Here is a 57378-nt window from a genome sequence, read left to right on the forward strand (position 1 = left end):
CGCGAAGAAATTAGTATTACGAACTTGCAAATATTAGAAGCACGTGAAGGATTGCTTGGGGTATTACGTATTAGCTTCCAAAGAGAAGAAGATCGTATGAAAGCAAAGCTAGCGCTTGGAGAAGAAAAATACCAAACTTATGAAACAATTTAAATGAGAAGGTGAGAACGTGAAGGAAAGAACGATACAACCTGTTAATAACGGATTAAATGGCAACATTATAATTCCAGGAGATAAATCGATTTCACACCGCGCTGTCATGTTCGGCGCGATTGCAGAGGGAAAAACAACAATAAAAGGTTTCTTGCCCGGTGCAGATTGTTTAAGTACGATTTCTTGCTTTAAAGAAATGGGAGTAGACATCGTCCAAAACGGTGATGAAGTCACTGTACTTGGTAAAGGATTAGAAGGTTTACAAGAACCGAAAGCTTTATTAGATGTTGGTAATTCTGGTACAACAATACGTTTAATGTCAGGGATTTTGGCAAATACACCATTTTTCTCTTGCGTACAAGGTGATGCATCTATCGCAAAAAGACCGATGAAACGTGTAACAAATCCATTAAAACAAATGGGTGCAAACATTGATGGCCGCGAAGAGGGAACCTTTACACCACTAACAATACGTGGCGGAAATTTAAAAGCAATCGAATATACTTCACCTGTAGCAAGCGCACAAGTAAAGTCAGCTATTTTACTTGCAGGGCTTCGTGCAGAAGGTGTAACAGCTGTTACAGAACCACATATTTCACGCGACCATACAGAAAGAATGCTTGAAGCATTTGGCGTTAAAGTAACTCGCGAAGGGAAAACTGTGAAACTTGCAGGTGGACAGAAGTTAACAGCGACAGAAGTTCAAGTGCCAGGTGACGTATCATCAGCTGCATTTTTCTTAGTGGCAGGTGCAATTATTCCTAATAGTAAACTAGTATTACAAAATGTAGGAATGAATCCAACTCGTACAGGTATTATTGATGTTTTAGAGAAAATGGGTGCTACGTTCACTGTAGAGCCAATTAACGAAGGAGCATCAGAACCAGCTGCAAACATTACAATTGAAACATCTTCATTAAAAGGAACCGAAATCGGCGGAGATATTATTCCTAGATTAATCGATGAAATTCCTGTTATCGCTTTAGCGGCAACGCAAGCAGAAGGAATTACAGTAATTAAAGATGCGCACGAATTAAAAGTTAAAGAAACGAACCGTATTGATACAGTTGTTGCGGAGTTAACGAAACTAGGAGCTCGCATAGAAGCAACTGATGACGGGATGATTATTTATGGGAAATCAGCACTAAAAGGCAACACAGTAAATAGTTACGGTGATCACCGCATCGGAATGATGCTTGCGATCGCAGGATGTATTGCAGAAGGAAAAACAACAATAGAAGACGCAGAAGCAGTAGGGGTATCATACCCTACATTCTTCGAAGAACTTCAAAAGTTAGCTAAATAAAGTAATGAGAAGCAGATACGGAATGTATCTGCTTTATTTTTTAAAACATCCTTATAATTTCACTTACCGAACTATAATAGTAAGAATTATGATACAATTCAAACAAGTAATGAGGGAATGGAGGATAATTATATGAATGTCATACAATTAAAAGAAGATAAGTTCAGAGAAGCATTACGTTTATCAGAATACGCTTTTCAATATAAAGTAGATGAGGAACGATTGCAGCAGCAACTTACAAAGATGAAGGAAAGTCATGAAATATACGGCATTATAGAAGGGGAAGACTTAGCAGCAAAACTACATCTCATTCCGTTTCATATTTACATAGGCAAAGAAAAATTTAAAATGGGTGGCGTTGCAGGGGTAGCGACGTATCCTGAGTATAGAAGAAGTGGGTATGTAAAAGAGCTACTTCAATATTCACTTCAAACGATGAAAAAAGATGGCTATACAGTCTCTATGTTACATCCATTTGCGGTTTCATTTTACCGTAAATACGGTTGGGAACTTTGTGCGAATCTACTCATATGTCATATGAATAAGAGTGATTTAGTGATGAAAAAACAAGTAAATGGAACTGTGAAACGTTTCAATAAAGAAAATCATCCAGAAGAGGTCGAAAAGCTCTATGAAGTATTTGCAGAACGTTTTTCAGGTATGTTAGTTCGAGAGAAGAACTGGTGGTTACAAGCAGTTTATGATGATTTAACATTAGCGATTTACTATGATGAAGATAAAACGGCAGCAGGTTACATGTTATACAAAATAGAAAACTATAAAATGACAGTAGAAGAATTTGTACCACTGCATAATGAAGCACGAAATGGTCTGTGGAACTTTATTTGCCAGCATGATTCTATGATTAAAGAACTTGAAATGACAGTAAGTGAAACCGAACCGTTAATATATACATTGCAAGAGCCGCGAGTAAAGGCAAAAATAAAGCCATATTTTATGGGCAGAATTGTAGATGTGGAGCAGTTCTTAAAACAATATGAGTTGAACTGGAACAATGTACAGCAAGAAGTGATCTTACATATTACAGATTCATTTGCTCCGTGGAATAATGTAACAGTGAGACTTGCAAATCATGAAATAACAATTATAAAAGAAGAAACAAAAGACAAAGGGATTAAGCTTGATATAAACGCACTATCTACAATAATGTTTGGCTATAAGCGTCCATTAGAACTTAATGAACTAGAATTAATTAGCGGAAGCGAAGAGGAAATACGAGTGTTAGAGAATTTAGTACCAGTGAGTAAACCGTTTATTTATGATTTCTTTTAATTTGCATGTATGAAGGTGGGCTATCCCAAGTGAAATTTCGGGATAGCTTCTTCTTATATTGTGAATTTTTGTCGGTAAGTCGATATATCATGAAAAACGTCGATATAACTTCATTTAAAAACAGTAACTATACTTTGTCACACACTTGACTTTTAGCACATCTAATTTATAATTAAAAAACGGAATGAATTTTCATTCCTGAAAATTGAGGTGGAAAAATGGCTAAAAACAAACAAGAAGACATTTTTGATGCGGCAATACAACTTTTTGCAGAGCGGGGTTATGATGGTACAACAATTCCGATGATTGCTGAAAAAGCAAAGGTCGGTGCGGGTACTATTTATCGCTACTTTGAAAATAAAGAGGCGCTTGTTAACTCATTATTTTCAAAAAGTATGTTAGAGCTTTCTGAAATGATAAAAACGGATTTTCCTGTTGAAGCAAATATTCGTGAACAGTTTAGTCATACGTACAACCGTTTATTTGAATTTGCGAGAAACAATGTGGACGCTTTTTTGTTTACAAATTCTCACTGCGATAGTTATTTTCTTGACGAACAAAGTAAGCAAATATTTGACGATTTTATAGGCTTCTTTATGAATATTATAGAAGATGGAATCGCAAAAGGTTTTCTTCGTCCATTGCCTCCAGTTGCTTTAATTATTATTGTATATCAACCGCTAGAAAAACTAACGAAGGTAATTGCAACAGGACAATTAGAATACTCAAAAGAATTAGTAAAAGAATTGGAAGAAAGTTCTTGGAACGCTATTAGAATCATTTGATTCTATAGCTAATAAGTATAGGAATGAATATTCATTCCTGGATATATTTAAAACATGAGAGTAGGAGGGGATATTTGTGTAACGATAGGAATGAACATTCATTCCGGTAAAGGTAGTTTAATAGAATTTACAAAATAATGTAATAGGATGATAGGAATGAACGTTCATTCCGAAAAAAGTATTTTTAAAAGGATAGAAATGAATGTTCATTCCTAGCTTAACATGACAAGCTAAAAATGGGAGATGATTCAAATGAGCAACCTAAAAAGTTGGAGAAGTTTATCTTTTCTATTATGGATCGTTATTACTATTACAATGGTCGTAACAATGCCTAATATGGATAAATTAGTGAAGGAAAAAGGAAAAATTACAATCCCTAATACAGAACAAAGCAGCATTGCTGACAAGATGATTAAAGAGATGGATAAAGAAGGGGTTGAAAAGTATGAAATTATAGCCGTTTTTAATAGTGGCAATAAGGCAGCTTTAACAGATGAACAAAAGAAGGAAATAACAAAAACGATCAACGCCCTGCAAAATGAAAAAGTGCAATTAGGAATTAAGGAAGTTGTTTCACATTTAGATAATAAAGACTTGGAGAAACAATTAGTTTCTAAAGATAATACGACTATTTTAACGCAAATATCGATAGATAAAAAACATGGTGAAATATCAAGGGTTTCAAATAATCTTCATGAAAAGGTGCAAACGAAAGGAGTAAAAACGTATTTAACAGGAAGTGACTTAATAGCGGGTGATTTTCTTAAATCCTCTCAAGAGGGAGTGAAAAAGACAGAAGTTATTTCAATCATTTTCATTCTTGTAGTATTAATCCTCGTATTTCGTTCACCAGTTGTTCCGATTGTTTCTCTTCTTACAGTCGGTGTGTCGTATTTAGTTTCAATGGGGATTATTGCTCAGCTTGTAGATCAATTTAATTTCCCATTTTCAAACTTTACACAAGTGTTCGTAGTCGTCGTCCTCTTTGGAGTAGGAACAGATTATAACATTTTATTATATACGAGGTTTAAAGAAGAATTAAGTAAACAAGAAAATGCATTTTGGGCTACGAAAGAAACATTTAAATCGGCAGGTAAAACCGTATTATATAGCGGTATAGCGGTGCTAATTGGTTTTGCATCACTTGCGTTAGCGAATTTTAAATTATATCAATCTACTTCAGCGGTAGCAATTGGTGTTTTAGTATTACTACTCGTATTAACGACTTTAAATCCATTTTTTATGGTGCTTTTAGGAAAAGGAATGTTTTATCCAGTTAAAACATTTAAAGGTCATGAGGATAGTCGCTTATGGGGATTTCTTGCGAAAAACTCAGTAGTAAGACCGTTCGCAGCTTTAATCATCGTATTTGTGATATCGATTCCTTTTGTAATGAAATACTCTAACACACTAAATTACAATGACTTATTTGAAGTAGACAATAAGTACGAATCAAAGATGGGGATTAACGTAATAGAAGATCATTTTCCGCCTGGTTTTTCTTCACCAAGTACGTTAGTGATTCAATCAAACAAAAAATTAGATGAAGGAACGTCTCTACAAACTTTAGACGAACTAACTAATAAGATTTTGAAAGTGAAAGGTGTTTCAGAAGTATATTCACCGACGCGTCCAACCGGTGAAAGGATAAAAGAACTATATATAAATAAACAAGCGGGAGAATTGAATACAGGTTTAGGAGATGCCAATGGTGGCATAAAAGAAATCAATGATGGTTTAACGGATGCTAAAAATAAAATGGGTGGTAATGAGTCAGACGGCCTCGCAAATGTTCAAAAGTTAATTGATGGAACAAACGAAGCAAAAAATGGTGTATCAGCATTAGGAACAGCTTTAAATCAACTATCAAATGGCATAAATGACGGAGCGAAAGGTGCACAGCAAATTGAGAATGGGTTAACGTCAGTAAATGAAAATATAAATGTTTTATCTCATGCAACTTCACAACTGCATGCCGGCTATGCACAGTTAGAAAAAGGTTTAAGTGCTTACGATCAATACTTCGGAAGTATATCTCAAGCGATTGACAGTGCAAAAAAAGGATACGAACAAATTGAAATATTAATGACCAATTTCATCCAAACGAAACCAGAATTAGCAAATGACCCGAACGTACTGCAAACGATAGGAATTGCTAAAGAAGCTCAAAAGCAATTAAGTGTATTATCGAAAGAATTAAATGAATTAGCGACGCAGCATAAAGCAGCAATGGGGTCATTTAATGTAGCGAATCAATCATTATTGAAAGTCGATAACGGCTTAAAAGAAATGAGCAATGGAGTTACTAAATTACAAAAAGGGGCAGCTGATCTTAAAAATGGATTAAATGAAGGGGCTTCAGGTTCAAAACAAATTGCGAACAAGTCATCAGAGTTACAAACCGGATTAACAAAAATAAATGATGGGCAAGGCCAGCTATTAACTGGGCTGAAAGACTTGCAAGAAAAGATGGGGCAATTACAATCAGGCTTATCTAAAAGTACAGAAGGGCTTGGAAAAGTAAGTAACGGCCTAAATGACGCACAGAAATATTTAGGCGAGCTAAATGAATCAAAAAGCTCTGAGAAGTTTTATATTCCAAAAGAGGTTTTAGAGGGAGAAGATTTCCAAAAAGCTTTGAATACGTACATGTCACACGATAGAAAAACTGCTAAAATGACAATCATTTTAGACGCGAATCCGTATTCAAAAGAAGCGATGCCAATTATTCAAGAAATCAATAATACGATAGATGGTACTTTGAAGGGGACTGAATTAAATGATGCGAAAACAGCAATCGGAGGAACAACAGCTAGAAACGTTGATTTAAAAGAAGTAACCGGGCAAGATTTCTTACGTACGGCTACAATTATGTTAATTGGAATTGCGATCGTATTAATCGTGATTACACGTTCATTATTAAACACAATCTTTATTATTGGATCATTAATATTAGCGTACTTTGCATCACTAGGTATAAGTGAGCAAATTAGTACGCATGTATTACATGTAGATTCATTAAGCTGGAATGTTCCATTCTTTAGTTTCATAATGATTGTCGCTTTAGGAGTGGATTATAGCATTTTTGTAATGATGCGTTATAACGAGATAGAAGGGGATTCGGTAACGAAAATTGTAAATGCATCTCGTCACATAGGAGGAGTTGTATTATCAGCGGCACTTATTTTAGGCGGAACATTTGCTGCATTAATCCCTTCAGGTGTATTGACGCTTATACAAGTAGCATCCGTTGTGGGCGTTGCACTATTGCTATTAGCTATCATTGTGATGCCAATATTGTTACCTGCTTTAATAGGGTTAACCAGTAAAATGAAGGATTATACAAAGAAATTAAGCAAAAGAAAATAAAAGAATCCCCTTTTAAAAGTATGCCATTTACCACGAAGGAAGGGAAAAAGTAAACAGTAAAAATACTAGCACAACGATTGGGGATTACTGACAAAGTGTTTGATTTAAAAGATATAATTTACTTTAGATAGTTCACTCAAATAAGGGTGGACTATATTTTTTTAAAAGATAAATGGAAAATTATGTTAAAATAATTATAGACATTGTGAAAAAATATTCTTAAACTAATGGTCAGGTTGCTTTAAGAATGATTTTTCAAAGGAAATGATGAATATCATATTTTGAAGGGGTGATTGCAGTGGAGTAAGTGATTTTTTTAATCTTGGCTAAATACTTTGAAGGAAGGGATTTATAACTATGAATACAAAACTAATAATAGTAGAAGGATTACCTGGATTTGGAAAATCAACCACTGCAAAGCTAATAAATGAAATTCTAAGCCAAAATAAAAGTGAAGTTGAACTATTTTTAGAGGGGAATTTGAACCACCCAGCCGACTATGATGGTGTATCTTGTTTTAATAAATTTGAATTCGATAGATTATTATATAACAGTGGAGATTTTAAAGAAGTGCTTCTTAAAAGAGTTTTAAAAAAAGGAAGCAATTATTTATTACCATACAGAAAGATAAAAAATGAGTTTGGTGACCAATTTTCGGACGAATTATTTCACGATATTTCCAAAAACGATATATATGAATTACCATTCGATAAAAATGTTGAATTAATTGCTGACAAATGGAATGACTTTGCTGAAATTGCTCTAGAAGACAATAAGGTTTATATCTTTGAATGTTGTTTCATACAAAATCCATTAACTATTGGGATGATTAAATATGGTGAACAAAAAGAAAAAATAATAAATTATGTAATGAAAGTTGCAAAAATCATAGAGAATTTAAATCCAATGTTATTGTATGTAGAACAAGATAATCTTGAATTTTCATTTAGGAAGGCATTAAAAGAAAGAACTCCAGAATGGTCCACAGGAATTGTCGACTATTACACTAACCAAGGCTATGGGAAAGAACATAACCATTCAGGTGTAGAAGGAGCAATAAAAGTTCTTGAAGCTAGAAGGAATTTAGAGTTAGAAATATTCGACATGTTAAAAATGAAAAAAGAAAAAATCAATAATACAAAATATGAAATTGACTCATATAGGTCAATGTTAAAAGATAAGTTAACAATACAAATGGTGAAATAGCTTTTTACTTTTTTCTCTTGTTTTGATTCAATAGGTGTTTTTGCATTGTTATTACTACTACATGCAGTTAAGGAAGCAATTGATAAACATAATGCTACAATTATAAATATTTTCTTCAAAATAAATCATCCTTAAAGTGTGAATGTAACTTTAATATAATTAAAAACAAATGTTTTATTCAATTTTGAAAAGGGATGAATAGCAATCAACCGTTGCTATTCATCCCTTTTCTACTATATAATAGCTATAGTCTACAATAATTGAGTCGTAATATGCGATTTTTTAAGACAATCGGTGAGAAAACGCTGAAATAAGCGGTATTAGTAGGAGGACACAAATGATTACAGTAAGTAACGTTAGTTTGCGTTTCGCGGATCGCAAATTGTTTGAAGATGTTAACATAAAATTCACGCCAGGTAACTGCTACGGTTTAATCGGAGCAAACGGTGCGGGTAAATCAACATTTCTAAAGATTTTATCTGGAGAAATCGAACAATCAACAGGTGATATACATATTACGCCAGGTGAGCGTCTAGCAGTATTAAAACAGAATCACTTCGAATATGAAGAGTTCCCAGTATTAGAAACAGTAATTATGGGGCACACGCAACTTTACAAAGTAATGCAAGAGAAAAATGCCATTTACATGAAAGAAGACTTTAGTGATGAAGATGGTATGCGTGCTGCTGAACTTGAAGGTGAGTTCGCTGAGCTTAACGGTTGGGAAGCAGAATCAGAAGCTGCAATCCTTCTTAAAGGTTTAGGTATTGGTGAAGATGTTCATGATAAGAAATTGTCAGAATTAACTGGGGCAGAGAAAGTAAAAGTATTACTTGCTCAAGCATTATTTGGTAAACCTGACATTCTATTACTAGATGAGCCTACCAACCACTTGGACTTAAAAGCGATTCAATGGTTAGAAAACTTCTTAATGAACTTTGAAAATACAGTAATCGTTGTATCCCATGACCGTCACTTCTTAAATAAAGTTTGTACGCACATGGCTGATCTTGATTTCGGTAAAATTCAACTTTATGTTGGTAATTATGACTTCTGGTATGAGTCAAGCCAATTAGCTTTAAAATTAACACAAGATGCTAATAAGAAAAAAGAAGAGAAAGTAAAAGAGTTACAAAACTTCATTGCACGCTTTAGCTCAAACGCATCTAAAGCGAAACAAGCAACTTCTCGTAAAAAATTATTAGATAAAATTACATTAGATGATATTCGACCATCATCACGTCGTTACCCATTTGTTGGCTTTACACCTGAGCGTGAAATAGGAAATGACTTATTAACTGTTGAAGGTCTTTCTAAAACAATTGATGGTGAAAAAGTGTTAGATAATGTGTACTTCACTTTAAATAAAGGTGATAAAGTTGCATTTATCGGTCGTAACGATATTGCGATGACAACATTATTTAAAATCCTTATGGGTGAAATGGAGCCAGATAGCGGTTCATTCAAATGGGGCGTTACAACATCTCAATCTTACTTCCCAAGAGATAACTCTAAATACTTTGAGAACAGTGACTCCAACTTAGTTGATTGGTTACGCCAATTCTCTCCACAAGATGAGTCAGAAAGCTTCTTACGTGGTTTCTTAGGCCGTATGTTATTCTCAGGTGAAGAAGTTAAGAAGAAGGTTTCTGTATTATCTGGAGGCGAAAAAGTTCGTTGTATGCTATCTAAAATGATGTTAAGTGGTGCGAACGTAATCACACTTGACGATCCAACGAACCACTTAGACCTTGAGTCTATTACTGCATTAAACAACGGTTTAATCGCATTTAAAGGTACAATGTTATTCACATCTCATGACCATCAGTTCGTACAAACAATTGCAAACCGCATTATCGAAGTAACGCCAAACGGTGTAATCGATAAAGAGGCTACTTACGATGAGTTCTTAGAAAATGAAGAACTTCAAAAACAAGTAGAAGCAATGTACAAAGGTCAATAATAAATGATGAAAAACCTCGCTCTCGTTATGAGAGCGAGGTTTTTTTATAATCAGTGTTTTTATGAATTGTGAATAATCATACAAAAATAACTTTAGAGGTTGAAAGATATTTTGATGATGCATATAAAGAAATGGCTGCAGCATGAATAAACTTGAATTACATGAAAGGATGTAATATACACCGAAAAAAACTAATGCTTTCTATTGTGAATTTCATTATATTACATTAATGTTCCAGAACTGGAGACATATTTATTTGCGAAGCAGTGAATAAAGGTTTATAGTATGTGGAGTCATAATTAGTGGATGAAACTTGGGAGAAAACAGAAAATGTTACAAAATTATTTTTTAAAATAGAAACCAAGGTCAAAATATTTGAAAAGAAATAGTTGAATAAATAAAAGCTACAAATTATAATTACTAATATTCTTCATATAGTAAAATAAATAAAATCTATTTGAAGATGAAAATTGAATAGAGAGACAGACTTATATCAAAATAAGCCTTGGATGATCAAAAGAGGTGGAGAAATGAAACAATTCTTATTAAAGAGCAAAAGTGTACTAAGTAATCATTTTGGATTCTTTCTGTTTGCCGTTATTTTATTTTGGCTCAAAACATATGCAGCTTATGTAACGGAATTTAATTTAGGAATTTCAAATACAATCCAAAAATTCTTGCTGTTTTTCAACCCGCTTAGTTCAGCAGTTCTATTTTTAGGGCTTGCATTATTCGCAAAGGGGAAACGTGCTTACATTTGGTTAATTGTTATTAATTTGTTAATGTCTATACTTTTATACGCAAACGTAGTATATTATCGTTTTTTCAGCGACTTTATTACGTTCCCGACATTAACACAAACGAATAACTTTGGAGATTTAGGCGGTAGTATTTTTGCATTACTACACGGATATGATCCATTATACTTCTTAGACACAATCATTTTAATTGTTTTAGTTGCAACAAAATTTGTAAATCCTAAACCGATGCGTGTTGCGAAACATAAATTATCACTAGTATTTGTAGCAGGTATTTTATTATTCAGCATTAACTTAGGTCTTGCAGAATCTGATCGTCCTGAATTATTAACAAGAACATTCGACCGTAATTATATTGTGAAATATTTAGGGGCATACAACTATACGATTTATGATGGTATTCAAAGTGCGAAAGCATCAACAGAACGGGCGTTAGCTGACGGAGATAATATGACAGAGGTTAGAAATTATCTCGCATCAACATATGCAAGTCCAAACCCTGAGTACTTTGGTAAAGGAAAAGGAATGAACGTAATTTATATTCATTTAGAGTCATTCCAAAACTTTTTAATTGATTATAAATTAAATGGGCAAGAAGTTACACCGTTCTTAAACTCATTTACAAAAGATGCGAATACGTTATACTTTGATAACTTCTTCCATCAAACAGGACAAGGTAAAACATCTGATGCAGAGTTCATGCTAGAAAACTCAATGTTTGGATTACCGCAAGGATCTGTTTTTACAAATAAAGCTCATAACACGTATCAATCAGCACCAGCTATTTTAGGGCAACAAGGATACACATCAGCAGTGTTCCACGGAAACTATAAAACATTCTGGAACCGTGATGATATTTATAAATCATTTGGTTTTAATAAATTCTTTGATGCGTCATACTACGATATGAACGAAAAAGATGTAGTAAACTATGGATTAAAAGATAAACCGTTCTTTAATGAATCAATTCCGTTATTACAAACATTGAAACAACCGTTCTATACGAAGTTCATTACGCTATCGAACCATTTCCCTTATCCGATTGATAAAGAGGAAGCGACGATTGAACCAGCTAAAACAGGTGATTCATCAGTAGATACGTATTTCCAAACAGCACGCTATTTAGATGAGTCTGTAAAAGGATTCATGGATTATTTGAAACAATCTGGTTTATACGATAACTCAATTATCGTTATGTACGGTGACCATTACGGTATTTCTGATAATCATGGTGCAGCAATGTCTCAAGTAATGGGTAAAGAAATGAACTCATTTGAAAATGCACAACTGCAACGTGTACCATTAATCATTCGTGTCCCAGGAATGAAGGGCGGCGTACAACATCAATACGGCGGAGAAATTGATGTTCTTCCAACGTTATTGCACTTACTAGGTACAGATACGAAAAATTATGTCCAGTTTGGATCAGATTTATTATCACCAGAGCATAAACAAGTTGTTCCATTCCGTAACGGTAACTACGTAAGTCCAACAGTTACTGCACTGAACGGAAAATACTATGATACAGCGACTGGTAACCCTGTTGAATTAACAGACGAAATAAAACAAAATGAACAAATGGTTCAAAAATCACTGAAATACTCTGACCAAGTCGTAAACGGTGACTTATTACGATTCTATACACCGGAAGGGTTTACGCCGGTAGATCGTTCGAAGTACAACTATAACCATCGTGATAAAAATAAAACGAAGGTAAAGACGACTGAAGACGGGGAAACGAAATAAATAATAAAGAGCGCTACTCATAGGAGTAGCGCTTTTGTTTGTACATATAACGTTGTCATTATATAGAAACATCTTTCGTTTTTTGTTTCATCTTACCAAAGAATACTACACCGGCAATGATAATAATGATAAAGGCCCATTTTATGAAAGGGCTACTTTCGAAAAATCCAGCGAACCATTTTTCATCTACAATCATTTTCGCGGCAGTATAAGCTAAAACAGCTGCTCCAATTGTAATGATGATAGGGAATCGGTCCACCCATTTTAAAATTAATGTACTACCCCATACGACTACTGGAATGGACACTAATAGTCCAATGATGACTAAAGAAAAATTGCCATGCGCAGCTCCTGCAACAGCAAGAACATTATCAATACCCATTAACGCATCAGCAATAATAATGGTTTTAATAGCAGACCAAAATCCTTCTTCAGCTTTAATATCATGATTTTTGCCCTCAGCAATTAATTTGTAAGCAATCCATATGAGGAGTACACCACCAATTAGAAGTAATCCTGGTATTTTTAATAACCAAACGACAATTAAGGTAGCGAGGGCTCTAATAGCGATAGCCCCGACAGTTCCCCATATAATAACTTTCTTTTGTTGATCTTTCGGTAATCGCCTTGCTGCTAATCCAATTACAATGGCATTATCTCCAGCTAACACTAAATCAATTACAATGATGGCAAGCAAGGCAGACAAATATTCAGATGAAAGAAAATCCATATACATATCACTCCTTAAGAGTAATATGTGCTAAAGTGTTGATAATATAAAAATAGGAGTGAATTTGTATATTCAATCCTAAATTATTTTTTACTGTATTTAGATAAATATGTTTTAATTTCGTATTAGTCGCTTTTGCAATCTTTTTTGTTTATCGTTTCTCTTTCTTAATTTTCGATTCATCTTTTTAATACGGTTTTCTTTTCTATTGTCCCAGTTATCACTTCTGATTTTATTAATAGATTTATCTTCCTTAGCACGAAAACGTCTTACCTTTTTTACGAAGGAAAGGGGGATTTTGCCGATAACACCTTGTTTTTCTAATGAACTCTCTTTACCTTTATACCAATCAGGATGTGATAATAAATATTCGAAATCAAATATTAACCCATATTCTTTATCCATAAAGGTAAACCATTCATCCAATGTAGGTTTATTTGTTTGATGAAAATACATAGAACTATCAGCCGTGGCACAACACCAGTAACTAATATCACTCCAAAGTACCCATTCAGTCGGTACATCTAGTGTTAAGATTACCATTTTTGAATTTTTTTTACCCCAAGCTTTAGCATTTCGATTTGGATAATTATTTGTTTCCCAGACCCAAATAGGATAGTTACCTTCGTAGTGGGGTAATCTTTTTTTAGCTACACGTACCATCCAATCGTATGAATATATAAAATCGGGATCGATGTTTTCTTTACTTCCTTCTAAATAACCAAGTTTTTTATATTGTTTCCACGCTGCTTCAGTTTGAACTGTATATACGATCATATGACACCTACTTATTTAAACTAGACTATAGTATAACATGTGATGTTTCTAAGTTAAATTAATGTGATTTTACATTTTTATCGATAAAAGGGAAGTGGGAAGTTTGAAACGAATATACGAGGAGCCATTTCCAAAATGAAAAAAGACTCAATAACCTACTAGAGGAAATCAAGTCTTCTTCTTTACATACGATTATCGTGCCAGAAGTTTAATGGGAAATGTTCGTTCTCACTATAGGCTTCTAATTCATATCCTTTTTCTTTCAGCCCTTTAATAATTCCAGGTACTGCTTTAACTGATTGCGGATGAATGTCGTGCATAAGAATAACTTCTGCCGGTTTATTAGCACCATTTAGAACGTTTTCTACAATTTTAGCTGATGCAGCGTCAACAGGCATTTTGTTATATCTCCAGTCTAATGAGTCGATTGTCCAATCCCAAACTTTTAGCCCATTCTCAACAACTTTGTTACGAAGAGCTTCGTTTAATCCTGGCATTGAGCCGTAAGATGGACGAGTTAATACTGGTGATTTACCTAGAACACCAGCAATTAAGCCTTGATCTTCTTTCATTTCATCTACGTAATGACCTTCTGTGTAAAGTTTCTTGTAGTTATGAGTCATACTGTGCATCCCAACGTAGTGGCCTTCAGCATCTTCACGTTTTACAAGATCAGGGAATGCTTTTACGTTTGAACCAATTAGGAAAAATGTTGCTTTTGCATTTTCTCTCTTTAACATATCTAAAAGTTCAGCTGTGTATTTTCCAGGACCATCATCAAATGTTAAGTAAGCTACTTTTCTAACTTGCCCATTATATTGTTTTGGAGCTTCTTTTGGTGCAAGAGATGATTGAATTTCACTTACAAGTTGAACAGATTTTGCTTCATCCTCTGTACTTGCTAGAGCAGTATGTGCTGATCCTAAAGCCGCTTCGTATGTAAATAATACCCCAGCGCAAATTAACATAGCCCTTTTTACTAAAGTTGTCATTCGAATTCCATTGTGCATAATTTTCCTTCTCTCTATAAAAGTTCTACTCTACTATATTAGCAATTATAGGTATGGAAATGCAAAAAAACTTTTTTACAAGTGCAAGAAAGTTTGTCCAAATGTATGCAAGATTTCACTATTTTGCTAGTTGAAAAAAGAATGGACAGTGAAATAGGAAATTTATATATAATTTCACATACCGCATTTAAAAAATACATATAGGAAAACCAAAAAGTAATGTAGAATATATCGTACATACATATATAAAGTCAACATAAAAGATAAAGAGGTGGGTATATGTTACTAGAGGAAGTAATGCAGCAACTAGAGGAATATGGAACAGAACAAAATCGTAAAACGTATAAAAACCACGGAGCGAAAGAGCCATTATTCGGAGTTAGTTTTGCGAATTTAAAATTGTTAAAAAAGAAGATAAAAAAAGATCACGATTTAGCAGCTGAATTGTGGGAAACGAAAAATATGGACGCAATGACATTAGCAACTTATATTTTAGACCCGAAGAAAATAACAACAGAACAGCTTAATAGTTGGGTTCAGGATGTTGATTATTACTGTTTAATGGATGTTCTTATGACATCTATATGCACTTCGCCAATTGCAATAGAAAGAATGGAAGAGTGGACAAAGTCTAATGATGAATGGACTGGAAGAGCTGGCTGGTCTTTATTAGCAAATATAGCGATTAAAAATAAAACGTTACATGATGATTTCTTCGCTCCGTATCTTGAAGAGATTAAAAAAAATATACATAATGAAAAAAATAGAAAAAAAGAAGCGATGAATAGTGCTTTAATCGCCATAGGAATTCGTAATGAAGACTTAGAGCGAAAAGCGATTGAAATTGCACGTGAAATTGGAAAAGTACAGGTTGATCATGGGACAACGTCATGCAAAACACCAGACGCAGAACCGTATATAAAAAAAGCGCGAGAAAGAGCTGAAAAAAAGAAAGTGAAATAAGAAAAGGGGAACGGTTATGAAAGCAATTGAAGCGGCACAAAGCATAATTACATCACAATTTCCGAATTGTGATGTAGCTTTACTTGGAGGAAGCGTTGCAAGAGGAGAAGCGACAAAAACATCTGATCTGGACATTGTAATAGTTGATCAAAGTTTAACATCTTGTTATAGAGAATCTTTCTATAGTAATGGATGGCCTGTTGAGGTGTTTGTACATAATTTTGAAACGTATAAAACCTTTTTTAAAATGGATTGTGATCGCGGAAGGCCTTCGTTACCACAATTAGTTTCAGAGGGGATTGTATTAAAAGGTGAAAATGAAAGTGTTGAGAAATTAAAAAGAGAAGCAAATGATTTACTAAATAAAGGGCCAGCTAAATGGACTGAAGAAATGATGAAGCAGAAGCGGTATTTTATTACGGATACTTTGGATGATTTTATTGGTGCATCAAAAAGAGAAGAAGAATTATTTATCGCGAATCTATTAGCTGATTTATTACATGAATATGTATTAAGAGTAAATGGTAAATGGCTTGGAAATTCAAAATGGTTTATAAGAGCACTTAGAAGATATGATGAACAATACGCAGATGAATTTGTAGCAGCGTTCGATCATTTTTATAAAACGGGAGAGAAAAGAAAATTAATTGCTTTTGTAGAAAGAACGCTAGAACAGTATGGAGGAAGAATGTTCGAAGGATTTTCTATAGGGAAATAAAAAGGGGATAACACAATGAATGTACGATTCGTTCAATTAAGGGAACTGACACTAGATGATGTAGAAGATCGATATCAATGGTCATTAGATACAAAAGTAACAAAACATTTAGTGGTACCAGATCAATATCCACCGTTCACTCGTGAGGATACAAAAAAATGGATTGAAGCATGTATAAAACGAAAAAATGGTTATGAACAAAGAGCTATCACTGCAGAGAACGGCATACATATTGGATGGATAGATCTTAAAAACTTTGATAAGACAAATAAAAATGCAGAACTGGGAATCGCGATTGGTAATAAAGAATATTGGGGTAAAGGGTATGGAATAGCAGCCCTATATAGTATGTTATATCTAGCATTCTTTGAGTTTGAATTAGAAAAAGTTTGGCTACGTGTAGATGAGGATAACTTACAAGCTAGAAAGAGTTATGAAAAAGCAGGATTTGTATGCGAGGGGTTAATGAGAAATGATCGATTACGTAAAGGTCAGTTCATTCATCGTTATCGTTATAGTATGTTAAGAGAAGAATATCAATCTTTAATTAGTGGTTTATAAAAATATTATGTCAACTTAAAGGGGCTGGAGAAATATGATTCGATTACTTACGAAAGAAGATGCGAAAAAATATTGGGACTTACGTTTACAAGCATTACAAGTAAACCCAGAGGCTTTTGTAACAACTTATGAAGAGGCGATTCGCCAGGAGAATCCTATTAAGCGAGTGGAAAGTAATTTAACAGCTACTACTAGTTGTACATTCGGTGCTTTTAATGAGGATCATCAATTAGTTGGCGTTGTCACTTTACTAACAGAAGAGAGAGTGGCGTATAAACATAAAGGTCATATCGTTGCGATGTATGTAGATGCAAGTAATCGAAGAAGTGGTCTTGCACGTGAATTAATACGTAAGGCAATTGAAAGAGCAAGAGAAATGAACTTGGAACAATTGTCTTTAGGTGTTGTATCCACAAACGATCCAGCAAAAAGGTTGTATGAATCAATGGGCTTTAAAACGTATGGGATTGAAAAGAGAGCTATAAAGATGAATGGTGTGTATAGTGATGATGAACATATGGTTTTGTTCCTTTAAAAGAGGAAGTTTATTATGAAAGATCTCCATTTAGAAAAAAATATGAACCCGCAAGTAGCAATTCTATATGCGACAGTTGCTGATACATTTAATCGATTGCAAAAGTTAGTAGAAGGTATTGATGAGAAAGAACTGTCCTTTAAAGGATTAGAAAATAATGAAAATAGCATTGGACAACTACTTCAACATTTAGCAGTTGTTGATTTACATTGGGTGTACCGTGTAAAAGGAGAAGCAGTTCCACTGGAACATGAAAATATATATGGACCTATGTTAAATGAAGCAGGAGAGCTGCCAAGTTTAAGAAAACAGACGTTGCAACAATTAATGCAAGATTATGAAGCTGTGCAACATATGTTTTATGAGGCATGTATGAAACTAACAGAAAATGATTTAACACGAGAAGTTTTTTACGAAAAGGGAGAAAACGCGACTATAAGGTGGGGGATATGGCATATAGCCGATCATAATCGGTACCATCAAGCTCATATTAGTCAGTTAAGAAAACTATTTAGAGCTAGAATACATGCGAGATAAAGATTTCGAATTTTAATTATATTTAATTTGTTGTATAGTATAAGAAGAAACTAAACAAGGGGTTTTATAATGAAAGCTATTGCAATAGGGATATTGGCATCATTTTTCTTTGCCTTTACCTTCGTTTTAAACCGCGCGATGGACTTAGAAGGCGGAAGCTGGATTTGGAGTGCATCATTACGGTACTACTTTATGGTTCCAATGCTATTACTTATTGTCATGTATAGAGGAAACTTAAAGCAACTCTTTCAATATATGAAAAATAATCCGAAAGAATGGTTAGTGTGGAGTATCGTTGGATTTGGTCTCTTTTATGCACCACTTAGTTTTGCAGGAGCTTTTGGACCTGGTTGGCTCGTTGCATCAACATGGCAAATTACGATCGTCGCAGGGATTTTGTTAACACCATTTTTTGCTGTAGACCCATTACATAAAAAACTTCCAATGAAGGAATTAGTTATGTCGGGTATTATTTTATTTGGTGTTGTACTCATGCAAGTAGAACATGCTTCTTCATTAGGAATTCGTGAAACCCTTTTATGTGTAGTTCCTGTACTTATTGCAGCGTTTGCGTATCCTCTTGGAAATCGAAAAATGATGCAAGTTTGTAAAGGGGAATTAGATGTATTCCAGCGAGTTCTCGGAATGACATTAGCAAGTTTACCATTTTGGTTTTTATTATCTGGTTATGAAGTATCAACTGGTGGATTACCGTCAAGTAGCCAAGTTTTCCAATGTTTTATTGTAGCAGTTAGTTCTGGTTTAATCGCAACGGTATTATTTTTCTTTGCGACAGATCTTGTAAAAGATGATCCACAAAAACTAGCAACAGTAGAAGCAACTCAGTCAGGTGAAGTTTTATTTGCACTAGTAGGAGAACTCATCTTGCTATCTGCGCCAATTCCGTCATCTTTATCTTGGATTGGCATGAGCCTCGTTATTATCGGGATGATCCTACATAGTTATGTAGCGGTCGTTGTGAAGAAAGAAGAAAAAATAACTGCGTGATGAGATTAGCTCTTTATATAAAGAGCTAATCTTTTTTCATAGAAAGGAATGAAGATATGAATTTGCAACACGTTGAACAAATTGAGAAAGATCCCATTTTAAATGTACTACAGTATACAGTTGGTCCAAGTGAAACTAGCTTAAAGAAAGCAGTTTTATTTTATGAAAGGAATAAAGGGACTTTGCATAGATATGAAGAAAAAGCTTGCATAGGTATTGAAATAATCGGAGCAAATAAAGCTAGAATATGCCACATAGCAGTCCTTCCGCAATATCGTCATAAAGGAATTGCGTTGCAAATGATAAAGGACGTATTAAGAATGCATCAATTGACTTATCTCGAGGCAGAGACAGACGATGAGGCAGTAGAATTTTATAAGAAAATTGGTTTTCAGGTTAAAAGTTTAGGAGAAAAATATCCGGGGATTGAAAGGTTTCATTGTTACTTGGAAAAATAGTATGAATATATGCAAATGTACATATAGTGTTTAGTTTGAAAAAAGTAATATTTACATTATATAATAAAGTTATCTGGAAAAATATAGATAATAGAAATTGGGTGTATAACATATGAGAATGGATAAAAGTAAATTTATAAAAATCGCTACTTCAATAGGGATGTCATCTTTTTTATTAACGGGCTGTGGTGATTATGAAGAAGAAACTGCACAGAAAGAAAGTACTGCTGTTAAAACAGATGGTGCAAAGCAAGGGAATGAACAAGAAACTTTAAATTGTGGTGATAAAACTCCAACAATGGAAAATGTAGAAAAAGATGAGTTGTGTAAGGAAATTAATCCTTCATTTTCATCGTATCATGAAAACTCACATTTACCGATACTTCCATTCGTAGCAGGATATTTATTAGCAAGCAGAACCTCAAATATGAATTATACAGCAAAACCAAATGTAATGAAGAAACCGTATGCAAATAATGTTATTTCATATCGTGAAAAAGAAGAACGTAAAACTGGTGGCAGCGGTGGTGGAGGGTATTACGGCGGAACTAACAGTAACAATAATAATTCTTCCAATAAAGTGGATTTAAATAAACAACAGCCAAACCCATCAAACAAAGTGACGCCAGATACAAATACGCCGAAATCATCTACGACACAAACGCCGAAAGTGAATTCTGGTTCAAGTGGAATTGGAAACGCAAAAGCGCCAGCGGGATCCTAAAATGAAAGGATAATGGAGTAATGTATACAGAACAAGAGCAGAAAGAGTATATGAAAGTATGGTTTTCACTTGCAGAAGAGGCTGGTAGGAATGGATTTACTTGGCCAAGTCTATTAGAAAATGAAGAATGGAATCAATATATGGCAACTGGTATGTATCGTATGCCGATAAAAACTTATACGGCTATTTCAAAAGCGACAGAAGAAATTATGTATGTGTTATATAGAACATATCAATATATTGTCAATACGACAGAGGATTTTCAAAAACTAGGATTTCCAGCTGAAACGTGGGAAATTGCGAGAATGAAACATACTGGTTTGTTTTCATATTTTACAAGGTTTGATTTTATCGTAAATGGTGAAGATATTAAATTAATAGAAGTAAATTGTGATACACCAACAGGTTATTTAGAACCATCTGTCGCAAATGAAGTGTTATGTCGTTATCATGATGTAAATCACCCAAACCATATAGAAGAGCATATTGTGCAGGCATGGGAACAAATTAAACATGACTATAATATAGATCCTGAAGAGACGATATATTTTGCTAGTTATGATTGGCACGATGAAGACCATCAAACAGTGCAGTTTTTAAGAAGATATTGCTTAGATCAATCAACGGATTATATAGGTATACAAGATATTGTCGTTGCAGATGATGGTATATATACGCCAAATGGTGAACGAATCCATTATTTATATAGACTATATCCAATTGAATATTTAGTTTCAGATGCTGATAAAAATGGAAAAAGAATTGGACTCCAGTTTTTAGATCATATAGCGCAAGGAAGAGTGAAAATCATTAATCCACCGGCTGCTTTTCTAATGCAAAATAAAAGTATACTCGCATTAATTTGGCAACTTTACGAAGAGGAAGTTTTCTTTGAGGAAGAAGAACGAGGAATCATTCAGAATTACTTCTTGCCGACATATTTTACAAATAAACCATTTATAGAAAAAAATGAATCATATGTTTCTAAACCTTTATACGGCCGTGAAGGCGGAGGGGTATCTATATTGGCAAATGATGAACTATTAGCTGAAGATAAAACAGAATATTACTTTGAACAACGGAAAATATATCAGCAATATATAGAAATGCCTGACTATACAATTGACACATGGGATGGTCCATATACTGGTAAACTATTAATTGGTTCACACTGCATTAGCGGGAGAGCAGCAGGGTTATTTTTACGTGTAGGTGAGAAAATAACAGGAAACTTATCGATGTTTACGGGGGTTACAATTGAAGGGTAAATAAAACAAAGAGCTTATCATTTTTGATGGGCTCTTTGTTTATATATAGTATTTTGATTGTTTTGATGTAACGTCTTCATTTTTCTTCTTTTGTTATATAAAATCAATCTATTACCATTTTCTATATAGATAAAAATGATTAAGTTAAAAATTAAGAAAAATATGATAATATATGTATGTAGTAGTTTAAAATAAAATGGGGGAACAATCGTGAAAATGAATGACATAGTGGCAAGTACACAATTGCCAAATACAATCAAAACAATTACAAATGATTTAAGAAAATTAGGGTTAGAAAAAGGAATGACGGTTATTGTGCATTCTTCGCTAAGTTCAATTGGCTGGATATCTGGTGGGGCGGTTGCGGTAGTTGAAGCATTAATGAAAGTTGTTACAAAAGAAGGAACGATCATTATGCCAACGCAATCTTCAGATTTATCCGATCCAAAACATTGGTCAAGACCGCCTGTCCCTGAAGACTGGTGGCCGATTATCCGTGATAATGTCCCAGCTTACGATCCACGAATTACACCAACAAGAGGCATGGGGGAAATAGTTGAATGTTTTCGTACATATCCGAATGTAGTTCGCAGCAATCATCCATTAGGGAGTTTTGCTGCATGGGGAAAACATGCAGAAGAAATAACGATGAATCAATCACTATCAATGAGTTTAGGAGAGGAATCTCCATTAAGAAAAATATATGATTTAGACGGGTACATATTATTAATTGGTGTTGGATATGACTCCAATACGTCTGTACATTTATCTGAAGTACGTTCTGGTGCATGCGAGTTAATAAAAGTAGGAGCACCTATTATAGAAAATGGGGAAAGAGTATGGAAAGAGTTTGTTGATATGGATTATGATTCTGAAAGGTTTGTAGAAATCGGTGTAGAGTTTGAGCAAAAGGGTACTGTAACAATGGGGAAAATAGGAAACGCAAAGTGTCGTCTTATGAAACAACGAGATATCGTTGACTTTGGAACAGAATGGTTTCGTAAGAAAAATTAGTAAGGGATGGTTACAATGAAGGGGAAAAAGGTATTAATTACAAGTGGTGGTTGTTTAGAAAAATGGGACCAAGTTCGTGGTCATACGAATATGGCAAAAGGAACAATTGGAAGAATAATTGCTGAAGAGCTTATTAATAAAGGGGCACATGTTATATATTTACACGGTTATTTTGCCGAGAAACCAAACGATATAAATAATCAATTAGAATTACACCCATTTGAAGGAATTGTTGATTTAAAAGATAAAATGAAAAGTATCATTACGCATGAAAAGGTTGATGCAGTCATTATGGCAGCGGCTGGATCAGATTGGATTGTGGACAAGATTTGTGATCAAGACGGGCATGTTCTTGATATGAATGGAAAAATCTCAAGTGATATAGCGCCAATTATTCATTTTCAAAAGGCACCGAAAGTATTAAAACAAATAAAAAAGTGGGATCCAGAAACAGTACTTGTAGGCTTTAAGCTTGAAAGCGATGTAAATGAAGAAGAACTGTTTGAAAGAGCAAAAAATAGAATGGAAGAAGCAAAGGCGAGTGTAATGATTGCGAATTCACCACATTCTTTATATTCGCGCGGAGCGGTACACTACGTAATTGGACAAGACGGAAAAGGGAAGCAGTGTAATGGGAAAGATGAAACAGCGAAAGAAATTGTCAAAAGGTTAGAAGTACTATGTAATCACATTACTGCTTTTTAATTTTAAGTATTTGGATAAGTGTAAATCCGCATAGTATATATAGGTAAACAAAACGTTAATTTATTGGAATTTTACTTTTACACAAACGTTAACCATTAAAGATGGATACATAGAATAATCGGTGAGGAGTGAATTCTATGGAACATTTATTAAAACAAGCTATTAAACTCCGGAACGAAAAGAAATATGCGCAGTCTAAAGAGATACTCATTGGATTAACAAACTTTACAAGGGATGCAGAAGTACTTTATCAATGCGCCTGGATACATGATGTGATGGGGCTTGAAACGGAAGCTATGCCTTATTATGAACAGGCAATTGCGAACGGTCTTGAAGGGGAGTCACTTTGCGGAGCTTATATTGGCTTAGGCAGTACATATCGTTGTATAGGTGAGTATGACAAAGCAATTATAGTTTTAGAAACAGGTTTACAGCAGTTTCCAGATAATGATGTGATGAAAGTGTTTTTGTCATTAGCAAAATATAATGTAAACGATCATGAATCCGCGATGAAATTATTACTTGAAACAGTCGTAAAAGTAGAAGAAGTTAAAGAATTTGAACGTGCTATTTCATTTTATAAAGACCATTTAAACGAGGTTTTTAAATAGAGGAGTGAACGTATGAGTGTCACACTTTCGCGAAGGCGAAAAGGTATCTGGATTGGACTCGTATCTTTAATCTTGTTATCAAACTATCTATTGTATGCTCTTCCGATTGTACCAGCTGCTCCGAAAGAAGTAGTTCTCGGTTCTTTGTTAGATTGTATGTTTGTAATTCCAATCATTACGTATTTCTTTATTATTCGAAAAAGGTACTCGTTAACGTATATATTTCCTGTTGTAATAGCCGGATATATATTTGCAAGGTTTATTATTCCTAAAGACTATTTACAAGCTTTTTCATACGTTTCTTATATTGTAATAGCGGGAGAGATTGCTTTTGTATGTTTAGAGTTATTCCTTCTATATAAAATTGTTAAAATGCTTCCTAACATAATAAAAAGATATAAAGAATATAAAAGTGAGTATTCTTCATTTTCTTATGCAATTGATGCAGCATTTGACGCTACTATGAAAAGAAGTAAGTTAGTAGCTGTCATTTTAACAGAGTGTAAGGTAATCTATTATGCATTTTTTTCGTGGCGTGTAAAAGTACCAGAAGGTGAATCTATGTACTCATATCACAAAAAGACTGGTGCAATAGGTGTATATATCATGATTATCCATGCAACCTTAATAGAAAGTATCGGTTTTCATTATTTACTTCATCAATGGAATCCAGTTGTAGCACGGGTGTTACTTATTTTAAACGTATATGCAATGTTTTATTTTTTAGCTGAAATACAAGCAATGCGTAAAAATCCAATTATTGTTATGGAAGAAAAAGTGATTATTCAAATTGGATTAGGAAAGAAAATTGTTATACCATTTACACAAATTGATAAAATTAAGTTTTATAAAGGAGAACCTTTAAAGAAAGAAAAAGAGGTTCTTGACGCAACTGTGCTGGAATTTATAAAGGAACCACCAACATTTGAAATAACACTAAAAGAGCCAGTGAAAGCGCAATTGTTATATGGATTTTCTAAAACAGTAAGTCGTGTTCACTTAAATGTTGATGAGGAGCGGAAATTTTATGATGTGGTAACGGAGAAATTGAACCATGAATAATGCTACTAATTTTCATCGCGCGTTTGGTGTGTACGGCATTTGTATCGAAAACAATAACATATTAGTAATCGATAAAATTAAAGGTCCATATAGAAGTCGGTATGATCTGCCTGGTGGTAGTTTAGAAGATGGGGAAGCGGGCATTTACAGGCAGTTTCACCTATGTTTTGCTTCATTTTGTTTACTATCTGTTAATACGTGATAAACAAACTCGCGAGTATTTCACTTGCGGGTTTTCATCGTAAACTATTAGAAAATATGGTAAAATTAAATAGTAACTTAAGGTACGGTTGGTTGTTCAATTATCACTTCTCCGAATAGGAGGGGGGTGATAATAGGTGAGTGAAATAGCGTTGCTACTGCAGGGTGGACTGTTTCTCGTTGCATTGTTAACGTTCGTCGTCGTTTTAATAGACAAGCTCAAAAAATAACAACCCACCTATGCCAATAGAATGTGGGTTGTTTTGTTTGTAAGAAACAAATAGGATAAATGAACAATCCAATCTGTTAAGTTACGTGGACTAGTGTGTAGCCGCACACTGGTCTTTTTTATTTATATACAATTAATAATCGGTTTATGTGATTGTATTGTTCTTTTCATACTTATTATAACACAGTGTCTTTTCATCAAGAAAGGAGACCGTATGTTCTGATTTCGATTAAATAGAAGGTTTTTTTTCTCTAAATAGCCCATCCATATACTGTTTTAAAGTTTGGACATAAAATTCCTGCCTATTCACATCATTTACGCCGACAATTGGAGATGAAAGTTCATATCTCTTTTCTGATAAATGAACGACAACGTCAAATATATCAAAGAGACGAATGAAACAGAACAGACCATCTTTATCACTTAATAAAATAAAGTAATGGTTCTCGCTATTTGTATTTAATGTATTCCATAAAGAACTTTTACTTAAATCACGAACTATACTTTTTTCTTTTAATTCCATAAAATCGGCATTTGATAGAATGTTAGAAATATCAATCGCATCTGGATCTTCAAAATAGCCATCAACAGCTTGTACAGCGAAAGTATAAGCCATTTTTAATACACTCATTTTGTATTTACGGTTATCTAAAAGTAATTCACGTTGAATAGAGCTAGCTACTTTCGTTACACGTTCTTCCTTCCAAATTTCATTATGTAGTGAAATATCGTGCTTTTTACAAAGTTTCATAATTAATGCATTGGAATAAAGTATTTCATCACTTACTTCAACAACATCTGTCTCAGCAGCTGCAAGTTCCTCACCATGTTCATTCGTATAGAGCGGGGAATCAATTTGTTTTTTCATTTGCTCAATCTTATATTGACTTAATTTATGCCGAATTAAGGGACGGTCAATAGTTGTTGTCATTTGTTCATGACAAGTATCACAAATTGAATTTGTGAAATAATATCCACATAATATTTCTGGAATGACATATTGTTCACTAAGTTCTTTTGTATCTTTCCTGCAAATGATGCATTGTGTCATATTTATCACCTTTACCTGCAAATTTGTATGTATTCTCATTGTAGTTTATTTATTGGTATTTTGGAATATTGTAAAGGAAAATATTATGTGAAATTCTTGCTTATTTTGGTACAATGAAGAGAAGTGCTAGTTTAAAGGAGGACGTTTTTTTGAAATCGAAAGTGCACTTTTGGACATTAGAAGTGCTAATGGTTGTAGGAATCATATTTATTTGCACAAAAATATCGTTTCTATTTCAGCCGATTGGTATCTTCATATCAACGTTGTTTTTCCCCATCTTAATTGCTTTATTTTTATACTTTATTTTTAATCCTCTGTTAGTCTTTTTGGAGAATAAAAAAGTACCTAGAAATTTAGCGATTTTACTGTTATATCTTTTTATCATATCATTAACTGCGGTTGGTATTGGAGTAGTTGTTCCAACGATCTCACAACAGCTAATGGATTTAGTGAAAAATATGCCGGGTTATATTAAAGAGGGAAAAGTATACATACAAGATTTATCCCATCACAGACTATTTGAATGGTTATCTACACAAAATTATGTTTCCATTGAAACAATTGAAAAAAATGCGATTGAATACTTAAAGGATATACCAAACACAATTACGTCGAGTGCAACGGCTTTATTTGGTATTATTACGAACGTTGCATTAGTTATATTTACAGTGCCGTTCATTTTATTTTATATGTTTAAAGATGGACATGCCTTTCCAGGTAAAGCAGTAAGCCTATTACCAGAGTCTTACCGTGAAGAGGGGCTTCGCATTATTAAGGAAACGAATGAAACATTATCTGCATATATTCAAGGGCAAGCGCTCGTTTGTATATTTGTAGGTGCGTTTACTTTTATCGGTTATTTAATTATCGATTTACCGTACGCTTTCGTTTTAGGAATTATAGCAGCATTTACAAATATCATTCCAAACTTAGGTCCATTTATCGGTGCAGCACCAGCTGTTATTGTAGGTCTGTTCGTATCTCCGATGCAAGCGTTGTACGTAATTATTATCGTAACAATTGTACAACAGTTTGAAAGTAACATCATTTCACCGCGTATTATGAGTTCAAAATTAAATATCCACCCGCTAACAATTATTATTTTAATTTTAGGGGTAGGGAACTTTGCGGGAATTATCGGAATGATTTTAGCAGTGCCAGTTTATGCAGTAACAAAAACAGTTGTATCGAATTTAGTGAGATTGTTTAAGACGAAACGAAGTAATCGAAAATAGTATAAGTTGAGAAAGATACACCGCTTTTTTAAGTGGTGTATCTTTGTTTGTTAAAGGATATTAAAAAGTGTTTTAATGTAATTTTATTATATGTTTTTTATATATCAAATTTAGCAGTAAACTTGTGTGATATAAGCTCTATAAAACTATGTGGAATCCCTCTGAACTATCCAAATCATTTCCTTACAACGTACTATCAACATCATAATCGACTCCTTTCAATTTTTATATGTTTAAAGAATTATAGGTGAGAGTAGTATTCGCTTCTACGATCTCGAATTTCGTCCATAATCTTTTTGTATTGTTGTTCTTGTTGTAATTCAGCTTCAGAAAGGCTTTTTTTCTGGACTGTAATTGTTAAAAAGAAAAGGTGAAATTTCATGATACATTCCTCCTTTCGAAAGGAACTATAAATGGCTACAGTAGTGACTTTGACGTTCTTTTACATCTTCCATAGCTTTATTAATTTGATGGTCATGCAATATCTCGCTGTCTGAGAACTTAGTTTTTTGAATGGTAATCGTTAAAAAGAATACTTTAAATTTCATTAGATAATACCCCTTTATAAGTTAATTAGAAAAGACGGCTGTAATAAGAAGCTTGACGCTCTTTTACATCATCCATAATGTTTTGAACGTGTTGTTCATGTAAAATCTCATTCTGTGAAAGCTTACGTTTTTGAATGGTAATTGTTAAAAAGAATGCTTTAAATTTCATTAGATAATACCCCTTTATAAATGATTTAGAAAAGACGTGTGTAATAAGAAGCTTGACGCTCTTTTACATCATCCATAATGTTTTGAACGTGTTGTTCATGTAAAATCTCATTCTGTGAAAGCTTACGTTTTTGAATGGTAATTGTTAAAAAGAATGCTTTAAATTTCATTAGATAATACCCCTTTATAAATGATTTAGAAAAGACGTGTGTAATAAGAGGCTTGATGCTCTTTTACTTCGTTCATAATAGTTTGAATGTGTTGCTCACGCAAAATCTCATTCTGTGAAAGCTCACGTTTTTGAATGGTGATGGTTAAAAAGAATGCTTTAAATTTCATTAAGATATTGCTCCTTAAAAATATATTTTTAATACATTTGCGTATAGTAAGAACTTTTAATGTCAGTCATTTTATCAGTCAGTTGTTTTAATTGTTGTTTACGAAAGATTTCATCTTCAGATAAAGTGTTTTTCTGAAGTACAGTCGTAAAAAAGAAAATATGAAAAGTCATAAATGAATTCCTCCTTTCGAAAAGGAATTACAGGTGATCACAATAAAGCGCTTGGCGCTCCTTAACATCATTCATAGCTTTTTCAATTTGCTCATTATGAAGAATTTCACCTTTAGAAATTGTATTTCTTTGAATCGTAATACTTAAAAACAATACGCTAATAGTCATCGAATGTTGCTCCTTTCTTTGAAAAATAATGTAAGTGACTAAAAAATTGCACAAAAAAGCCACAGGAAGATATAGTTCTCCTATGGCCAGGCGTGAAAAAGCCACAGGAAAGTATACGACCTCCTGTGGCGAATTTATGAATTAATAGAAATAATGTACGATTTTCAATTCTCCATTAGGGTGGTCGAATTCATATTTAATTGTCCAGAAAACACAGATGCAGTTAATGCTAAAGTTAAAGCATGTAATTGTAATTTCATCATTTCCTTCGACCTCCTTTTAGAATTTTTTTCTTACGTTAGTAAGTATATACAATTAATGGATAATTGTAAACATGAAAATTGAAAATTTTTAATTTTGATTAAAATGCGTATATTTTAAAGGGTTTTGAGAAGAAGTATTGTAATTAACGAAATGTTGATAAGAATGGGGGCTGCTAAATGAAATATATGCATCGTAATGTGGTTGTTATGCTAACAATTTTTTTATTTGTTACTGCTTGTTCTAGCGGAGAAAGAATAAAAGAAATATCAGATATGGAACCAAGTGATTTTAAAAAATATGCGGGGACATACGTTGGTAATAACTCAGATGTAGTTGCAATTGTTAATCATTTACCCGGTGGTGAAACATTTCAAAGTATAAGTTTAGAGAATGAAAGTATAAAGGTGTACTATGGTGCAAAAGAGAATGGACCACTTACAGAAGACATGGTTGAGACGTATTGGTTTGATGGTAAGGATACGATGAAGAAGAATTTTCTCTTTAACGTTATTTATTTTGCGATTTTAGTACCAAATGCAAAAGGTTACGAGTTTCAATTAGAAAATAAAAACTTCACGATAAAAAGAGAAGAAATACTATCAGTCCTGTATGAAAAATTTGATGATTTTCCAAAAGAAGATAATTTATGGGATAAAAACAAAGTAGTAAAGTTCCTTAATGATAATAACAAAAAAATTAATAGGTTTGTGAATGATAAAGATTTCCGAAAATCTTTATTTGTTAAATATCCAATAAAGTAGTCGAAATAATTGGAGGGACAAAGATGGAGTTAGTATACAAAATTTCTTATCATAGAATGCAGGATCATTATTTACCTAAGTTAATACAGGCAATTAGCCTCGTTAGTGAAGAAGATTTGTGGAAGCAAGGGAACTCTGTTAATTCAATTGGTGGAATCGTATTGCATATTTGTGAACATATACAGAGAAATACTATTCGTTATAAAAATCCAAATATAGTTTTTGAAAAGGGAATCGAGGAGTATTTTCCAGTAAAACGACAACATACTGAAGTTTTGATAAAAACTTTTGAAGAAATATTTGATGAGTGGGGAAAAGCATTTATACAAGCTTTTGCAGAAAAAGGGCATATTGATCTACATAGTTTATTACATTTAGTGGAGCACACAAGTTATCATTTAGGGCAAATAGTAGATCGTACAAAGTCAATAAAAGGACAACAATTTAACTTTTGTCAAAATGGTATAAATGAAAAGAATTTGAGAACAAGAGTTGAAAATTTGAAATTTTAGAAAAGAGAGTCATTCTTAAACGAATGACTTTCTTTTTTTATAAAAGAAATTTATGGAAATAAATATTTTAATGTGATATGGTTAATTACATAAGTAATGAACCTATGAACCTAAGGTGGTGAAATTGTGAAACCTACTCTAGAGCAAAATAAATTAATATACTTACAAATTGCAGAAACAATCGAATCTGATATTTTAAAAGACATATTGCTTGAAGAAGAACAAGTTCCATCAACAAATCAATTTGCGAAGATGTTACAAATAAATCCAGCTACTGCAGCTAAAGGGGTAAATGTATTAGTGGATGAAGGGATTTTATATAAAAAGAGAGGGATCGGGATGTTTGTTGCAAAGGGAGCGAAAGAAGTTGTACTAAAAAAAAGACAAAACACTTTTATGACCGAATATTTACCTAAAGTGTGGGAAGAAGCGAAAGTGCTAGAAATATCAAAAGATGAATTGATGGATATGATTCAAAAAATTACGAAGGAGGGGAAAGAGGGATGATTGCACTTGAAACGTTAGAGTTAACGAAAAAATATAAAAAGAAAATAGCTGTAAATGAAGTAACGATTTCATTGGAAGAGCATAAAATATATGGTTTGCTTGGAAGGAACGGAGCAGGGAAAACGACTTTATTAAACTTACTAGCAGGACAAATTATTTCGAGTAGTGGAAGCGTATCTGTATTTGGTGAAAATGTATTTGAAAATAGTAAAGCGATGCAAAATATTTGTTTTGTTAGAGTAAAAGAAGAGGCTCATTTAAGTTATAAAGTAAAAGAATTTTTTAAGATGTGTAGCATGTTTTATAAAAATTGGGATGGAGCTTATGCTGAAGAACTGGCAGATAAATTTCAGCTGAATATGACAGAGAAATACCATAAACTATCCCATGGTATGCAAACAGTCGTAGGAATTATTCAAGGATTAGCAAGTAGAGCACCAATTACTATTTTTGATGAACCAACTACAGGTTTAGACGCAGCACACCGTGAATTATTTTATAGTCTACTACTAGAAGATTACGGTGAGTATCCACGAACAATTATATTGTCAACACATTTAGTAGAAGAAGTAACTCATGTTATTGAAGATGTAATTATCATAAAAGAAGGAAGATTGGTTGTTCAATCATTGGTGGAAGATTTATTACAACAAGTTCAGATTATTTCAGGGCAAAAAGATAAAGTGGACGAGTTCTCAATCAATAAAAAAGTATTAAATCGAGAAGTTTATGGAAATAAGGGTATTGCTGTTATATGGGAAAAATTGTCTAATGAAGATTATGACTCTATTGAAGAATTAGGATTAGTAGTTGATGGAATAACATTACAAAAATTATTTATTCACATAACTGGTGGTGAAGTAAAATGACGATATTAATGAAGCAGTTAAAGTTACATATAAATTTTCATTATAAAGCACTATTAATATTTTGGATTGTAGCTTTATTAATAAAAGGAGCTTTAAATGTTGCTCATATAAATGCAGTGGAAATTGGTTATTTACCCGAAATTATCAATAATCCTTCAATAGCTATTATGATATTTATAGTAGGAAGTGTTTTCATCATACAAGACGAGCTGTTTCGTTTAGCGGTTTCATTCGGTGTAACGAGAACACAATATTTTATCGGAGCAATTTGTTATATTGTACTTCAATCTGCATTATTTTCATTTCTTCAAGTTATGCTTTTACAAGATTTAAAATATAACGTAGTAAATGTTAACTTTTGGGAGCAATTGGTACAACAATTTATTTTACAATTTTTATTTTATGTTACGACAGCATGTTTCTTTCAACTAGTAGTCGTGTTTAAGCAAAGATTTAAGTGGATCGGTCTTATGATTGGTGGGACACTTTTCTTATCAATGAATAGTGTACTTTATGGAGAAGCGGGGATAAAAGGTTTAATTTTTACAAACGATGCATCTTTAATCGACATTCCTTATTTTACTGTTATTTCAATCGGATTAACTATTCTTTATATCATAACTAGTAGTATATTTATTCGTAAAGTATCATTTGAACGAACGGTTTAAAATAGTACTAGATTGTTATTTTAGAGAGAAGGAAAAGTAAATGGGAGATACTTCTTCATTAATAACAGTCTTTTTATGTATTGCACTACTAATATTTTGGCGTCGTTATCGCTCCATGCATAAGCCAATAAAGGGATCGGGAAAACGTATTTTATGGCCATTACTATTTTTAACACCAGGTATTGTATGGTTTTTAGGTCCCGTACATCCAGCTATATTACAAGTAGTTATAGCGGTATTCATTGGTGTACTTTTCGCTGTGCCGCTTATAGTATTAACAAATTATGAGCGGAGAGATGATGGGAATATTTATACGAAAAAAAGTGCAGCTTTTTTAATTACTTTTATTGCACTTGTCGTTTTGAGATATGGTTCAAGACAATATATTGTTGACTTAGATCAGCAAACGATTGGTTTATTATTTTATGTTGTTGCAGTATCGTATATTATTCCGTGGAGAATTGCTTGTTATATAAAGTTTAGGAAAGTTTGGCGGGAAAATAGTAATCATGCTATATGAAAACTTCTCATTTGAGAAGTTTTTTATTTTTACATGTAAGCAAAACTATTTGTTGAAGTGCAAGGCTGTCATAGAATATGATACAAATTAAGATGAGGGAAAGTAGAGGGTATAAAAATGCGTACAATTTTAGTTTTTCTAAATAACATGTCCATCAATAAAATAGAGAACATTAGACAAAAACATGATTCTTTATTTGGATTAATTCCACCACATATAACAATCGTATTTCCATTTAAGAGTAATATTTCAAATGATGAATTAAAATCTCATATTTTTAATGTATCAAAAGGGGTAGGCAAAATTGAAATTGAGTTTGCAAATCGTATCACTAATGTAGGAAACTATTTGTTTTTAGAAGTTGAGGGAGGGAAAGAACAAATAGAAGAACTACATGATATGCTCTATACAGGACCTTTAATACAATTTTTGAAAGAAGATATTCCGTACATACCGCATGTAACAGTCGGGAGAAAAGAAAGTGTTGAGTTAGCTGCTGAAGTAGCTAAGGATATTCATAGTTTCCCTGAAAAGTTGCAATGTGTAATTGATAGAATTAGTGTAGAGCGAATTGGGAAGAACGGAGAATCAATTATTGAATTTGAAGTGCCGTTGAAAAAAGGCTGACAAAAGTCAGCCTTTTTTATTTGTAACATGGAGTAAAGCACCAATCGCACCGCTATTACCACCATCTTGTAAAAGAATAGGTGTTTTATTTTGATATTTTGTGTAGCTACTAATAATATTTTGAAGGTGCACGTTATTACATAGAGTCGAACCAATATAAATAATATGGTTAATGTTTTTTGTTTCGGCGAATTGAAGGCTTAATGCAGTAACGACTTCACCGACAAGTCCTTGTACAGTAGCAAGTATATCTGAGTTATTATAATTTGATGCTGTAATAGCGGCTTTACCAAAATTGCTTGCAGTTAAGCTATTATCAATAGGTGAGAGAATTCCACCATAAATATCTCCAACCGTAATATCTAGTTCTTTTCTAGAACCTATTTTTGTTAAAGGGATCACATCTTCAAAATGATCTATACTTGTTAACAATTTTGAAAGTCCCATAATAGTACCACCGCCAACACCAGTTCCACCAGCTCGAATATATTTGTCATTATAAACGTAATGAATAGAAGTACCTGTACCGATATTTGTTAAAATAAAGTTGTTTATATCATATTTCTCTTCTTTTAAAATGTATCGGACACCTATAAGAGTAGCTTCAAATTCGTTTAGTTCTACTATTTTATATGAGTCTGAAAGTAGTTGCTGTAATTGTTTTGCTTTACCACCTGTAATACATATTTGTTTTTTACCAGTGTTTTTCTTAAGCCAATTTATTATTTTATCTTGTTCATTTGAATAAAATTTTTCAAAAGCTAATTGCTTTTTTTCGTTCAAGTAAGCAATTTTCGTTAATGTTCCTCCAGCATCAATACCGATAGTACTTTCCATCTTCCTGCTCCTAACCAAGTAATTTGTTTACTCTGTTCATGTTGGTGAGACGAATTTGTAGGAGATAGATACCCGGGTGAATTACATCATCTCTATTCTGCTTGATATATTAATAGCTTTTCTATCGTTACAATCGGCTGGTTATTAACAGTTGCGGTGCCTTTACCGAGAACAAAACCTCGGCGATTGCGAGTTAGCTCATAATGTAAATCAAGTTTATCACCGGGATTTGCTTTTCCGTGGAATTCAACCCCATCTAATGAGGAGAGGAAGCCTAATCCTTGAGAGTCACTTGTATGTACAAATGCACTAAGTTGAGCAAGTGCTTCTACGATTAACATATGAGGCATATGTTTTTGACTATCATTTAAAAACCACTCATTATTTGTAATGAGTTTATATCCCGTAACGGATTCACCATGTTTTACATTTGTCACTTTATCAATCATTAAAAATGGATAACGATGGGGAAGAGTGTCTTTAATATGCATATGAAAATACCTCCAATGAATAATACCCCTGCTACAGTTAAGCAGGGGAGTTATCATTAATTTTTAACTAATTCATTTGCTTTTTCAAGAGAAAAAATACCGCTATTTCTAATGTTTTCCACAACTTGTTGTAACACCTCTTTATCTTGAACTAGTGCAATACGTACAAAGCCTTCCCCGTGAGGTCCAAATGCATGACCTGGTGTAACAACGACATTCGCATGATCCATTAATGCATAAGCGAAGTCTAGAGAAGTCCAGCCTTGTGGAATTTCAGCCCAAACGAACATACTACCAGCTGGCTTATCGACGTTCCAACCAAATGTTCGGAAACCGTCGACTAAAGTATCTCTACGCTCTTGATAAATACCGCGATTTTTCTCACAAAAAGCAGCCCCATTTCTCAGTGCAGCACATGCGGCTTTTTGAATGGGTAAAAACACTCCGTAATCTGTATTTGATTTAAACTGAGTAAGCGCACGAACTATTTCTTCGTTTCCGATCATATATCCAATGCGGCTACCCGCTAAACTATAACTTTTTGACAAAGAGTTGATTTCTACGCCAACTTCTTTAGCACCAGGTACAGAGAGGAAGCTAATTGGTTTATTACCATCAAAATAAAATTCAGCATAAGCGAAATCATGAACAACGATAATATTGTGTTTTTTCGCGAATGAGATTACCTCTTTAAAGAAATCTTCATGAGCCATTGCCGGAACGGGATTCCCTGGGAAGTTCAAAATCATCATCTTCGCTTTATCGGCAATTTCTTCAGGGATGGCTTCTAAGTTAGGTAAGAAATCATTTTCTTTCCTTAAAGGCATGTAGTGGGATGTTGCACCAGCCATTTGAATTCCTGTTTCATAAGCTGTATATCCTGGATCAGGAACTAATATAATATCTCCCGGATTCGCATAAACCATAGGTAAATGAACGAGTCCATCTTGTGAACCCATTAATAATAAAACTTCTTTATCAGCATTTAATTTAACATTATGAGTGTTATTATAATATTCAGTTACAGCTTCGTGAAATTCTTTAATACCACTTAATGTGTATCCATAGCTTTCTTTTTCACTTGCTGTATGTACCATTTCTTCTCTTACGAAGTCAGCAGGCGGCATATCAGGATTCCCGATACTTAAATCAATCATTTTGTGACCTGCTGCAATTTTTTCTTTTTTATAGGCCCCTAATTCACTAAATATAGAAGATTGGAATGCTTTCATTCTAGTTGCTAACGTGTAAGTCATCAAAACCCCTCCTAAAAACAGTGTTTTCTTTCCGCGTTTTTAATTATTCTGAAAACACATGGTTACATTTTATCATTTTTTTATGAAAATTAAAACGATTGACAAATTTAGAGGGAGGATTAGTCTATTTTGAAAGGGGTGGTGTAAATAAGGTAGATCGGTTAACTGAACTGTCTATTATGTTTAGGAAGTTTTGTAGTTTTTGTGAAGTATATCCCGCATATTTTGGATAAAAAAGAACACGAAAACGAGGCCTAATATACCACTAAGCCAATAGTATGAATCTCCTGTCGTGAATTTTTCATAAAATGAAAATGTATTCCATAGGATTAGGATAATGGAACAGATTGTTGACACAATTAATGAACTTAAACTTCTCAAAAAAAGCACCTCACAGTAAAAATATTGTTATTGTATAATATTACATTTAAATTAAAAGATTTAAAAGAGGGAAACCTTTTGAGAAAGCTTTGTGAAATAAAATAACGCAGAAAATATTTTCTGCGTTTCATATGAGGTGTAATCATTTCTTTTTATATGTACATAATCTTTCCACTGCATAAAAGTATACATTTAATGTACCATCGACAACTTTTATAGTTTGATCTGATGTAAATGAGTTACCATAATCAATGTGATATACATTAGAATCTTTTATAAATGAACCTTTGTATAAATCTTCTTTTTTCTTCGTTGTTTGCATTTCCACTAAGTTTTGAACAATTTTTTCTTTCTTTTCTTCTTTTACAACTGTTTCAAATTTATAAGATGCAGGGCAAAGACCGTTTTTGTCGTCAATGATCTCCCAAGAACCGTATATATCATTATTGCTACATCCACTAAGTAGAACGATGAATATTGGAATAATTAATAGAACCTTTTTCATTTTGTACTCCTTTCTTTTCTTTATCAATAAACGTGCGAATACGATACGAACATTGTAATAAATAAAGTTTAAATTTTTATAAAGAATTATTTAATTTCATATAAAAATTTAGGGGGAATTGAAAAAGCATGAATCTAGTGTAAAGTCAGATTCATGCCTAGTGTACTATCTTATGTTTTGTTTTTTGTGGATAAATGAAGCGGAAAGAAGAATGACAATGCCATTTAAAATATATACATTTACAATAGAAAAGGTTAGGTTGACTGCTCCAAAACTAGCTTTATTGAATATAGAAGTTAAAGCTGAAGTAGTCAAAAAGATAATGGGAGTTAACAGTAAAAATATGAAACCTGCCACAATTCTTCTTTTAAAGTTATGTTGAGAAAGGGAAATAGCTAAAAAGTTTATGATGCTAAACAGAGCTAATACAAAAATAAAGATAATAAATAACTGCATACCATCAGACAATTTCGCACCTCCTGTATATATCATGTTAGTATACTGTATTCGAAAGTGAAAGAGGGTACTCCTTTAAATAATTACAATAAGCGTAATAAATAAGGTTTTATATAACAAAGACACATGGATTAATCTAATATGATTCATGCGTCTTTGTTTATGTTATAAATTCGCAGATTGCGAAGGTTGTTTTTCATATTGTTTCTGTTTAGATAATGAAATGAAAATAATTAATAATGAAATGACGCCGAAAATTAAGACCATGTACTGCAATCCAATCGTATCTAAGAAGAAGCCTGTGCCGAGTAAGACAATTTGGAACATCACTCTCTCAAACATATTACGGAATGAGAAGAGACGGCCGTGATAGCTTTTTTCCACTTTTGTTTGGAAGATTGTCGACATAATAGGGAAGAAGCAGCCGACACTAAAGCCAAACAAGCCAAACGATGTAAGAGACATCCATTTTATATCACTAAAGAACAATGATAGATGTGCAAAAGCAGTACAAACTGCGAAGAAATATAGTAACTTTTCAGGTTTGAAATGATCAGATAGACGTTTAATAACGAAGGCACCTAACATAAATGCGACGCCTTCAATTGTATATATAAATCCTTTAATTGTCGGATCATGTTGCATTTCACTAATGTTAATTACCATTAAATTAAATCCAGCTATAAATAATAGAGGGATAATACTTAATATAAGTGCTGTAAAAGCAATTGGAATTCCTTTTAAAATACGAAATACTTCCATAAAACTATTATCTTTTGCAGCTTGTTTACTTGGTGTTGTTGATTTTTTATCTTCAAATTGTAGGAAGAATGTTGAGAGGAATAATAAAGCGTATGCTGCCATTGAGAAGGCATACATATACTGTAAACTCATTACAACTAAAAGAATCCCACCTAGTGAAGTACCTGCAATACGAGCGATTGTACCTACATTCATATGTACACCGTTCATCTGTAATAATTCATGCTCACGTACGATAAGTGGAATTACAGATTGTAATGCAGGAAAATAAAATGCTGCTGAAATTTGAAGAGCAACCATAAATGCAATCATAAAGGCGATACTTTCAAATTGGATAGCGAAAAACATGAAAATAACACTAATAACACGACCGAATCCGGCATAAAGAAGAACTTTTTTCTTTTCATACTGATCAATAATGCGACCAGCCATAGGACCAACTAGAACACCTGCTAATAGTCCGATAAATAATATAACTGATTTCATGAAATCAGAAGGGACATATTTTTGCATAAATTCAAGGTTACCAAGAATACCAAGCCATAACCCTAAACCAGCAATAAACTCCCCAATTAATACAATCCAAACATTTTTATTACGCCACATAATATAAAACCTCTCCGTCTTTTAAAATGAAAAACTCGTATATAAAACCTCCTTATTTTATGTATAATTTATAACGAATTTTTTAGAGTCAGAGTCTATATTACGTGTTTCATGAATGGATTTCAATCTTTTTGATTTGTTAAAAAATTGATTTATTAGTTGGTGAAATAAGCAATAAAAATGTGAAAAATTAATGATGAAGTGTCTATTGAAAGTAAGGATACATATAAAAAAGCAAGAACGTACATAGTACGTCTCGCTTTTCTCAAGTACAAAATTAAATATTAGATTGGCTTAGCAGCATTTACGTTCTTGTCCAATAGCTAATGCGCTAAAAGATAGAGGACCAATAACTTCTGCACTTGCACCACTAGTTAGGTTTTCTACAGTTAATGAATATTGGTGTGTTCCACTGCCAACGTTTTGATCTATAGCTTGAAATGTTTGAGCATAGAATTGTTCAGAATCTGTAGATTCAATACCTACTTGTGTATTAAAAATTTCAATGTTATCACGGAAAATTCGGAATAAAATTTGTGAAATCTCAGTTATACCTTTTACGCCAACTGTAGCGATTAATTCTACTCGATTATTACGTGAATCTCTACTTGAAATTCTCAATTTCAAATTTGCTAGAATTGCTTTATTTGGAGAAGCTGGGATTGCAAAAGTTGTTTCACCAGTTTTACTTATAGGTTGAGTAGCTTGGTAATCAATGATATGAGTCATATTCGTCACCTCCTCATATACTAAAATATGAAAGTAGCAATGAAATAGCTTGGACAAATAATAGAATGTATTAAGAGAATGGAGCACAATTGTTGAAAAGAGGGAAATCGAATAAAGGCATCAAGAATATACCACAATTAGGTGATATTTTTCTTGATGCTTTTTGTAATTAAGCAGAATATTCTTCTTTACGCACTTCGAAAAATTCATTACGACGTAAGTAATTATAAACTTTCTCGGAAACCTCTTCTTCTTCAGACATTAAGAAACGATGATCAAAAGCATAGAATGATTGACCTTTAATTAATTTTACGTAGTATATTTTACACGCCTCCTCTAGCATAATTGGAACTTACTTAAACTTATGATGGCCTATATGCTTGTTAATCATACTTGGAGTTTCAAAGGATAGAAGCTCAACAAATTAAAAAATCTTACAAAACTGTAATGTTGTTGTCACGTTTTCCGATAGTAAAAAATAACCAATTTCATCTATACTACAAATAAGTTACATAAAATAAGGGGGTAAAAAAGATGGATGAAGTGATTGGAGAAGTAGTAGCAGGTATTTGTGAATTTGTAGTTGAAGTAACGGCTGATGCTATTGGAAATTTAGTTTCCGGGAATGATGAGGAAAAAGAAACATTATAATAGTTGCTAAAAGTATACAGATGATCAAAATATAAAGGCTGATTTCTAAAGGGGAGTCAGTTTTTATATTTTTTTTACAATACATTAATTTTATTTGAATATTCATTTGTTATTATGTTTGTGAAACTCATAAAGGAGGTGAATAAATTAAGATGTCGAATTTAGGGATGGATTTATCTGATTCTCGTTTGATTGTGGCGAATGTGGAGGAAAAGGAATATCACTTTATTGTGCGTGAACATCCGATTGTAGGGAAAATTATATCGTTATTGGAAAATGGAAAAGAATATGGTTTAATAGATAAACAAATCGCTAATAATGATAAATTTATTATATCGGAGCTTACTAAATTAGATTATTTTAACATTGACGTTCTATATTATACACCTGGATGGATATGGATTGGCATGGATCAATTTGGTTTACATGCTCGTGAGGCTACTTATAACGAAGTAGACGTTATTATGAAGTTGAAAGAGGATTTATATTATATAGATGTATATGAAAAAGTAAAAATGTAATAGATATTTAGTCAGGTTAGGGGACAAGTTCCCGTAGCCTTTTTTGTTTAATAATAAAACGTAAAATCTATATTATATTGATGATAGGACAGCATGGTAAGAAGTGAGCCGAAAAGAGGATTTGAAAATACATAAAGAGAACTTTAATTATTATATGAATTCTATATGTAAATAACAATAGAAAGAAGATGATAAAATGAGTAAAGAAGAGCTTGTAAAACAACAGTTTGGTAATAATGCGGAAAAGTATGTGAAAAGTAAAATTCATGCAAAAGGACCGGATTTACAATATGTAGTTCAACAAGTTGAGTCTCGTCATAATAAGCGTCTTCTTGATATTGCTACTGGTGGAGGACATGTTGCGAATGTATTAGCTCCATTGTTTCAAGAAGTAGTTGCTTTAGACTTAACAGAAAAAATGTTAGAGAATGCGAAAAACTTTATTATAAGTAATGGACATGATAATGTATCTTTCGTCGATGGAAACGCTGAAAGTTTACCGTTTTCCGATAGTTCTTTTGATACGATTACGTGCCGAATTGCAGCACATCATTTTACGAATCCAGCTCAGTTTATTTATGAAGTAAATCGTACGTTAGAAGATAATGGATTGTTTATTTTAATAGATAATGTTTCACCAGAAAATAATGAATACGATACATTTTATAATTTTATAGAAAAAAAGCGAGATCCGAGTCATGAACGAGCGTTGAAAAAAACAGAATGGATTACTTTGTTAGAAAAAAACGGTTTGCAAATGCAGTCATGTCTTACTTTTGACAAGAAGTTTGAATTTGACTGGTGGTGCAATATGATGAATGTACCTTTGCAGAAACGTATGAAGTTAACAGAATGTATGATGAAAACATCAGTTGAAATGCAAGAATTCTTTAACATTCAATATGAAAATAATAAAATTATATCGTTCTATACTGAAATGGCATTGTTTGTATGTAAAAAAAGCGCGACATTAAAAAGATAAATTTCTTGCAGTCTTTTCAAAGTACGTTATACTTAGTACAGAGAAAATGAGAATTGAGGAAAAGTAATAATGATTCGCGTACGTATTGAAGGAACTGAAGAAGAAATGCTTGAATTTATGGAGAAAATGCCGGATATTCCTGGATTTGAAAAAACACATTTGAGAGAACCGAGAAAAGGAAATAATCCAAAATACGATTCAAGTAAAAATGTACTAGCATATTTATCTTATAAAAAGATCGAAGTCGCCAATAAATAGGCGGCTTTTTTAGTTTGCACCGTTTCACAGCCTTGTCTTTTTCACATAATAATAATAGTAGATTATGTTGAAGAGGGGTGAGGATAGTTAATAAGAAAATCATCTTTTTTGGAGACTTTGGTATTGACGATGCTGTGGCGTTAATTTATGCAAATAAAACATGTAAATTAGATATTTTAGGTATTGTTGCTGAATATGGAAATGTATCGCGAGAAATTGTAACGGAAAATGTGTATTTTTTAGAAAGATACTATGCTACAGAAGTAAAGATCATTGAAGGTGCAGCAAGACCAATGACAGCTGAAGAGCCATTATTCTTCCCAGAAATTCATGGGGATCACGGTTTAGGACCAATTATTCCACCTGATATGAGGATTTGTAAACGGGAAAATTTTTGTGAATTAATTAAATTAATTGAACCTTGTCCAGAAGATATTGTTATCGTAGCGACAGGACGATTAACAACATTGGCAACGTTATTTTTATTATATCCAAATGTAATGGATAAGGTATGTTCGTATTATATTATGGGCGGTGCTTTTTTATTTCCTGGTAACGTTACTCCTGTATCAGAAGCGAATTTTTATGGAGATCCAATCGCCGCAAATATTGTAATGAAGTACGCAAAGAATGCGACTATTTATCCTTTAAATGTCACGCAAGAAGCACGAATTACTCCTGAAATGTTGGATATTATTAATAAAGAAGGAACAGGGCAGGCAAAGCTTATTAAACCAATGATAGATTTTTATTATGAGAACTTTTATAAAAAAGAATACCCGGGTATTACTGGAAGTCCGATTCACGATTTACTTCCGTTTATTTCATTTATAAATGATGATATTTTTGAATATAAAAAATCTGCAGTTTGGATTAGTACGACAAATGACGTAACAAGAGGACAAAGTGTGGCAGACTTTAGAAAAATAGCTGAGCCGACAACGTTTGATAATAGGCCTATTCAAAAAATTGCGGTTGGTTTTAACTATCCGGCTTTTAAAGAAGAATTTATGCGAACGATATTAAAGCCCGATTGTCCTTAATTTGTGTAATACGAAAGGCATCAACCAGAAGACGAAAAAACTGGTCGTTCATTATTTTGAAATAATCTAATAGTTGATCTGTATGAATAACTAATGAAAAATGTAACATAACTAATGGTAAGCAATTGTTTCTAATTATAATTTGATTGGTGAAATATAAAGGAGGTTATCATATGATTTGGTCTTTAATCGTAGGTGGTATATTAGGATGGTTTGCAAGTTTAATTACTGGGAAGGACGTACCTGGTGGTGTAATTGGTAATATTATTGCTGGTATTATCGGTTCTTGGATTGGTACGAAATTACTGGGTAGTTTTGGCCCTGTAATCGGCGGATTTGCAATTATTCCAGCTTTAATCGGTGCGGTTATTTTAATCTTTATTGTAAGTTTCTTATTACGAGCAATGCGAAAATGAATGTAAGGACTGTTTACATTTGTAAGCAGTCCTTTTTATATGTTATGCTAGTATTATACAATCAGGAGGTGTCAGCATTGAAAACATTTACAGTAAATTTCCATCAAGAAGATAATGCTAAAGCGACAACAGTACATAAATTAAGTGAAGAGGACTTCAATAAAGCAACAGAAAAAGGTACTCGTCATCTATTTGATTTAGATACAAACGTTGGATTCTTTGTATTCTTTGATGCAGAAGATGCAGAAGGAAATGATCAATACTTAATGTTACAATACGAAGGCGATCATGAAGAGCCAACTGCGTGCTACGGATTTGATTTAAAACTATATTATCAATTTTTAGCACTATACTTAAATGATCTTGAATTCCACGGTGAAACAGATGAGGAAGAGGAAGAGTATGGCCCAATTCATCATTTAGCTCACTTACTTTATCATATTGTTGAAGATGGTAAGTCAATCGAAGTGTAATATGTATACATATTTGAAGCTGTCCTATATTAGGGCAGCCTTTTTATTTATCGCGAATTAACAGGCAGTAAGACTCTCACCGTAAGTTTAGCTGTAAAGCAAAGAAGATGGGCGGGAGAGTAACTACTCGGAAAAGCCCGATTGGTGTGGACTAATAATCAGTGGGGATAGACGCTACCACACTAGTTAAATTTTCACTTTATACAATAAGAAATCGAATCAGTATATAATGCGCTAAAACAAGTTGAGAGTAGAAAATAAATCCTTAAAGAGGACGTTTGTTTATTCCTTCCATGTTTCAGTCGCAATACTTCTGTAATAATAGGCGTAACTAAATTCATGAAGGCTATTTCTATGCACTTAGATGTAAAACATTTTATTAAAGCAGCAGGATTAACCGTAATTACATCATTAAGTGGAGATAATACATGTGCTAATAATTTTGAATCTGTAAAAAGTATTATCACTACATTCTTAAATAAGTTAACATTCATCGATTAAATTTATATAAAAATTTATATAGACACATTATTTAGCGATAGTAATTTGTTTGCAATTGAAGATTAAACAAACTTTTAAAGGGAAATCGGATGATTCGATTCGTATTACAATGAGACAATACCGTTTAACTGTTATAAAGCGATAAATATATTAGATTTTACAGCTTTTGTTCAGCCGTTTGAAATGTCCATTGTCATGTTTTCAACGGATAGAGAAGCAAATGAGGTTTTTTATGAAGTGGAGGATTTTTACTAGTTACAAGTAAAGCAGTCTTTTATTGGGAAAAGAGTTGAATAACAAGTTAAAACTTAAAACTATTGAATGAAAATAAAAAGCATGACGATTTTATGTCATGCTTTTTTTATTAATATACATAAAATATATATAGTTTAAGTGTATGTGATATATAAATAATTTGTTATGAGTTAACACATAAAACTTTCTTTTTCGTATTCAGACCCATATTTAAACTTTATATTTATTATAGTAAGAAATACGTTACTTTATTTATATAGGAAAGATATCTTATTATAATTAAGGTGATTTTGAACCAAATTCAATTGGAACATCATTTCTAATATCGTATGTCTTCAATGAATGTAAAATCATTTTTTCTGTAATTGAAGCAACCTACTGATTTAAATTCGAAGATGTATTTGAACTGCAGGTTTAGTTTAAAAATAAATCATATCGAATAATTAAGCGACTTTAAAATTTATCTATTAATATATTTAATTCCTTTGATTTTATCCTTTCATACTCCATAGCTCCAGCGAGTTCATCAGCAAGTAGTGGGGCTTTTCTGACGTATTTTTCACGGATTACATCATATAACTCGTAAGGAAATAGCATATCGATAAACATGATTTTTTTTTGTTCAGCTGTCAATGGAGAAACGGATTCATATGCATTAATCATAATGTTAAATTGGTCTTCGTTCCATGTACCTGTTGTATCTAATAAAGGAATAATCATTTTACGTAAATCCCGAATCGGTAGATCGAATGAAACGGTATCTAAATCAATTACCCAAATTTGATTATTCGTATCAAGTAAAGAATTTCCTGTACCATAATCTTGGTGGCATAAATTTGGGGATACATGTAATTCTGCTGTCCACTTTCGATATTCAGACTCTAATAAACGTTGATACGTAAGTTTTGCTTCTGTAATAAAAGGATCGATTTCAGCTAAGTATAGTTGTGAAAAAGGGTCATCAATCAAAGTTGCAGATAGGTTTTTCCAAACCTCCATTTGTTGAAATCTTTTAATATAATGATTAGGCCAGCGACCTAATTTTGTAAAGATAGGTATACCTGGGGGTGGCTTATAACCAATTGAAGCTAAGTGAAAATCTGCTAATCCCTTCATAATCATTTCAAGATCTTCCTGCATAGCTAGTTCGAAAGGTCTACCTTCAATCCACTCGTATAAAACAAATAAAAATGGACCGTGTTTTGTATAGAGTTGGTTCTTTTTATTAGGGATTATATTTGGAACACGCATGCCTTTTTTAGAAAGATAATCTTGAGCATGAATTGAAAATAAAGCTTTCTTTTCAGGGCGATGGATTCTTTTCAAACAAAATGGTCCATCTGAAGTATGAATTTTCCACACTAGAGCAAGTTGACCACCTTGTATAAGCTCGATTGTAGTTGTATGGATATCCCAATGTTTAATCATGCTTTCTGCTAACGATATTAACTTTTCCTCTTCTTCAGGTGATAGTATATATGCCGCTTCCTCATTTTGAATTTCCAAATATGTCACCATCCTTTTGTATTCTCTTATTACTTTATGGTGCATGGTCAATTTTGTTTGAGACATTCGCCTTTAAAATAAAAAAGTGATATTTTGCCTAATTTTGATTGTAAAGAATAGAAAAAACAATGAATAATTCACAATGATAAAACTTATTCCGTAACATATATTGAAAAGAATTGTATTTTTATGAAATAGGGAGGGTGAAAAATGAAGATTGCAATAATTTCTACTGAAAAGCTACCTGTACCTGCTGTAAGAGGGGGGGCTATTCAAATTTATATAGATTCCGTTGCCTCCATTATTGCCTCTAAAGGAAATGATGTAACAGTTATTTCCATAACAGATCCAAATTTAAAATCGGAAGAAAAAAAGGGTGGTGTAAGATATATACGCTTTGCAGAAGAGGGATATCTTTATGATATTCTGGAACATTTGAGAAATCAACAATATGATGTGGTTCATTTATGTAATCGCCCTAATTGGATTACGCTTTTAAGTGAAGTGGCAACAAAGACAAAATTTGTATTAAGTGTGCATAATGAAATGTTTGCGTATGAAAAGATGAGTGATCAAGAAGGAGAGGAATGTATTAAAGCTGTTTCAAAAATTATTACAGTTAGTGATTATATAGGAGAAACAATTACCTCTCGTTTTAAGATAGCAAAGCCTAAGACAAAAACAGTGTATTCAGGTGTAGATTTAAATGAATACTATCCTGCTTGGACTATAAATGGAAAAGAAGTTAAACGTTATGTAAAGAAAGAGTTGAATTTGCAAAATAAAAAGGTGATTTTGTTTGTTGGACGTTTGAGTAAAGTAAAGGGACCTCATATTTTGCTACAAGCTCTACCTAAAATCATTGAAAAAAACCCGGATATTGTAATGGTTTTTATAGGGTCAAAATGGTTTGGTGATAACAACGTAAACAACTATGTAAAACATCTATATACATTGGGAGCAATGTTTCAAAATAATGTAATCTTTATTAAATTTGTTAAGCCTAAAGATATTCCAACACTGTACGCTATGTCAGATCTTTTCGTTTGTTCTTCTCAGTGGCAAGAACCTCTTGCAAGGGTACATTATGAAGCGATGGCGGCGGGATTACCAATTATAACTAGTAATCGGGGTGGTAACCCTGAAGTAATTGAAGAAGGGAAAAATGGCTACATTGTCAATGATTTCGAGAACCCTGATGCATATGCAGAGAAAATTATTAATCTATTAAATAATGAATCTACGAGAGTTCAAATGGGGAAATATGGACGTTTAAAAGTTGAAAAGGATTTTGGTTGGAATCGTGTTGCCATGAATTTAATTGGAGTATATAAAGAAGTGCTATTGAATTCAAGGGGAGGATGAAGAGAATTGGAAGAAATAGCTGGATTAGAGAAAGAACATTTAAATAGAATTCTTAGTTTTTATCCATTTGAGGTAAATAATATTATTCTACAATCAAGTAGAAGCGGAAGAACTGTTTGGGAAGTGGAGACAAATGCAGGGTTAAAAATATTAAAACAAGCACATATGAAACCGAAAAGAATGTTATTTATTGCGGGAGCACATTTACATCTTTTTCAAAAAGGGTTGCCAATTACAAAAATGCATCAAACAAAAAGGGGGGGATATTGTATTGGAGCGGATGAGTATGCATATGTATTATATGATAAACATCAAGGAAAAGAAGTGATTTATTATAATAAAGAGCAATTGGAAAAAGTGCTTATATATGCAGGTAGGTTTCATCAAGCATCAGAAGGATATATTCCGCATCCAGAAAGTAAAATGAGAAGTCGATTAGGAAAATGGCATAAGTTATATAGATGGAAATTGCAAGAATTAGAAGGGAACAAAAGAATTGCACAATCTTATCCTAATGATGTGTTTTCGAAAATGTTTTTAGAATATGTTGATAAAATGATAGTCCGTGCCCAAAGGGCATTACAAGATATTGATGAACCATTTTATAATGAATGGACAAAGCAAGTAATTGCATCTAAAAGTTTTTGTCAACAAGACTTTACATTGGCAAGATTTGAGGAAATAGATGATGCTATTTTTATGAAGGAGTTACATTCTATTACAAATGATTTACCAGTAAGAGATTTGCGTATTATTTTAAATAAAGTGATGAAAAAAATGTCAGTTTGGGATGTTGATTTAGTAATTCATATGCTGAGTGCTTACGATTCAGAAAATCAGTTAACTGAAAAACAATATCGCATACTTTGGACGGATTTAACGTTTCCTCATTTATTATGTTCAATTGCACATAAATATTATTTAGGGCAAAAGCGTTCTTGGTCTGATGAAAAATATATTTGGGCATTACAAAATATAATCGCACTTGAAGATTCTAAGGAGGGATTTTTATCTCGATTTTCAGATGTTTATGGTGAAATCAAGAATAAGAGTGGAGGGGGAAGAAAATGAATTTAGAACCAGAAGAAATAGTCATACCTATTTTAGATTTAGAAAAATTTATGTTTTCTCCACCAGGACCGATGGGATGGGAAATGTCAGAGTATGAGCAAACATTAGAGAAACAAAAAGACATTGTACTTGATGAATCATCTATATTAGAGAACTTAGCGATCATTCAAAATATAGAGTTAGTAGAGTTACCGACAGTAGGATTACTAGAGTTAGAAACAATAAGTAGTAAAACAGACACACTAGTTAGGAAAATTGATGATGGAATCTATGATGAAGATATTCAAATCGTTGAAGAGGAATCCGTACAATTGGAGTCAATTACTACTGAGCCAGAAAAACCAAAAATTAAAATAAAAATTGTTACTCCTAATGATCCATTAAAAAGACCATGGATAGCTGAAATTTTAAAGCCTTTCAAGGGAAAAGAATAATGAAAAGTCCGCAATTACAACAATCATTTTATACTTTCTAGCATATTTTAAATATAAATCAAATAAGGAAGGAGTTATGTAAATGGCTGATGTAAAAAGAGTAAAAATAAAAATAGATTTTGAGAATGGCTTCAGTATTAATTCTGATCAAGAAATACAAGAGGTATTAAAACTCTTGGCTGAAGTAATTCAATCTGGTGCACATACTGGTATAGAAGTAGAAGTTCAATATGTTGATGAAACAGAAATAACCTTTACTGAAGAAGACGAAGAAGACGAAGAAGACGAAGAAGACGAAGACGAAGAAGACGAAGAAGACGAAGAAGACGAAGAAGACGAAGAAGACGAAGAAGACGAAGAAGACGAAGAAGACGAAGAAGACGAAGAAGACGAAGAAGACGAAGAAGATGAAGAAGATGAAGAAGATGAAGAAGATGAAGAAGACGAAGAAGACGAAGACGAAGAAGACGAAGACGAAGAAGACGAAGAAGACGAAGAAGACGAAGAAGACGAAGAAGACGAAGAAGACGAAGAAGACGAAGAAGACGAAGAAGATGAAGAAGATGAAGAAGATGAAGAAGATGAAGAAGACGAAGAAGAAGACGAAGAAGACGAAGAAGACGAAGAAGACGAAGAAGACGAAGAGGACGAAGAGGACGACGCATAATACAAATCCCCCCTTTATCTTAGGGGGGATTTGTATTATATTCTTGTTTATTTTATGGAATAAAAATACTAAATGTATCCATCAATAAGTTCAATTTCATCCCACATCCTGTAAAATTTCAAGTAGTACAACTGAAAATAAGCAGGAAAACATTGTTTAAAGTCTCATTTTATATAAAATGAATTTTAATTGGACGCAGGATATTTTCTACAGGTTGTTTTTTTTGTATTGTCACTTGATTATATACTTGTTTTAACTTATTAGCTGTATGCTTAAATGTAAAGTTTTTTTCAACTATCTGCCTGCCATTTTGAGCCATCAATTTTGCGAATTCTGGTTGAGATAACAAAGCTTGGATAAGCCTAGAAAACTCTTTTGGATTATTATATTCTTCAATTAAACAGCCGTTATGTTCGTCCGTTATAACTTCTGCATTTCCACCACGGTTTGTTGTAATAATGGGGATTCCAGCAGCCATTGATTCGTAATGCACACGTGCTAATGGCTCATGCCATTGCGAGCTACAAACAAAAATATCTCCCATTAAAAAAATATTATGAATTTGATCCGCTGGTATGAATTTAGTGAAAATTACGTGTTCTTTAATAGGTTTAGCGAGTTTATGCAATTTTTTTATATATTTATTTACTCTGTTATCACTAAACCATTTACCTCCAACTATAACGAGTACCGCATCTTTATGGACTTTAACAATCTCTTTCATGGCATGGATGAGTATATCTGGTCCCTTATTTTTGGTCAATCTCCCAACAAATAGAATCACCTTTTTATCTTGGATAGAGTATTTTTTACGAAATTCATTTCTAATTTCTTGTCCTTTGCGCGTCCAAATTGGAGGAGATGTTTTTATGTTTACACCAGAGTAAACAACCGAAATTTTATGTTCAGCTTGTGGGAATCTTTCAATTACTGTTTCTTTAATATAGTTACTAACAGTAACGATAGCTGTAACTATTTCAGTAATGAAGTTGCCTTCAGGAATGGATATTTTGTGTTCAGCAAGCATATCGTTATGAAGGCCTAATACAAATTTACTGTCTGGAGAAGCTTGTTGATATAAGGGAATATTTTTGGGGCGATTAAAAACGTGTATAATATCAAAGGTATTGGATTGAAGTGCCTTGATAATATTCTGTTCATAATTTATTTGGGGGAAATACACGTAATGAATATTATCATGTGTTGATTGTTCTGGAAGACTTGGGTCTGAAATGGAGAAAATAGTAAGTTCAAATTCTTGTGATATATAGGGTGATACTCCATCAATCATCATTTGAATTGCACCACCTTTAATTGCTGGAGAAGGTAATTTTTCAGTACATATATATGCAATTTTCATGAACTAATCTCCTTTATAGAGTTGTTTTATATACTTATATTCTGCTTCCAATCCATTAGTTAAAGAAACAACAGGACGATATTGCAACAATTTATTAGCTTTAGATATATCTGCCCATGTTTGTTTTGGTTCGCCAGGAATTGATTTTAGAAAAATTTTATTTGCTGATTTACCTGATATTTTTTCTAGTGTAGAAATGATATTCAAAACGGAAGATCGTTCTGTTCCACCGATATTTATAACTTCTCCTATTATATCTTCGCTTGTCTCTAAAGCAGCAATGGTTCCTCGTATACAGTCATCGATATAGGTAAAATCACGTGTTTGTGTGCCGTCACCAAATATTGTGAGAGGTTTATTTTTTAGTATTTGTTTAATTAATCTGTGGAATGCCATGTCCGGTCGTTGTCTAGGTCCGTAAACAGTAAAATATCTTAAAATCACAATTGGTATATGAAAATTTTTGTGATAAATATGGCATAGGTGTTCACTACTTAATTTTGTGACACCATACGGAGAAAGTGGATTGGGTAGTAAGTCTTCAGAAACTCTCCCAAATTTTTCTCCATAAACAGAAGATGTTGATATATGAATGAATTTCTCTAACTTTATCTCTTTACATGCTTCAAGTAAATATTGTGTAGCAAGTATATTATTGGTTACATAAGGATGGAAATCTTTTCCCCAACTTGTTCTTACACCAGGAATAGCAGCTAGATGATATACGATTTTCACATCTTTTAAAAGGCTGGTTAAATCTGCAGTTAATATATTTTCTCTAATGAATTGAAATCGTGGATTCTTTTGGAGGGTCCGAATATTATCTGTTTTTAAAGTCTGTGGGGTAGGGCCAATAAAGTGATCAATAGCCACTACATGATATGACTTATTTTCAAGTAATGCTTGACATAAATGAGAACCAATAAAACCGGCGGCTCCTGTTACAAGTATTTTCATGAGCGACCAACTCCTATATAGTGTAAACCGCACTGCTCTATTTCATCTTTATCAATACAATTTCGTCCATCCACAATTGTGCATCCTTTCATTAATTGTTTCACTTGTTGCCAATTAATTTTTTTAAATTCGTCCCATTCTGTGGCAAGAACTATACAATCAGAATTTGTTATTGAGGATTGTAGGTTATTATGTTGAAAAACTTGTTTTTTCAAATGTGGAGGAAGAGATGCTTTTGGATCATACGCATGAAGGTTGTAACCAAGAGGAAGTAATTTTTCAAGAAGTTTTACAGCGAGTGAACTACGAATATCATCAGTGTTTGGTTTGAAGGAAATTCCTAAAATAGTTACTTTATTTGAAGATTGTACTTTTATGACATTTTTAATTTTTTCAATATAGAGGTCAATCTGTGTAGAATTAATGGATTGTACAGCTTGTAAAATAGGAACTGTTATCTGTTTATCATTTGCAGTATATATGAGTGAATGTAAATCTTTTGGAAAACACGATCCTCCATATCCCATTCCTGCCTGAAGGAAATGGGGATTAATTCGAAAATCGTAGCCAATTCCATTTGCTACTTCATTAACATCAATGTGATACGCGTCACAAATTCGGGCGATTTCATTTATAAAGGATATTTTTGTAGCTAAAAATGCATTGGCTGCATATTTAATTAATTCCGCCTCTCTTAAGCCCGTACAAATGAATGGAGCATTAATCTTTTCATATATGTTCTGCATAACTTTTAATGACGTTGTATCATTTTTTTGGATACCAATAATAGTTCGATCTGGAAAAAGCATATCTTGAACAGCAGATCCTTCACGGAGAAATTCTGGGTTAGAAACAATATTAAATAGAAATGAAGGTACACCATTTTTGATGAGCATTTCATATAAATGTTGATTCGTTCCAGGTGGAATTGTACTTTTGGTAATAATTGTTTTATACTCTGTTATTGTTGGAACTAATAAATCAATAACAGAGTATAAATATTTTAAATCTGTCTTTCCACTGGGGGTAGAAGGAGTTCCTACAGCGATAAAAATAACTGATGATTGTTGTATAGCTAGACTAATATCATGCTGGAATTTTAGTTGTTTTCGATTCTTTTGAATAAGTTCTTTTAAACCTGGTTCGTAAATTGGGCATTCTCCGTTCTGAAGAGCTTGGATTTTATTATGATCTTTATCGACACAAATAATAGAATGCCCCAAATCGGCTAAAACTGCTGCTGATGTGAGTCCAACATAACCAGATCCTATAATACATATATTCATACGGCAAGTCACCTTTCTATAGTTAATACTAGTTTTTACAGTATATTAGCGGACAAGTTAAAATGGTGACATAGGAAAAGGCCTATTCATACAGTCGATGTAAGATAGGAGCCTTTTTTAAATTTGTGATGCGCGGTTAAGGGGTTTCCTGAATATAGTATTGAAAGCATGTAGAAGAAGGGGGAGAAAGGGAAATGATAAAAAAAGCGATCATTCCAGCTGCTGGTTATGGTACAAGAAGCCTTCCTATTACAAAGGTAGTTCCGAAAGAAATGTTTCCAATAGGTAATAAACCTGCAATTCATTATATTGTAGAAGAAGCTGTGAAATCAGGGATTGAACAAATATTAATCATTCTTTCAAGTAGAAAGAACTTAATAGTTGATTACTTTGATTATTCATTAGAACTAGAGGCATTTTTAGAAAGGGAACAAAAGGTGGAGTTATTAAAAAAATATAATATCCCTAATATACAAATTCATTATGTAAGGCAACCGTATGCGAAAGGACTTGGTGAGGCAATAAAATTAGGAGAAACATTTATTGGTAAGCATCCCTTTGCAGTGCTTTTGCCAGATGATATCATAATTTCTAATAAAGAAACCCCCTTAAATCAACTAATCAAGGTATACGAAGAGACAAAAAGTAGTGTGTTAGGTATCCATACTGTACCAGTTGAAGATTTGGATAGATACGGAATTGTTAAAGGAGATAGTGTTAAAGAAGACTATATTCAGATTACAAATATTGTTGAAAAACCGAAAGTAAATCCTCCATCTAATCTTGCTGTTGTCGGACGGTATATTTTTACGCCAAATATATTTCAAGTGTTAAAAAAGATTGAGCCTGGGCACGGAGGTGAGTATCAACTAACTGACGCAATAGAGTCTTTACTTAAGACAAAGAACGTGTATGGCAAAATTATTGATGGAAAAAGATTTGATATTGGACAAGAAAATGATTATATACAACTTCTTAATTTTATACATGCAAAAAATAGAGCAAACATGAATTGATATGTTGAAAACCTTCCCAATACACTTGAACTTAAAAAAATCTAGTTAAAGTAGTTTTAGTAGGACAATGGTCTTGATGAATTCAACATTGCTAGTGTTAAAAAATAATAAAAGATTTAACTGATTGAAGAGGGATGGGTGGAGATTTGTCTAATTTTTAGTAATATAAAAATATCATAATTTGGATGTATTTTAAATAGGTATGATTTTGATTTTTGAGAGTAGGATTGAATTTCAAAACTTCTCCTTTAATTTTTCACTTTCTTGCGTAATATGAATAGAAAAAATTCGTTTTCTAAGAAGCAAATAAACTAATGTAGGTCATTTGTATTATTTAGTACGATAAAAGAAATTAGAAAAATTTTTATGTGGATTATATGCTTATTAACATCTTTAATAGTACAGAAATGAAGCGAAATATCAATTTGTATTCAGAAAAACAAATTTATTTTCTACTGCATACCGTGCAAAAAATAATTTTAATAATTGTATATAACGATGTAATGTAAAAGTTTTTTATTAAAATGTGGTTTTTATACTATTATTTAATAAAGAACTTTTTTGTGTAGCGACATCTTTCATTTTTTTATTTAAAGTGAATTTGGTGACCGTTATTTATAAGTTAAAGTAGAAGGAATGTAATAAATAAGGAAAGAAGGTATACACAAGGGGATGAATAAGATGATTAACAATACAATTCCAAGCTTTTTAAAGCTTTTGGAAAGCAATGATATAGGATTATGTGACTTGAATAAATATTATAATAGGTACCCAGAAATATTTAAAGAGTATTTTAAATTTCACTGCCCTAAGACGGAAGAGCGTCTTTGTAGTGCGATTGAAAAATATCTAGCAAAACTAGAAGATATACATATTATTTCGGAAACTTTACCACGAATTATTCAAGAGGTTAGTAAGGGTTATTACATCCAATTTGGTTTTAATATAGACTTAACATATCATATATTCGTTGGAGGATTTGGCTCTAATGCATTTGTAGAGAGAGAAATTATTGGAGATATATTTTTTGCGGCAGAAAAATTATCTCCAGATTCGAATCATCTTCGCGTTATTGTCGCTCACGAAATAGGACATATATATCATAATGTTATGTTACAAAATGATGGAATGGACTGGGGGAAAGCTGAGTGGGCCGATGCGACAGTTAATTTGTATCGCGAAGGTGTTGCAACCTATTTATCAAAGCAAATTATGAAAGGTTTAAATGAATCAGTGTATTACTCATATAACAATGATGGAGAACGTTGGTTACAATGTTATATAGAAAATGAAAAACAAATAAAGAATCGTTTTTTGGAAGATTATATAGAAGGATGGACGTTTGAAAAAGAGAAAGAGTGGTTTCGGTTATCTGGCGGACAGTATTTTGGATACAACCGACTCGGTTATTTTTTAGGAACAGCTTTTGTAGAATATGTTGTACAAACATTGGGTGAGAGTGAAGTATTTACTTTTTGGAACAAACACAATTTAAAAAGTAGTGTAATAAATTGGTTATCGAAATAAATAAGATTATAATAAGGGGCTGAAATGTATGAAAGTGTATGTAAAGATAAGTATGTTATTTCTCGCTTTTACATGCATAGTTGCATTAGCAGCATGTAAAGGGACAGACGAAAAAAAAGAAACAAACCAAACATCGGAAAATAGTAAAAACGAACAGAATAATTCTACTGAAGAAAAGAAAGAACCTGATGCAAAATCAAATAATGAAAGATCAACAAAACCAAACACAGATTCAAGCACCAAAGATACAGTAATAAATCAAAAATCAATTAACCACGTTAAAGATTTGTTCGAACTAGCGAAAGAAGGAAAAGTACCTAACGTTCCGTTCGCAGCACATACAGGAGATATTGAAGAAATAGAAAAAACTTGGGGGAAAGCAGATACAACGGAACAAGCAGGTAACGGAATGTACGCAACTTTTACAAATAAAAATGTTTCCTTCGGTTTTAATAAAGGATCACAAGTTTTTGATGTACGCTCCTATCATGCAGAACTAAAATCAATTACATTACAAGAAATAGAGAAAGCATTAGGAAAACCAGCTTCAGTTAAAGTAAATGGGGAAGATAAAATATATGTATATAAAGTAAACAATCAGTTTGAGTTAAAATTCATTATTCCAAAATCGACTGATAAGGTAAATCATATTTCGGTATTTTCGCCAGAGGATAGTATAAATAAAATGGCAGGGTAATAAAGAAGGCTATCACCAAAGGTCATCAAGACTTTTGTGATAGCCTTCTTTTTACTGTTAAAAGGATGAGCAAAGCAGCCTATAAAACATGAGGAGTATGCTCTGAAATGTCTTTTTTTATTTTATTACGCTCTAAATTTTGAACAAAAAGAGCCTGAATAATGCCCCCAATTATTAAGAAACAAGCACAAATATAAAATAGCATACTGCCGTTTAGTTTGCTTAATAAAACCGCACCAATAACAGGACCGCACGTTCGAGATATATCCC

Annotated in this window: 70 protein-coding genes (2 of these 70 cut by a window edge); 45 read left to right on the forward strand and 25 right to left on the reverse strand. The window is 32.8% G+C overall.

The genetic code is table 11. The features are described from left to right. The 8 genes from tyrA to ACUN28_RS14965 form a co-directional block, all read left to right on the forward strand. Positions 1–153, forward strand: the 3' end of a protein-coding gene (gene tyrA / locus ACUN28_RS14930) for a prephenate dehydrogenase (protein WP_016087423.1). The gene continues 948 nt to the left of window position 1, outside the view; the window shows 153 of its 1101 coding nt (coding positions 949–1101); its start codon lies off the left edge, out of view; the stop codon is at positions 151–153. 16 nt (positions 154–169) lie between these two features. Then, the gene (gene aroA / locus ACUN28_RS14935) at positions 170–1459 is read left to right on the forward strand and encodes a 3-phosphoshikimate 1-carboxyvinyltransferase (protein ID WP_016087424.1); all 1290 of its coding nucleotides are present in this window, start codon (positions 170–172) and stop codon (positions 1457–1459) included. 132 nt (positions 1460–1591) lie between these two features. Next, positions 1592–2752 carry a GNAT family N-acetyltransferase gene (locus ACUN28_RS14940; RefSeq protein WP_016087425.1) on the forward strand — a complete coding sequence of 387 codons (1161 nt, stop codon included), beginning with the start codon at positions 1592–1594 and terminating at the stop codon, positions 2750–2752. Between the two features lie 218 nt (positions 2753–2970). After that, positions 2971–3537: a TetR/AcrR family transcriptional regulator gene (locus tag ACUN28_RS14945; protein WP_016087426.1), complete on the forward strand. Its 567-nt coding sequence runs from the start codon at positions 2971–2973 to the stop codon at positions 3535–3537. Positions 3538–3789: 252 nt separating this feature from the next. Further along, entirely contained in the window at positions 3790–6906 is a 3117-nt protein-coding gene (locus ACUN28_RS14950; protein WP_016087427.1) for an MMPL family transporter, read from the forward strand. Between the two features lie 357 nt (positions 6907–7263). Beyond that, positions 7264–8112: a hypothetical protein gene (locus ACUN28_RS14955; protein ID WP_016087428.1), complete on the forward strand. Its 849-nt coding sequence runs from the start codon at positions 7264–7266 to the stop codon at positions 8110–8112. A gap of 337 nt (positions 8113–8449) precedes the next feature. Continuing rightward, the gene (locus ACUN28_RS14960; protein ID WP_000633870.1) at positions 8450–10075 is read left to right on the forward strand and encodes an ABC-F family ATP-binding cassette domain-containing protein; all 1626 of its coding nucleotides are present in this window, start codon (positions 8450–8452) and stop codon (positions 10073–10075) included. A gap of 530 nt (positions 10076–10605) precedes the next feature. After that, positions 10606–12579: an LTA synthase family protein gene (locus tag ACUN28_RS14965; RefSeq protein ID WP_016087429.1), complete on the forward strand. Its 1974-nt coding sequence runs from the start codon at positions 10606–10608 to the stop codon at positions 12577–12579. A 58-nt stretch (positions 12580–12637) separates the two neighbouring features. Here ACUN28_RS14965 and ACUN28_RS14970 read toward each other — a convergent pair whose 3' ends face one another. From ACUN28_RS14970 to ACUN28_RS14980, 3 genes are all read right to left on the reverse strand, one after another. After that, positions 12638–13309 (reverse strand): TerC family protein, encoded by a 672-nt coding sequence (locus ACUN28_RS14970; RefSeq protein ID WP_016087430.1) that lies wholly within the window; start codon positions 13307–13309, stop codon positions 12638–12640. A 114-nt stretch (positions 13310–13423) separates the two neighbouring features. After that, a complete protein-coding gene (locus tag ACUN28_RS14975; RefSeq protein ID WP_016136719.1) occupies positions 13424–14086 on the reverse strand; it encodes a DUF3841 domain-containing protein in 663 nt (220 codons plus the stop codon). Between the two features lie 182 nt (positions 14087–14268). After that, positions 14269–15096 carry a peptidoglycan-N-acetylglucosamine deacetylase gene (locus ACUN28_RS14980; RefSeq protein WP_016087433.1) on the reverse strand — a complete coding sequence of 276 codons (828 nt, stop codon included), beginning with the start codon at positions 15094–15096 and terminating at the stop codon, positions 14269–14271. A gap of 279 nt (positions 15097–15375) precedes the next feature. Here ACUN28_RS14980 and ACUN28_RS14985 point away from each other — a divergent pair, with 279 nt between their 5' ends. The 15 genes from ACUN28_RS14985 to ACUN28_RS15055 all read left to right on the forward strand — a co-directional run bounded on the left by ACUN28_RS14985 (position 15376) and on the right by ACUN28_RS15055 (position 25691). Further along, positions 15376–16059: a DNA alkylation repair protein gene (locus tag ACUN28_RS14985; RefSeq protein WP_016087434.1), complete on the forward strand. Its 684-nt coding sequence runs from the start codon at positions 15376–15378 to the stop codon at positions 16057–16059. A gap of 16 nt (positions 16060–16075) precedes the next feature. Beyond that, a complete protein-coding gene (locus ACUN28_RS14990) occupies positions 16076–16777 on the forward strand; it encodes a nucleotidyltransferase domain-containing protein (RefSeq protein ID WP_016087435.1) in 702 nt (233 codons plus the stop codon). Between the two features lie 15 nt (positions 16778–16792). Next, a complete protein-coding gene (locus ACUN28_RS14995; RefSeq protein ID WP_016087436.1) occupies positions 16793–17338 on the forward strand; it encodes a GNAT family N-acetyltransferase in 546 nt (181 codons plus the stop codon). Positions 17339–17372: 34 nt separating this feature from the next. Then, a complete protein-coding gene (locus tag ACUN28_RS15000; RefSeq protein WP_016087437.1) occupies positions 17373–17873 on the forward strand; it encodes a GNAT family N-acetyltransferase in 501 nt (166 codons plus the stop codon). Positions 17874–17888: 15 nt separating this feature from the next. Next, positions 17889–18410 (forward strand): DinB family protein, encoded by a 522-nt coding sequence (locus ACUN28_RS15005; RefSeq protein ID WP_016087438.1) that lies wholly within the window; start codon positions 17889–17891, stop codon positions 18408–18410. Between the two features lie 69 nt (positions 18411–18479). Continuing rightward, positions 18480–19418: a DMT family transporter gene (locus ACUN28_RS15010; protein ID WP_016087439.1), complete on the forward strand. Its 939-nt coding sequence runs from the start codon at positions 18480–18482 to the stop codon at positions 19416–19418. 56 nt (positions 19419–19474) lie between these two features. Beyond that, positions 19475–19876 (forward strand): GNAT family N-acetyltransferase, encoded by a 402-nt coding sequence (locus ACUN28_RS15015; protein ID WP_016087440.1) that lies wholly within the window; start codon positions 19475–19477, stop codon positions 19874–19876. 112 nt (positions 19877–19988) lie between these two features. Then, entirely contained in the window at positions 19989–20600 is a 612-nt protein-coding gene (locus ACUN28_RS15020) for a hypothetical protein (protein WP_016087441.1), read from the forward strand. A 20-nt stretch (positions 20601–20620) separates the two neighbouring features. Beyond that, a complete protein-coding gene (locus tag ACUN28_RS15025) occupies positions 20621–21868 on the forward strand; it encodes a glutathionylspermidine synthase family protein (RefSeq protein WP_016087442.1) in 1248 nt (415 codons plus the stop codon). Between the two features lie 216 nt (positions 21869–22084). Continuing rightward, the gene (locus ACUN28_RS15030; protein ID WP_141533964.1) at positions 22085–22882 is read left to right on the forward strand and encodes an aminoglycoside N(3)-acetyltransferase; all 798 of its coding nucleotides are present in this window, start codon (positions 22085–22087) and stop codon (positions 22880–22882) included. Positions 22883–22897: 15 nt separating this feature from the next. Then, on the forward strand, positions 22898–23587 hold the full coding sequence (locus ACUN28_RS15035; protein WP_016087444.1) for a phosphopantothenoylcysteine decarboxylase domain-containing protein: 690 nt from the start codon (positions 22898–22900) through the stop codon (positions 23585–23587). A gap of 137 nt (positions 23588–23724) precedes the next feature. Then, positions 23725–24198: a tetratricopeptide repeat protein gene (locus ACUN28_RS15040; RefSeq protein WP_016087445.1), complete on the forward strand. Its 474-nt coding sequence runs from the start codon at positions 23725–23727 to the stop codon at positions 24196–24198. 12 nt (positions 24199–24210) lie between these two features. Further along, complete coding sequence (locus ACUN28_RS15045) at positions 24211–25260, forward strand: hypothetical protein (RefSeq protein ID WP_016087446.1); 1050 nt, start codon at positions 24211–24213, stop codon at positions 25258–25260. Then, positions 25253–25462 (forward strand): hypothetical protein, encoded by a 210-nt coding sequence (locus ACUN28_RS15050; protein WP_016087447.1) that lies wholly within the window; start codon positions 25253–25255, stop codon positions 25460–25462. The genes ACUN28_RS15045 and ACUN28_RS15050 overlap by 8 nt, the downstream gene beginning before the upstream one ends. 136 nt (positions 25463–25598) lie before the next feature. Further along, the gene (locus ACUN28_RS15055) at positions 25599–25691 is read left to right on the forward strand and encodes a putative holin-like toxin (RefSeq protein ID WP_001289320.1); all 93 of its coding nucleotides are present in this window, start codon (positions 25599–25601) and stop codon (positions 25689–25691) included. A gap of 228 nt (positions 25692–25919) precedes the next feature. On the opposite strand, the gene ACUN28_RS15060 is transcribed toward ACUN28_RS15055, so the two are convergent. Then, a complete protein-coding gene (locus ACUN28_RS15060) occupies positions 25920–26741 on the reverse strand; it encodes an HNH endonuclease (RefSeq protein ID WP_016087448.1) in 822 nt (273 codons plus the stop codon). Between the two features lie 149 nt (positions 26742–26890). On the opposite strand from ACUN28_RS15060, the gene ACUN28_RS15065 reads away from it, so the two are divergent. Continuing rightward, a complete protein-coding gene (locus tag ACUN28_RS15065) occupies positions 26891–27976 on the forward strand; it encodes an AI-2E family transporter (RefSeq protein WP_016087449.1) in 1086 nt (361 codons plus the stop codon). Between the two features lie 241 nt (positions 27977–28217). Here ACUN28_RS15065 and ACUN28_RS15070 read toward each other — a convergent pair whose 3' ends face one another. Genes ACUN28_RS15070 through ACUN28_RS15100 form a run of 7 tightly spaced genes read right to left on the reverse strand, consistent with a single transcriptional unit; the run spans position 28218 to position 29371 of the window. Then, positions 28218–28358 (reverse strand): YrzI family small protein, encoded by a 141-nt coding sequence (locus ACUN28_RS15070; protein ID WP_000668506.1) that lies wholly within the window; start codon positions 28356–28358, stop codon positions 28218–28220. A gap of 25 nt (positions 28359–28383) precedes the next feature. Then, the gene (locus tag ACUN28_RS15075; RefSeq protein ID WP_000669812.1) at positions 28384–28524 is read right to left on the reverse strand and encodes a YrzI family small protein; all 141 of its coding nucleotides are present in this window, start codon (positions 28522–28524) and stop codon (positions 28384–28386) included. A 25-nt stretch (positions 28525–28549) separates the two neighbouring features. Then, positions 28550–28693 carry a YrzI family small protein gene (locus tag ACUN28_RS15080; RefSeq protein ID WP_000668971.1) on the reverse strand — a complete coding sequence of 48 codons (144 nt, stop codon included), beginning with the start codon at positions 28691–28693 and terminating at the stop codon, positions 28550–28552. Between the two features lie 25 nt (positions 28694–28718). Further along, positions 28719–28862 carry a YrzI family small protein gene (locus ACUN28_RS15085; RefSeq protein WP_064460344.1) on the reverse strand — a complete coding sequence of 48 codons (144 nt, stop codon included), beginning with the start codon at positions 28860–28862 and terminating at the stop codon, positions 28719–28721. Between the two features lie 25 nt (positions 28863–28887). Next, positions 28888–29031: a YrzI family small protein gene (locus ACUN28_RS15090; RefSeq protein ID WP_016087450.1), complete on the reverse strand. Its 144-nt coding sequence runs from the start codon at positions 29029–29031 to the stop codon at positions 28888–28890. 28 nt (positions 29032–29059) lie between these two features. Further along, positions 29060–29203 (reverse strand): YrzI family small protein, encoded by a 144-nt coding sequence (locus tag ACUN28_RS15095; protein ID WP_000142720.1) that lies wholly within the window; start codon positions 29201–29203, stop codon positions 29060–29062. Positions 29204–29230: 27 nt separating this feature from the next. Next, positions 29231–29371 carry a YrzI family small protein gene (locus tag ACUN28_RS15100; RefSeq protein ID WP_000156197.1) on the reverse strand — a complete coding sequence of 47 codons (141 nt, stop codon included), beginning with the start codon at positions 29369–29371 and terminating at the stop codon, positions 29231–29233. Between the two features lie 440 nt (positions 29372–29811). On the opposite strand from ACUN28_RS15100, the gene ACUN28_RS15105 reads away from it, so the two are divergent. The 7 genes from ACUN28_RS15105 to ACUN28_RS15135 all read left to right on the forward strand — a co-directional run bounded on the left by ACUN28_RS15105 (position 29812) and on the right by ACUN28_RS15135 (position 34099). After that, the gene (locus ACUN28_RS15105; protein WP_016087451.1) at positions 29812–30396 is read left to right on the forward strand and encodes a DUF4825 domain-containing protein; all 585 of its coding nucleotides are present in this window, start codon (positions 29812–29814) and stop codon (positions 30394–30396) included. A gap of 23 nt (positions 30397–30419) precedes the next feature. Then, complete coding sequence (locus ACUN28_RS15110) at positions 30420–30908, forward strand: DinB family protein (protein WP_016087452.1); 489 nt, start codon at positions 30420–30422, stop codon at positions 30906–30908. Between the two features lie 126 nt (positions 30909–31034). Beyond that, positions 31035–31415: a GntR family transcriptional regulator gene (locus ACUN28_RS15115; RefSeq protein ID WP_000805194.1), complete on the forward strand. Its 381-nt coding sequence runs from the start codon at positions 31035–31037 to the stop codon at positions 31413–31415. Continuing rightward, entirely contained in the window at positions 31412–32284 is an 873-nt protein-coding gene (locus ACUN28_RS15120) for an ATP-binding cassette domain-containing protein (RefSeq protein WP_016087453.1), read from the forward strand. Before ACUN28_RS15115 ends, ACUN28_RS15120 begins: the two co-directional genes overlap by 4 nt. After that, positions 32281–32952, forward strand: coding sequence for a DUF4052 family protein (locus tag ACUN28_RS15125; protein ID WP_000153896.1), 672 nt, complete (start codon positions 32281–32283; stop codon positions 32950–32952). The genes ACUN28_RS15120 and ACUN28_RS15125 overlap by 4 nt, the downstream gene beginning before the upstream one ends. Positions 32953–32992: 40 nt before the next feature. Then, positions 32993–33472, forward strand: coding sequence for a CcdC family protein (locus ACUN28_RS15130; protein WP_016087454.1), 480 nt, complete (start codon positions 32993–32995; stop codon positions 33470–33472). Between the two features lie 117 nt (positions 33473–33589). After that, positions 33590–34099 (forward strand): 2'-5' RNA ligase family protein, encoded by a 510-nt coding sequence (locus ACUN28_RS15135; protein WP_001259230.1) that lies wholly within the window; start codon positions 33590–33592, stop codon positions 34097–34099. A gap of 6 nt (positions 34100–34105) precedes the next feature. On the opposite strand, the gene coaW is transcribed toward ACUN28_RS15135, so the two are convergent. The 9 genes from coaW to ACUN28_RS15180 all read right to left on the reverse strand — a co-directional run bounded on the left by coaW (position 34106) and on the right by ACUN28_RS15180 (position 40444). Next, positions 34106–34936 carry a type II pantothenate kinase gene (gene coaW / locus ACUN28_RS15140; protein WP_000446250.1) on the reverse strand — a complete coding sequence of 277 codons (831 nt, stop codon included), beginning with the start codon at positions 34934–34936 and terminating at the stop codon, positions 34106–34108. Positions 34937–35028: 92 nt separating this feature from the next. Continuing rightward, positions 35029–35427 carry a 3-hydroxyacyl-ACP dehydratase FabZ family protein gene (locus tag ACUN28_RS15145; protein ID WP_016087455.1) on the reverse strand — a complete coding sequence of 133 codons (399 nt, stop codon included), beginning with the start codon at positions 35425–35427 and terminating at the stop codon, positions 35029–35031. A gap of 56 nt (positions 35428–35483) precedes the next feature. Continuing rightward, positions 35484–36683 (reverse strand): LL-diaminopimelate aminotransferase, encoded by a 1200-nt coding sequence (locus ACUN28_RS15150; RefSeq protein WP_016087456.1) that lies wholly within the window; start codon positions 36681–36683, stop codon positions 35484–35486. A gap of 183 nt (positions 36684–36866) precedes the next feature. Beyond that, positions 36867–37073 carry a hypothetical protein gene (locus ACUN28_RS15155; protein ID WP_445423398.1) on the reverse strand — a complete coding sequence of 69 codons (207 nt, stop codon included), beginning with the start codon at positions 37071–37073 and terminating at the stop codon, positions 36867–36869. A gap of 133 nt (positions 37074–37206) precedes the next feature. Continuing rightward, a complete protein-coding gene (locus tag ACUN28_RS15160; protein ID WP_000756858.1) occupies positions 37207–37569 on the reverse strand; it encodes a hypothetical protein in 363 nt (120 codons plus the stop codon). 165 nt (positions 37570–37734) lie between these two features. Continuing rightward, on the reverse strand, positions 37735–38037 hold the full coding sequence (locus tag ACUN28_RS15165; RefSeq protein ID WP_071742405.1) for a hypothetical protein: 303 nt from the start codon (positions 38035–38037) through the stop codon (positions 37735–37737). Positions 38038–38190: 153 nt separating this feature from the next. Continuing rightward, the gene (locus tag ACUN28_RS15170) at positions 38191–39393 is read right to left on the reverse strand and encodes an MFS transporter (protein WP_000269247.1); all 1203 of its coding nucleotides are present in this window, start codon (positions 39391–39393) and stop codon (positions 38191–38193) included. Positions 39394–39687: 294 nt separating this feature from the next. Further along, a complete protein-coding gene (gene exsC, locus ACUN28_RS15175; protein ID WP_000148801.1) occupies positions 39688–40122 on the reverse strand; it encodes an exosporium protein ExsC in 435 nt (144 codons plus the stop codon). Between the two features lie 169 nt (positions 40123–40291). After that, positions 40292–40444 (reverse strand): YqbF domain-containing protein, encoded by a 153-nt coding sequence (locus ACUN28_RS15180; protein WP_071680000.1) that lies wholly within the window; start codon positions 40442–40444, stop codon positions 40292–40294. Between the two features lie 481 nt (positions 40445–40925). Here ACUN28_RS15180 and ACUN28_RS15185 point away from each other — a divergent pair, with 481 nt between their 5' ends. The 7 genes from ACUN28_RS15185 (at position 40926) to ACUN28_RS15215 (ending at position 44967) form a co-directional block, all read left to right on the forward strand. Next, entirely contained in the window at positions 40926–41294 is a 369-nt protein-coding gene (locus tag ACUN28_RS15185) for a hypothetical protein (RefSeq protein WP_016087457.1), read from the forward strand. 196 nt (positions 41295–41490) lie between these two features. Continuing rightward, positions 41491–42276, forward strand: coding sequence for a class I SAM-dependent methyltransferase (locus tag ACUN28_RS15190; protein WP_016087458.1), 786 nt, complete (start codon positions 41491–41493; stop codon positions 42274–42276). 69 nt (positions 42277–42345) lie between these two features. Then, positions 42346–42534, forward strand: coding sequence for a DUF3970 family protein (locus ACUN28_RS15195; protein ID WP_000621878.1), 189 nt, complete (start codon positions 42346–42348; stop codon positions 42532–42534). 77 nt (positions 42535–42611) lie between these two features. Then, positions 42612–43577 carry a nucleoside hydrolase gene (locus ACUN28_RS15200; RefSeq protein ID WP_001223688.1) on the forward strand — a complete coding sequence of 322 codons (966 nt, stop codon included), beginning with the start codon at positions 42612–42614 and terminating at the stop codon, positions 43575–43577. 173 nt (positions 43578–43750) lie between these two features. Continuing rightward, positions 43751–43993 carry a GlsB/YeaQ/YmgE family stress response membrane protein gene (locus tag ACUN28_RS15205; RefSeq protein ID WP_016087459.1) on the forward strand — a complete coding sequence of 81 codons (243 nt, stop codon included), beginning with the start codon at positions 43751–43753 and terminating at the stop codon, positions 43991–43993. 77 nt (positions 43994–44070) lie between these two features. Beyond that, positions 44071–44466, forward strand: coding sequence for a hypothetical protein (locus ACUN28_RS15210; protein ID WP_000847586.1), 396 nt, complete (start codon positions 44071–44073; stop codon positions 44464–44466). Between the two features lie 354 nt (positions 44467–44820). After that, positions 44821–44967: a hypothetical protein gene (locus tag ACUN28_RS15215; protein WP_016087460.1), complete on the forward strand. Its 147-nt coding sequence runs from the start codon at positions 44821–44823 to the stop codon at positions 44965–44967. A gap of 708 nt (positions 44968–45675) precedes the next feature. Here the strand turns inward: ACUN28_RS15215 and ACUN28_RS15220 are convergent. After that, positions 45676–46740 carry a CotS family spore coat protein gene (locus tag ACUN28_RS15220; RefSeq protein ID WP_016136715.1) on the reverse strand — a complete coding sequence of 355 codons (1065 nt, stop codon included), beginning with the start codon at positions 46738–46740 and terminating at the stop codon, positions 45676–45678. A gap of 198 nt (positions 46741–46938) precedes the next feature. On the opposite strand from ACUN28_RS15220, the gene ACUN28_RS15225 reads away from it, so the two are divergent. The 4 genes from ACUN28_RS15225 to ACUN28_RS15240 all read left to right on the forward strand — a co-directional run bounded on the left by ACUN28_RS15225 (position 46939) and on the right by ACUN28_RS15240 (position 50265). Next, entirely contained in the window at positions 46939–48093 is a 1155-nt protein-coding gene (locus ACUN28_RS15225) for a glycosyltransferase family 4 protein (RefSeq protein ID WP_016087462.1), read from the forward strand. A gap of 6 nt (positions 48094–48099) precedes the next feature. Then, the gene (cotS, locus tag ACUN28_RS15230; RefSeq protein WP_016087463.1) at positions 48100–49164 is read left to right on the forward strand and encodes a spore coat putative kinase CotS; all 1065 of its coding nucleotides are present in this window, start codon (positions 48100–48102) and stop codon (positions 49162–49164) included. After that, on the forward strand, positions 49161–49598 hold the full coding sequence (locus ACUN28_RS15235; protein ID WP_016087464.1) for a hypothetical protein: 438 nt from the start codon (positions 49161–49163) through the stop codon (positions 49596–49598). The genes cotS and ACUN28_RS15235 overlap by 4 nt, the downstream gene beginning before the upstream one ends. A gap of 82 nt (positions 49599–49680) precedes the next feature. Then, positions 49681–50265 (forward strand): AAA family ATPase, encoded by a 585-nt coding sequence (locus ACUN28_RS15240; protein WP_445423399.1) that lies wholly within the window; start codon positions 49681–49683, stop codon positions 50263–50265. 169 nt (positions 50266–50434) lie between these two features. Here the strand turns inward: ACUN28_RS15240 and ACUN28_RS15245 are convergent, their stop codons facing one another. Genes ACUN28_RS15245 through ACUN28_RS15255 form a run of 3 tightly spaced genes read right to left on the reverse strand, consistent with a single transcriptional unit; the run spans position 50435 to position 53868 of the window. Beyond that, positions 50435–51625, reverse strand: coding sequence for a glycosyltransferase family 4 protein (locus ACUN28_RS15245; protein WP_016087467.1), 1191 nt, complete (start codon positions 51623–51625; stop codon positions 50435–50437). A 3-nt stretch (positions 51626–51628) separates the two neighbouring features. Further along, positions 51629–52582, reverse strand: a complete 954-nt coding sequence (locus ACUN28_RS15250) for an NAD-dependent epimerase/dehydratase family protein (RefSeq protein WP_016087468.1) — start codon at positions 52580–52582, stop codon at positions 51629–51631. Further along, positions 52579–53868: a UDP-glucose dehydrogenase family protein gene (locus ACUN28_RS15255; protein ID WP_016087469.1), complete on the reverse strand. Its 1290-nt coding sequence runs from the start codon at positions 53866–53868 to the stop codon at positions 52579–52581. Before ACUN28_RS15255 ends, ACUN28_RS15250 begins: the two co-directional genes overlap by 4 nt. A 194-nt stretch (positions 53869–54062) precedes the next feature. Here ACUN28_RS15255 and ACUN28_RS15260 point away from each other — a divergent pair, with 194 nt between their 5' ends. The 3 genes from ACUN28_RS15260 to ACUN28_RS15270 all read left to right on the forward strand — a co-directional run bounded on the left by ACUN28_RS15260 (position 54063) and on the right by ACUN28_RS15270 (position 57108). Next, a complete protein-coding gene (locus ACUN28_RS15260; protein ID WP_016087470.1) occupies positions 54063–54884 on the forward strand; it encodes a UTP--glucose-1-phosphate uridylyltransferase in 822 nt (273 codons plus the stop codon). 681 nt (positions 54885–55565) lie between these two features. Further along, the gene (locus ACUN28_RS15265) at positions 55566–56411 is read left to right on the forward strand and encodes a DUF5700 domain-containing putative Zn-dependent protease (protein WP_016087471.1); all 846 of its coding nucleotides are present in this window, start codon (positions 55566–55568) and stop codon (positions 56409–56411) included. 28 nt (positions 56412–56439) lie between these two features. Further along, positions 56440–57108: a YjgB family protein gene (locus tag ACUN28_RS15270; protein WP_016087472.1), complete on the forward strand. Its 669-nt coding sequence runs from the start codon at positions 56440–56442 to the stop codon at positions 57106–57108. Positions 57109–57187: 79 nt separating this feature from the next. Here the strand turns inward: ACUN28_RS15270 and ACUN28_RS15275 are convergent, their stop codons facing one another. After that, on the reverse strand, positions 57188–57378 hold the 3' portion of the coding sequence (locus tag ACUN28_RS15275) for an MDR family MFS transporter (RefSeq protein WP_016087473.1). The gene runs 1036 nt beyond the window's last position; the window shows 191 of its 1227 coding nt (coding positions 1037–1227); the start codon falls outside the window, past its right edge; the stop codon is at positions 57188–57190.

The sequence above is a fragment of the Bacillus sp. WC2507 genome (assembly GCF_052656125.1).

Bases quoted from the DNA above. Each gene is read 5' to 3' on its own strand.
- ACUN28_RS14940 (WP_016087425.1), top strand. From the start codon at position 1,592: ATGAATGTCATACAATTAAAAGAAGATAAGTTCAGAGAAGCATTACGT.
- ACUN28_RS14945 (WP_016087426.1), top strand. From the start codon at position 2,971: ATGGCTAAAAACAAACAAGAAGACATTTTTGATGCGGCAATACAACTT.
- ACUN28_RS14950 (WP_016087427.1), top strand. From the start codon at position 3,790: ATGAGCAACCTAAAAAGTTGGAGAAGTTTATCTTTTCTATTATGGATC.
- ACUN28_RS14955 (WP_016087428.1), top strand. From the start codon at position 7,264: ATGAATACAAAACTAATAATAGTAGAAGGATTACCTGGATTTGGAAAA.
- ACUN28_RS14960 (WP_000633870.1), top strand. From the start codon at position 8,450: ATGATTACAGTAAGTAACGTTAGTTTGCGTTTCGCGGATCGCAAATTG.
- ACUN28_RS14965 (WP_016087429.1), top strand. From the start codon at position 10,606: ATGAAACAATTCTTATTAAAGAGCAAAAGTGTACTAAGTAATCATTTT.
- ACUN28_RS14970 (WP_016087430.1), bottom strand. From the start codon at position 13,309: ATGGATTTTCTTTCATCTGAATATTTGTCTGCCTTGCTTGCCATCATT.
- ACUN28_RS14975 (WP_016136719.1), bottom strand. From the start codon at position 14,086: ATGATCGTATATACAGTTCAAACTGAAGCAGCGTGGAAACAATATAAA.
- ACUN28_RS14980 (WP_016087433.1), bottom strand. From the start codon at position 15,096: ATGCACAATGGAATTCGAATGACAACTTTAGTAAAAAGGGCTATGTTA.
- ACUN28_RS14985 (WP_016087434.1), top strand. From the start codon at position 15,376: ATGTTACTAGAGGAAGTAATGCAGCAACTAGAGGAATATGGAACAGAA.
- ACUN28_RS14990 (WP_016087435.1), top strand. From the start codon at position 16,076: ATGAAAGCAATTGAAGCGGCACAAAGCATAATTACATCACAATTTCCG.
- ACUN28_RS14995 (WP_016087436.1), top strand. From the start codon at position 16,793: ATGAATGTACGATTCGTTCAATTAAGGGAACTGACACTAGATGATGTA.
- ACUN28_RS15000 (WP_016087437.1), top strand. From the start codon at position 17,373: ATGATTCGATTACTTACGAAAGAAGATGCGAAAAAATATTGGGACTTA.
- ACUN28_RS15005 (WP_016087438.1), top strand. From the start codon at position 17,889: ATGAAAGATCTCCATTTAGAAAAAAATATGAACCCGCAAGTAGCAATT.
- ACUN28_RS15010 (WP_016087439.1), top strand. From the start codon at position 18,480: ATGAAAGCTATTGCAATAGGGATATTGGCATCATTTTTCTTTGCCTTT.
- ACUN28_RS15015 (WP_016087440.1), top strand. From the start codon at position 19,475: ATGAATTTGCAACACGTTGAACAAATTGAGAAAGATCCCATTTTAAAT.
- ACUN28_RS15020 (WP_016087441.1), top strand. From the start codon at position 19,989: ATGAGAATGGATAAAAGTAAATTTATAAAAATCGCTACTTCAATAGGG.
- ACUN28_RS15025 (WP_016087442.1), top strand. From the start codon at position 20,621: ATGTATACAGAACAAGAGCAGAAAGAGTATATGAAAGTATGGTTTTCA.
- ACUN28_RS15030 (WP_141533964.1), top strand. From the start codon at position 22,085: ATGAATGACATAGTGGCAAGTACACAATTGCCAAATACAATCAAAACA.
- ACUN28_RS15035 (WP_016087444.1), top strand. From the start codon at position 22,898: ATGAAGGGGAAAAAGGTATTAATTACAAGTGGTGGTTGTTTAGAAAAA.
- ACUN28_RS15040 (WP_016087445.1), top strand. From the start codon at position 23,725: ATGGAACATTTATTAAAACAAGCTATTAAACTCCGGAACGAAAAGAAA.
- ACUN28_RS15045 (WP_016087446.1), top strand. From the start codon at position 24,211: ATGAGTGTCACACTTTCGCGAAGGCGAAAAGGTATCTGGATTGGACTC.
- ACUN28_RS15050 (WP_016087447.1), top strand. From the start codon at position 25,253: ATGAATAATGCTACTAATTTTCATCGCGCGTTTGGTGTGTACGGCATT.
- ACUN28_RS15060 (WP_016087448.1), bottom strand. From the start codon at position 26,741: ATGACACAATGCATCATTTGCAGGAAAGATACAAAAGAACTTAGTGAA.
- ACUN28_RS15070 (WP_000668506.1), bottom strand. From the start codon at position 28,358: ATGAAATTTCACCTTTTCTTTTTAACAATTACAGTCCAGAAAAAAAGC.
- ACUN28_RS15075 (WP_000669812.1), bottom strand. From the start codon at position 28,524: ATGAAATTTAAAGTATTCTTTTTAACGATTACCATTCAAAAAACTAAG.
- ACUN28_RS15080 (WP_000668971.1), bottom strand. From the start codon at position 28,693: ATGAAATTTAAAGCATTCTTTTTAACAATTACCATTCAAAAACGTAAG.
- ACUN28_RS15085 (WP_064460344.1), bottom strand. From the start codon at position 28,862: ATGAAATTTAAAGCATTCTTTTTAACAATTACCATTCAAAAACGTAAG.
- ACUN28_RS15090 (WP_016087450.1), bottom strand. From the start codon at position 29,031: ATGAAATTTAAAGCATTCTTTTTAACCATCACCATTCAAAAACGTGAG.
- ACUN28_RS15095 (WP_000142720.1), bottom strand. From the start codon at position 29,203: ATGACTTTTCATATTTTCTTTTTTACGACTGTACTTCAGAAAAACACT.
- ACUN28_RS15100 (WP_000156197.1), bottom strand. From the start codon at position 29,371: ATGACTATTAGCGTATTGTTTTTAAGTATTACGATTCAAAGAAATACA.
- ACUN28_RS15105 (WP_016087451.1), top strand. From the start codon at position 29,812: ATGAAATATATGCATCGTAATGTGGTTGTTATGCTAACAATTTTTTTA.
- ACUN28_RS15110 (WP_016087452.1), top strand. From the start codon at position 30,420: ATGGAGTTAGTATACAAAATTTCTTATCATAGAATGCAGGATCATTAT.
- ACUN28_RS15120 (WP_016087453.1), top strand. From the start codon at position 31,412: ATGATTGCACTTGAAACGTTAGAGTTAACGAAAAAATATAAAAAGAAA.
- ACUN28_RS15125 (WP_000153896.1), top strand. From the start codon at position 32,281: ATGACGATATTAATGAAGCAGTTAAAGTTACATATAAATTTTCATTAT.
- ACUN28_RS15130 (WP_016087454.1), top strand. From the start codon at position 32,993: ATGGGAGATACTTCTTCATTAATAACAGTCTTTTTATGTATTGCACTA.
- ACUN28_RS15135 (WP_001259230.1), top strand. From the start codon at position 33,590: ATGCGTACAATTTTAGTTTTTCTAAATAACATGTCCATCAATAAAATA.
- coaW (WP_000446250.1), bottom strand. From the start codon at position 34,936: ATGGAAAGTACTATCGGTATTGATGCTGGAGGAACATTAACGAAAATT.
- ACUN28_RS15145 (WP_016087455.1), bottom strand. From the start codon at position 35,427: ATGCATATTAAAGACACTCTTCCCCATCGTTATCCATTTTTAATGATT.
- ACUN28_RS15150 (WP_016087456.1), bottom strand. From the start codon at position 36,683: ATGACTTACACGTTAGCAACTAGAATGAAAGCATTCCAATCTTCTATA.
- ACUN28_RS15160 (WP_000756858.1), bottom strand. From the start codon at position 37,569: ATGAAAAAGGTTCTATTAATTATTCCAATATTCATCGTTCTACTTAGT.
- ACUN28_RS15170 (WP_000269247.1), bottom strand. From the start codon at position 39,393: ATGTGGCGTAATAAAAATGTTTGGATTGTATTAATTGGGGAGTTTATT.
- exsC (WP_000148801.1), bottom strand. From the start codon at position 40,122: ATGACTCATATCATTGATTACCAAGCTACTCAACCTATAAGTAAAACT.
- ACUN28_RS15185 (WP_016087457.1), top strand. From the start codon at position 40,926: ATGTCGAATTTAGGGATGGATTTATCTGATTCTCGTTTGATTGTGGCG.
- ACUN28_RS15190 (WP_016087458.1), top strand. From the start codon at position 41,491: ATGAGTAAAGAAGAGCTTGTAAAACAACAGTTTGGTAATAATGCGGAA.
- ACUN28_RS15195 (WP_000621878.1), top strand. From the start codon at position 42,346: ATGATTCGCGTACGTATTGAAGGAACTGAAGAAGAAATGCTTGAATTT.
- ACUN28_RS15205 (WP_016087459.1), top strand. From the start codon at position 43,751: ATGATTTGGTCTTTAATCGTAGGTGGTATATTAGGATGGTTTGCAAGT.
- ACUN28_RS15215 (WP_016087460.1), top strand. From the start codon at position 44,821: ATGCACTTAGATGTAAAACATTTTATTAAAGCAGCAGGATTAACCGTA.
- ACUN28_RS15220 (WP_016136715.1), bottom strand. From the start codon at position 46,740: ATGGTGACATATTTGGAAATTCAAAATGAGGAAGCGGCATATATACTA.
- ACUN28_RS15225 (WP_016087462.1), top strand. From the start codon at position 46,939: ATGAAGATTGCAATAATTTCTACTGAAAAGCTACCTGTACCTGCTGTA.
- ACUN28_RS15235 (WP_016087464.1), top strand. From the start codon at position 49,161: ATGAATTTAGAACCAGAAGAAATAGTCATACCTATTTTAGATTTAGAA.
- ACUN28_RS15240 (WP_445423399.1), top strand. From the start codon at position 49,681: ATGGCTGATGTAAAAAGAGTAAAAATAAAAATAGATTTTGAGAATGGC.
- ACUN28_RS15245 (WP_016087467.1), bottom strand. From the start codon at position 51,625: ATGAAAATTGCATATATATGTACTGAAAAATTACCTTCTCCAGCAATT.
- ACUN28_RS15250 (WP_016087468.1), bottom strand. From the start codon at position 52,582: ATGAAAATACTTGTAACAGGAGCCGCCGGTTTTATTGGTTCTCATTTA.
- ACUN28_RS15255 (WP_016087469.1), bottom strand. From the start codon at position 53,868: ATGAATATATGTATTATAGGATCTGGTTATGTTGGACTCACATCAGCA.
- ACUN28_RS15260 (WP_016087470.1), top strand. From the start codon at position 54,063: ATGATAAAAAAAGCGATCATTCCAGCTGCTGGTTATGGTACAAGAAGC.
- ACUN28_RS15265 (WP_016087471.1), top strand. From the start codon at position 55,566: ATGATTAACAATACAATTCCAAGCTTTTTAAAGCTTTTGGAAAGCAAT.
- ACUN28_RS15270 (WP_016087472.1), top strand. From the start codon at position 56,440: ATGAAAGTGTATGTAAAGATAAGTATGTTATTTCTCGCTTTTACATGC.